The 55,670-nt window shown below is 56.0% G+C and carries 59 protein-coding genes and 1 tRNA gene (1 of these 60 running past the window's edge); 36 read left to right on the top strand and 24 right to left on the bottom strand.

What is annotated here, in order from left to right:
- The 3 genes in view from fimF to GKAS_RS03655 are tightly spaced (at most 16 nt apart) and all read left to right on the top strand, a layout consistent with a single transcriptional unit that may run on beyond the window.
- Nucleotides 1-519: the 3' portion of a type 1 fimbrial adaptor subunit FimF gene (gene fimF, locus GKAS_RS03665; protein WP_035892057.1), read on the top strand. It extends 9 nt beyond the left edge of the window; 519 of the gene's 528 nt are visible here — the last part of the coding sequence; the start codon falls outside the window, past its left edge; its stop codon occupies nt 517-519.
- Nucleotides 520-531: 12 nt separating this feature from the next.
- Entirely contained in the window at nt 532-1,035 is a 504-nt protein-coding gene (gene fimG / locus GKAS_RS03660) for a type 1 fimbrial minor subunit FimG (protein ID WP_035892056.1), read from the top strand.
- A gap of 16 nt (nt 1,036-1,051) precedes the next feature.
- On the top strand, nt 1,052-1,957 hold the full coding sequence (locus GKAS_RS03655; RefSeq protein ID WP_035892054.1) for a fimbrial protein: 906 nt from the start codon (nt 1,052-1,054) through the stop codon (nt 1,955-1,957).
- Nucleotides 1,958-2,039: 82 nt separating this feature from the next.
- Here the strand turns inward: GKAS_RS03655 and GKAS_RS03650 are convergent.
- Nucleotides 2,040-2,115, bottom strand: a tRNA-Phe gene (locus tag GKAS_RS03650).
- A gap of 105 nt (nt 2,116-2,220) precedes the next feature.
- The gene (locus GKAS_RS03645; protein ID WP_035892053.1) at nt 2,221-2,928 is read right to left on the bottom strand and encodes a DUF554 domain-containing protein; all 708 of its coding nucleotides are present in this window, start codon (nt 2,926-2,928) and stop codon (nt 2,221-2,223) included.
- Nucleotides 2,929-3,346: 418 nt separating this feature from the next.
- Between GKAS_RS03645 and GKAS_RS03640 the strand changes: the two genes are divergently transcribed.
- Nucleotides 3,347-5,482: an ornithine decarboxylase gene (locus tag GKAS_RS03640; RefSeq protein ID WP_035892052.1), complete on the top strand. Its 2,136-nt coding sequence runs from the start codon at nt 3,347-3,349 to the stop codon at nt 5,480-5,482.
- Nucleotides 5,483-5,511: 29 nt separating this feature from the next.
- Here the strand turns inward: GKAS_RS03640 and GKAS_RS03635 are convergent, their stop codons facing one another.
- Nucleotides 5,512-6,204, bottom strand: coding sequence for a response regulator (locus GKAS_RS03635; RefSeq protein WP_035892051.1), 693 nt, complete (start codon nt 6,202-6,204; stop codon nt 5,512-5,514).
- Complete coding sequence (locus GKAS_RS03630) at nt 6,194-7,831, bottom strand: ATP-binding protein (RefSeq protein WP_035892050.1); 1,638 nt, start codon at nt 7,829-7,831, stop codon at nt 6,194-6,196. Before GKAS_RS03630 ends, GKAS_RS03635 begins: the two co-directional genes overlap by 11 nt.
- Nucleotides 7,832-8,179: 348 nt before the next feature.
- On the opposite strand from GKAS_RS03630, the gene GKAS_RS03625 reads away from it, so the two are divergent.
- From GKAS_RS03625 to citG, 8 genes are read left to right on the top strand one after another with little or no spacing between them, the layout of a single operon-like run.
- Entirely contained in the window at nt 8,180-9,541 is a 1,362-nt protein-coding gene (locus GKAS_RS03625) for a 2-hydroxycarboxylate transporter family protein (RefSeq protein ID WP_035892049.1), read from the top strand.
- A gap of 13 nt (nt 9,542-9,554) precedes the next feature.
- The gene (locus tag GKAS_RS03620) at nt 9,555-10,418 is read left to right on the top strand and encodes a fumarylacetoacetate hydrolase family protein (RefSeq protein ID WP_035892048.1); all 864 of its coding nucleotides are present in this window, start codon (nt 9,555-9,557) and stop codon (nt 10,416-10,418) included.
- 13 nt (nt 10,419-10,431) lie between these two features.
- Nucleotides 10,432-11,451 carry a [citrate (pro-3S)-lyase] ligase gene (citC, locus tag GKAS_RS03615; RefSeq protein ID WP_035892046.1) on the top strand — a complete coding sequence of 340 codons (1,020 nt, stop codon included), beginning with the start codon at nt 10,432-10,434 and terminating at the stop codon, nt 11,449-11,451.
- Between the two features lie 16 nt (nt 11,452-11,467).
- Nucleotides 11,468-11,758, top strand: a complete 291-nt coding sequence (citD, locus tag GKAS_RS03610; RefSeq protein WP_035892045.1) for a citrate lyase acyl carrier protein — start codon at nt 11,468-11,470, stop codon at nt 11,756-11,758.
- Nucleotides 11,758-12,633 carry a citrate (pro-3S)-lyase subunit beta gene (gene citE, locus GKAS_RS03605; RefSeq protein WP_035892044.1) on the top strand — a complete coding sequence of 292 codons (876 nt, stop codon included), beginning with the start codon at nt 11,758-11,760 and terminating at the stop codon, nt 12,631-12,633. Before citD ends, citE begins: the two co-directional genes overlap by 1 nt.
- A 10-nt stretch (nt 12,634-12,643) precedes the next feature.
- Entirely contained in the window at nt 12,644-14,161 is a 1,518-nt protein-coding gene (citF, locus tag GKAS_RS03600; protein WP_035892043.1) for a citrate lyase subunit alpha, read from the top strand.
- 4 nt (nt 14,162-14,165) lie between these two features.
- The gene (gene citX, locus GKAS_RS03595; RefSeq protein WP_035892042.1) at nt 14,166-14,705 is read left to right on the top strand and encodes a citrate lyase holo-[acyl-carrier protein] synthase; all 540 of its coding nucleotides are present in this window, start codon (nt 14,166-14,168) and stop codon (nt 14,703-14,705) included.
- Nucleotides 14,683-15,483, top strand: coding sequence for a triphosphoribosyl-dephospho-CoA synthase CitG (gene citG, locus GKAS_RS03590; RefSeq protein WP_035892041.1), 801 nt, complete (start codon nt 14,683-14,685; stop codon nt 15,481-15,483). The genes citX and citG overlap by 23 nt, the downstream gene beginning before the upstream one ends.
- A 124-nt stretch (nt 15,484-15,607) precedes the next feature.
- On the opposite strand, the gene GKAS_RS03585 is transcribed toward citG, so the two are convergent.
- From GKAS_RS03585 to mutY, 4 genes are all read right to left on the bottom strand, one after another.
- The gene (locus GKAS_RS03585) at nt 15,608-16,864 is read right to left on the bottom strand and encodes a nucleoside permease (RefSeq protein WP_035892040.1); all 1,257 of its coding nucleotides are present in this window, start codon (nt 16,862-16,864) and stop codon (nt 15,608-15,610) included.
- A gap of 240 nt (nt 16,865-17,104) precedes the next feature.
- Complete coding sequence (mltC, locus tag GKAS_RS03580) at nt 17,105-18,184, bottom strand: membrane-bound lytic murein transglycosylase MltC (RefSeq protein WP_035892039.1); 1,080 nt, start codon at nt 18,182-18,184, stop codon at nt 17,105-17,107.
- Nucleotides 18,185-18,231: 47 nt separating this feature from the next.
- Nucleotides 18,232-18,507, bottom strand: coding sequence for an oxidative damage protection protein (locus tag GKAS_RS03575; protein ID WP_035892037.1), 276 nt, complete (start codon nt 18,505-18,507; stop codon nt 18,232-18,234).
- Between the two features lie 26 nt (nt 18,508-18,533).
- A complete protein-coding gene (mutY, locus tag GKAS_RS03570) occupies nt 18,534-19,586 on the bottom strand; it encodes an A/G-specific adenine glycosylase (protein ID WP_035892036.1) in 1,053 nt (350 codons plus the stop codon).
- 156 nt (nt 19,587-19,742) lie between these two features.
- On the opposite strand from mutY, the gene trmB reads away from it, so the two are divergent.
- From trmB to GKAS_RS03555, 3 genes are read left to right on the top strand one after another with little or no spacing between them, the layout of a single operon-like run.
- Nucleotides 19,743-20,462: a tRNA (guanosine(46)-N7)-methyltransferase TrmB gene (gene trmB / locus GKAS_RS03565; RefSeq protein ID WP_035892035.1), complete on the top strand. Its 720-nt coding sequence runs from the start codon at nt 19,743-19,745 to the stop codon at nt 20,460-20,462.
- 1 nt (nt 20,463) lies between these two features.
- Nucleotides 20,464-20,790 carry a YggL family protein gene (locus GKAS_RS03560; RefSeq protein ID WP_035892034.1) on the top strand — a complete coding sequence of 109 codons (327 nt, stop codon included), beginning with the start codon at nt 20,464-20,466 and terminating at the stop codon, nt 20,788-20,790.
- 52 nt (nt 20,791-20,842) lie between these two features.
- Nucleotides 20,843-21,562, top strand: coding sequence for a YggN family protein (locus GKAS_RS03555; protein ID WP_035892033.1), 720 nt, complete (start codon nt 20,843-20,845; stop codon nt 21,560-21,562).
- 141 nt (nt 21,563-21,703) lie between these two features.
- Here GKAS_RS03555 and hemW read toward each other — a convergent pair whose 3' ends face one another.
- The 5 genes from hemW to GKAS_RS03530 are packed head-to-tail and all read right to left on the bottom strand — an operon-like array spanning nt 21,704 to nt 25,011.
- Complete coding sequence (gene hemW / locus GKAS_RS03550) at nt 21,704-22,840, bottom strand: radical SAM family heme chaperone HemW (RefSeq protein WP_035892032.1); 1,137 nt, start codon at nt 22,838-22,840, stop codon at nt 21,704-21,706.
- Nucleotides 22,833-23,426, bottom strand: coding sequence for an XTP/dITP diphosphatase (locus GKAS_RS03545; RefSeq protein WP_035892031.1), 594 nt, complete (start codon nt 23,424-23,426; stop codon nt 22,833-22,835). Before GKAS_RS03545 ends, hemW begins: the two co-directional genes overlap by 8 nt.
- An 8-nt stretch (nt 23,427-23,434) precedes the next feature.
- On the bottom strand, nt 23,435-23,725 hold the full coding sequence (yggU, locus tag GKAS_RS03540) for a DUF167 family protein YggU (protein ID WP_035892030.1): 291 nt from the start codon (nt 23,723-23,725) through the stop codon (nt 23,435-23,437).
- Entirely contained in the window at nt 23,722-24,288 is a 567-nt protein-coding gene (locus GKAS_RS03535) for a YggT family protein (RefSeq protein ID WP_035892029.1), read from the bottom strand. Before GKAS_RS03535 ends, yggU begins: the two co-directional genes overlap by 4 nt.
- Before the next feature lie 18 nt (nt 24,289-24,306).
- Nucleotides 24,307-25,011: a YggS family pyridoxal phosphate-dependent enzyme gene (locus tag GKAS_RS03530; protein WP_035892028.1), complete on the bottom strand. Its 705-nt coding sequence runs from the start codon at nt 25,009-25,011 to the stop codon at nt 24,307-24,309.
- 16 nt (nt 25,012-25,027) lie between these two features.
- Here GKAS_RS03530 and GKAS_RS03525 point away from each other — a divergent pair, with 16 nt between their 5' ends.
- Both GKAS_RS03525 and GKAS_RS03520 read left to right on the top strand, forming a co-directional pair.
- Nucleotides 25,028-26,008, top strand: coding sequence for a type IV pilus twitching motility protein PilT (locus GKAS_RS03525; RefSeq protein WP_035892027.1), 981 nt, complete (start codon nt 25,028-25,030; stop codon nt 26,006-26,008).
- 523 nt (nt 26,009-26,531) lie between these two features.
- Entirely contained in the window at nt 26,532-27,185 is a 654-nt protein-coding gene (locus tag GKAS_RS03520; RefSeq protein ID WP_035892026.1) for a LuxR C-terminal-related transcriptional regulator, read from the top strand.
- Nucleotides 27,186-27,286: 101 nt separating this feature from the next.
- Here the strand turns inward: GKAS_RS03520 and ruvX are convergent, their stop codons facing one another.
- The 8 genes from ruvX to metK form a co-directional block, all read right to left on the bottom strand.
- Entirely contained in the window at nt 27,287-27,706 is a 420-nt protein-coding gene (ruvX, locus tag GKAS_RS03515) for a Holliday junction resolvase RuvX (RefSeq protein WP_035892025.1), read from the bottom strand.
- Nucleotides 27,706-28,269 (bottom strand): YqgE/AlgH family protein, encoded by a 564-nt coding sequence (locus GKAS_RS03510; RefSeq protein ID WP_035892024.1) that lies wholly within the window; start codon nt 28,267-28,269, stop codon nt 27,706-27,708. Before GKAS_RS03510 ends, ruvX begins: the two co-directional genes overlap by 1 nt.
- Nucleotides 28,270-28,414: 145 nt before the next feature.
- On the bottom strand, nt 28,415-29,362 hold the full coding sequence (gshB, locus tag GKAS_RS03505; RefSeq protein ID WP_035892023.1) for a glutathione synthase: 948 nt from the start codon (nt 29,360-29,362) through the stop codon (nt 28,415-28,417).
- Nucleotides 29,363-29,374: 12 nt separating this feature from the next.
- A complete protein-coding gene (rsmE, locus tag GKAS_RS03500) occupies nt 29,375-30,106 on the bottom strand; it encodes a 16S rRNA (uracil(1498)-N(3))-methyltransferase (protein ID WP_035892022.1) in 732 nt (243 codons plus the stop codon).
- A gap of 78 nt (nt 30,107-30,184) precedes the next feature.
- Entirely contained in the window at nt 30,185-30,892 is a 708-nt protein-coding gene (gene endA, locus GKAS_RS03495; protein WP_035892021.1) for a deoxyribonuclease I, read from the bottom strand.
- A 94-nt stretch (nt 30,893-30,986) separates the two neighbouring features.
- Complete coding sequence (locus tag GKAS_RS03490; protein ID WP_072011338.1) at nt 30,987-31,487, bottom strand: SprT family zinc-dependent metalloprotease; 501 nt, start codon at nt 31,485-31,487, stop codon at nt 30,987-30,989.
- A gap of 77 nt (nt 31,488-31,564) precedes the next feature.
- Nucleotides 31,565-32,959, bottom strand: coding sequence for a sugar porter family MFS transporter (locus GKAS_RS03485; protein ID WP_035892019.1), 1,395 nt, complete (start codon nt 32,957-32,959; stop codon nt 31,565-31,567).
- A gap of 389 nt (nt 32,960-33,348) precedes the next feature.
- Nucleotides 33,349-34,503, bottom strand: a complete 1,155-nt coding sequence (gene metK, locus GKAS_RS03480) for a methionine adenosyltransferase (RefSeq protein ID WP_035892018.1) — start codon at nt 34,501-34,503, stop codon at nt 33,349-33,351.
- A 414-nt stretch (nt 34,504-34,917) separates the two neighbouring features.
- On the opposite strand from metK, the gene GKAS_RS25500 reads away from it, so the two are divergent.
- The 4 genes from GKAS_RS25500 to speB all read left to right on the top strand — a co-directional run bounded on the left by GKAS_RS25500 (nt 34,918) and on the right by speB (nt 38,406).
- Nucleotides 34,918-35,055, top strand: a complete 138-nt coding sequence (locus GKAS_RS25500) for a hypothetical protein (RefSeq protein ID WP_423788524.1) — start codon at nt 34,918-34,920, stop codon at nt 35,053-35,055.
- 96 nt (nt 35,056-35,151) lie between these two features.
- Nucleotides 35,152-35,283: an acid stress response protein YqgB gene (gene yqgB, locus GKAS_RS23615; RefSeq protein ID WP_147281523.1), complete on the top strand. Its 132-nt coding sequence runs from the start codon at nt 35,152-35,154 to the stop codon at nt 35,281-35,283.
- 8 nt (nt 35,284-35,291) lie between these two features.
- A complete protein-coding gene (gene speA, locus GKAS_RS03470; RefSeq protein ID WP_072011337.1) occupies nt 35,292-37,268 on the top strand; it encodes a biosynthetic arginine decarboxylase in 1,977 nt (658 codons plus the stop codon).
- A 217-nt stretch (nt 37,269-37,485) separates the two neighbouring features.
- Entirely contained in the window at nt 37,486-38,406 is a 921-nt protein-coding gene (speB, locus tag GKAS_RS03460; protein WP_035892014.1) for an agmatinase, read from the top strand.
- 3 nt (nt 38,407-38,409) lie between these two features.
- On the opposite strand, the gene GKAS_RS03455 is transcribed toward speB, so the two are convergent.
- A complete protein-coding gene (locus GKAS_RS03455) occupies nt 38,410-39,621 on the bottom strand; it encodes an MFS transporter (protein WP_035892013.1) in 1,212 nt (403 codons plus the stop codon).
- A gap of 417 nt (nt 39,622-40,038) precedes the next feature.
- Between GKAS_RS03455 and GKAS_RS03450 the strand changes: the two genes are divergently transcribed.
- The 14 genes from GKAS_RS03450 to GKAS_RS03385 all read left to right on the top strand — a co-directional run bounded on the left by GKAS_RS03450 (nt 40,039) and on the right by GKAS_RS03385 (nt 52,746).
- On the top strand, nt 40,039-40,362 hold the full coding sequence (locus GKAS_RS03450) for a Rieske (2Fe-2S) protein (protein ID WP_035892012.1): 324 nt from the start codon (nt 40,039-40,041) through the stop codon (nt 40,360-40,362).
- Nucleotides 40,359-40,667 carry a recombinase-like helix-turn-helix domain-containing protein gene (locus tag GKAS_RS03445; protein WP_035892011.1) on the top strand — a complete coding sequence of 103 codons (309 nt, stop codon included), beginning with the start codon at nt 40,359-40,361 and terminating at the stop codon, nt 40,665-40,667. Before GKAS_RS03450 ends, GKAS_RS03445 begins: the two co-directional genes overlap by 4 nt.
- Nucleotides 40,668-40,677: 10 nt before the next feature.
- A complete protein-coding gene (locus GKAS_RS03440; RefSeq protein ID WP_035892010.1) occupies nt 40,678-41,700 on the top strand; it encodes an aromatic ring-hydroxylating oxygenase subunit alpha in 1,023 nt (340 codons plus the stop codon).
- Nucleotides 41,700-42,449, top strand: a complete 750-nt coding sequence (locus GKAS_RS03435; protein ID WP_035892009.1) for an SDR family oxidoreductase — start codon at nt 41,700-41,702, stop codon at nt 42,447-42,449. The genes GKAS_RS03440 and GKAS_RS03435 overlap by 1 nt, the downstream gene beginning before the upstream one ends.
- Before the next feature lie 14 nt (nt 42,450-42,463).
- A complete protein-coding gene (locus GKAS_RS03430; protein WP_035892008.1) occupies nt 42,464-43,252 on the top strand; it encodes an IclR family transcriptional regulator in 789 nt (262 codons plus the stop codon).
- An 88-nt stretch (nt 43,253-43,340) separates the two neighbouring features.
- A complete protein-coding gene (locus tag GKAS_RS03425) occupies nt 43,341-44,267 on the top strand; it encodes a VOC family protein (RefSeq protein WP_035892007.1) in 927 nt (308 codons plus the stop codon).
- Entirely contained in the window at nt 44,264-45,451 is a 1,188-nt protein-coding gene (locus GKAS_RS03420) for an NAD(P)/FAD-dependent oxidoreductase (protein ID WP_035892006.1), read from the top strand. The genes GKAS_RS03425 and GKAS_RS03420 overlap by 4 nt, the downstream gene beginning before the upstream one ends.
- A gap of 26 nt (nt 45,452-45,477) precedes the next feature.
- Nucleotides 45,478-46,734, top strand: a complete 1,257-nt coding sequence (locus GKAS_RS03415; protein WP_035892005.1) for an MFS transporter — start codon at nt 45,478-45,480, stop codon at nt 46,732-46,734.
- Between the two features lie 10 nt (nt 46,735-46,744).
- Nucleotides 46,745-47,275 (top strand): cupin domain-containing protein, encoded by a 531-nt coding sequence (locus GKAS_RS03410; RefSeq protein WP_035892004.1) that lies wholly within the window; start codon nt 46,745-46,747, stop codon nt 47,273-47,275.
- A gap of 9 nt (nt 47,276-47,284) precedes the next feature.
- Nucleotides 47,285-48,055 (top strand): alpha/beta fold hydrolase, encoded by a 771-nt coding sequence (locus GKAS_RS03405; protein WP_035892003.1) that lies wholly within the window; start codon nt 47,285-47,287, stop codon nt 48,053-48,055.
- Nucleotides 48,039-48,833: an SDR family oxidoreductase gene (locus GKAS_RS03400; protein ID WP_035892002.1), complete on the top strand. Its 795-nt coding sequence runs from the start codon at nt 48,039-48,041 to the stop codon at nt 48,831-48,833. Before GKAS_RS03405 ends, GKAS_RS03400 begins: the two co-directional genes overlap by 17 nt.
- 9 nt (nt 48,834-48,842) lie before the next feature.
- Nucleotides 48,843-49,613, top strand: a complete 771-nt coding sequence (locus GKAS_RS03395) for an aspartate dehydrogenase (RefSeq protein WP_035892001.1) — start codon at nt 48,843-48,845, stop codon at nt 49,611-49,613.
- Between the two features lie 9 nt (nt 49,614-49,622).
- Nucleotides 49,623-51,092 (top strand): aldehyde dehydrogenase, encoded by a 1,470-nt coding sequence (locus tag GKAS_RS03390; RefSeq protein WP_035892000.1) that lies wholly within the window; start codon nt 49,623-49,625, stop codon nt 51,090-51,092.
- Between the two features lie 13 nt (nt 51,093-51,105).
- The gene (locus GKAS_RS03385) at nt 51,106-52,746 is read left to right on the top strand and encodes a thiamine pyrophosphate-binding protein (RefSeq protein ID WP_035891999.1); all 1,641 of its coding nucleotides are present in this window, start codon (nt 51,106-51,108) and stop codon (nt 52,744-52,746) included.
- Nucleotides 52,747-52,788: 42 nt separating this feature from the next.
- Here the strand turns inward: GKAS_RS03385 and GKAS_RS03380 are convergent, their stop codons facing one another.
- Complete coding sequence (locus GKAS_RS03380) at nt 52,789-54,057, bottom strand: OprD family porin (protein ID WP_035891998.1); 1,269 nt, start codon at nt 54,055-54,057, stop codon at nt 52,789-52,791.
- Between the two features lie 388 nt (nt 54,058-54,445).
- Nucleotides 54,446-55,204 carry a metalloprotease LoiP gene (gene loiP / locus GKAS_RS03375; protein WP_035891997.1) on the bottom strand — a complete coding sequence of 253 codons (759 nt, stop codon included), beginning with the start codon at nt 55,202-55,204 and terminating at the stop codon, nt 54,446-54,448.
- A gap of 268 nt (nt 55,205-55,472) precedes the next feature.
- On the opposite strand from loiP, the gene GKAS_RS03370 reads away from it, so the two are divergent.
- Nucleotides 55,473-55,670: ribulose-phosphate 3-epimerase (locus tag GKAS_RS03370; RefSeq protein WP_035891996.1), on the top strand; the 198-nt coding region annotated here is incomplete at its 3' end.

Genomic DNA, 55,670 nt, shown 5'->3' with positions numbered 1-55,670 from the left:
CCCTTTTACGTATTCAGCGTGTGTTTTGCGCTGACGGCTACCTGCGCGCTGGCGGCGGATAGCACGATAACCATCACCGGCAACGTCAGGGATAACGGCTGCGCCGTGGCGGGGGAGTCGAAGGACTTTACCGTCGACCTGATGAACAACGCTGCCAAACAGTTCAACGCCGTTGGCGCAACCACGCCCGCCGTACCGTTTCGCATTGTGCTCTCGCCGTGCGGCGGGGCGGTTTCCGCCGTGAAGGTTGGGTTTATCGGCGTGGCGGATAACGGCAATACCAGCCTGTTAAAGCTGGACAACGGCGCGTCTGCTGCGGCAGGAATGGGGATTCAGATCCTCGATGGGCAGCAGACCATGCTACCGCTTAACGCCACGTCATCGACCATTGCGTGGACGACGCTCACGCCTGGCCAGACTAATACGCTGAATTTTTATGCCCGCCTGATGGCAACGCAGGTTCCGGTCACCCCCGGCCACGTTAACGCCACGGCGACGTTCACTCTTGAATTTCAGTAAGCGGAGGCGCAGATGAAACGGTTTTATTACGGCTGGCTGTGGGCGTTAGCGCTGACGGCGGTCTCTCCGGCGCTATGGGCTGCCGATGTCACCATTACCGTTAACGGCAAAGTGGTGGCGAAGCCGTGCACGGTATCGACCACTAACGCCAACGTCGAACTTGGCGACCTCTATACCTTTAGCCTGCTTTCCGCTGGTTCCGCCTCCGCGTGGCACAGCGTGGCGCTTGAACTCAGCAACTGCCCGGTCGGCACGTCGCGGGTGATCGCCAGCTTTAGCGGCACGGCGGATGCCACCGGCTATTACCAGAACCAAGGGACCGCCAAAAACATCCAGCTTGAGCTACAGGATGACGGCGGAAATACGCTGAACACCGGCGCGACCACGACGGTGACAGTGGAAGAAGCATCGCAGTCCGCGCGCTTCCCGCTAAAGGTGAGGGCACTGTCGGTTAACGGTGGCGCGACCCAGGGAACCATTAAGACGGTCATCAACGTCACCTATACCTACGCGTGACCAGGAGAAGAGAGTAATGAAGAACGTGATAGCTTTACTGACGACGCTGCTGCTGGCTAGCTGGTCGTTTAACGCCTGGTCGTTTGCCTGTAAGACCGCCAACGGTACGACGATCCCCATTGGCGGCGGCAGTGCCAACGTCTACGTGGACCTCGCACCCGCGGTCAACGTCGGGCAAAACCTGGTGGTCGATCTCTCGACGCAGATTTTTTGCCATAATGACTATCCGGAGACCATCACCGACTACGTGACGCTGCAGCGCGGCTCGGCCTACGGCGGGGTGCTGTCGAGCTTCTCTGGCACCGTGAAATACAACGGGACCAGCTACCCGTTTCCTACCACCACCGAAACCTCGCGCCTGATCTATAACTCCAGAACCGACAAGCCTTGGCCTACGGTGCTTTACCTGACGCCAATTAGCTCCGCCGGTGGCGTGGCGATTAGCGCTGGTACGCTTATCGCGGTGCTGATCCTGCGTCAGACTAACAACAAAAACAGCGATGATTTCCAGTTTGTCTGGAACATCTACGCCAATAACAACGTGGTGGTGCCGACGGGGGGCTGTGACGTCTCCGCACGTAATGTGACGGTGACGCTGCCGGATTATCCCGGCTCCACGGCCATTCCGCTGACGGTTTACTGCGCACAGAGCCAAAAGCTGGGTTACTACCTTTCAGGGACGACGGCGGATTCGGCGAACTCTATCTTTACCAACACCGCCTCGGCCTCACCGGCACAGGGGATTGGCGTGCAGCTTACGCGCAACGGCAGCGTGCTGCCGGCTAACAGCACGGTGTCGCTTGGCACGGTGGCGACTTCCGCCGTCAGCCTGGGGTTAACGGCCAACTACGCGCGAACCAGCGGTCAGGTGACGGCGGGGAACGTGCAGTCGATTATTGGGGTGACGTTTGTTTATCAATGAGATAGAGAGAGAAGAAGCCATATTTGAAAGTTGCAAACGCAGAAAAGCAAAAACCCAGCCATAGGCTGGGTTCTTTAAATAGTGGTGCCCGGACTCGGAATCGAACCAAGGACACGGGGATTTTCAATCCCCTGCTCTACCGACTGAGCTATCCGGGCAACGGGGCGCATTAAACCGTAATCGCCTCGACTCGTCAACGAAATTTATAAAATTTGCGGCGAGTTGCACAATCTATCACCACTTTGCCCGTTTTGCACGCCAGGTCAGGCAAAAAACGCCGTCCAGGCCGCAGAAATCGGCATCGCCAGCAGCAGCGCAGGCAGCATATTCACCACTGCAAACATCTTAATTCCGCAGATGCGCAGGCCCGTTGCCAGCAGCAGCAGACCGCCGACGGCGGTGAAGTCGGCCATCATGGCGGGGGTGGTCAGCGGCAGAATCAGGAATGCGCAGAACGCCAGCGAGAGCTGGATGATAAGCATCGGCACGCTGATGGCGCAGACCGCAAAACCGAGCGAACAGGCAAAGATCATCGCGGTGAAGAAATCGAGGAACGACTTGGCGATAAGAATGGTCGGGTCGCCGGTCATGCCTTCATGCATTGACCCAAAAATTCCCGTTCCGCTGGCGCAGAACAGCACGATAATCGCCACGAAGCTTTGAATAAAGTTCTCATGCTGGCTGCTTTTGCCCGGCTTGAGCATCCGCTTTTGTATGCTAGAAACGGCTTTATTGATGCCTTTTTCCAGAAAGCAAAACTCGCCAATCAGCGCACCAACCAGCGTCGCGAGCACCATCACCGGCATATTGGCGCATTTGATAACGAGCAGCAGGCCAATCCCCAACGAGGCAAGACCAAAAATCGAGGTCATTGAGACACGAATGCGCTCGGGTAAACGCTGGCTGAGCAGCGCGCCGAGCAAACCACCAACCAGTACCGCGCTGGCATTAATAAATGGACCAATTACCACGTTAACTCCTGCTATTTATCGATAAGTCCTGCATTATTATGAACTGATTAATCGGTTCAGTGCTTGTTTCTCCGTGGTATTAGTGCATAAAAATTTCGTCTTGCACCCCTTGGCTAATGGTGCCATGATTGCGCGAATTTTCTCCTTTTCTGAATCGGGGCCGCCTGCAATGACATCTTTGCCATTACATCGCCAATGCCACTTCGCCTGCTCGCGACGGTCTGCCCCTTCCTCATTGCCCACCATGCGGTGAAGCCAACGCACGCTCACTGCAGGACAACAGTAAGATTAGACCATGTCTGCTTTTACTGATGTCTGGCGGTCGGAGCTGTAACCCAGTTGCACCCAGACGCTTTATGGGGCAAAGCCAGCGGCTTTGTCCGGGGCTTTTACTCTCCCTGAGTGGGTCGTTGCGCTTATGAAATCAATGCACATTGCTGCCAGTCGCGAACTGGTTTCCCGTCTCTCAACCCATCGTCGCGTGGTGGCGCTGGACGGCACCGACTTTACCGATGTGGCAGCAGTCGTCATTACGGTGGCGGACAGCCACAGCGGCATCCTGGCATTACTCAAACGGACCGGCTTTAACCTGCCGGTCTTCGTGCTGACGGCGGACGCTATCAGCGCGCCAGAAGGCGTGAATGCGGTTATTAGTGGAAAAGAGCAGGAGTGGCTGGAGCTGGAAGCGGCGGCCTCTCGTTACGAGGAAGACCTGCTGCCGCCGTTCTTCGACACCCTGACCCAGTATGTTGAGATGGGCAACAGTACCTTTGCCTGTCCAGGCCATCAGCACGGCGCGTTCTTTAAAAAACACCCAGCGGGACGTCAGTTCTATGACTTCTTTGGCGAGAACGTGTTTCGTGCCGACATGTGCAACGCCGACGTGAAGCTCGGCGATCTGCTTATTCACGAAGGCTCAGCCAAGCACGCGCAGAAGTTCGCGGCGAAGGTGTTTAACGCCGATAAAACCTACTTTGTGCTGAATGGCACCTCAGCGGCTAACAAGGTGGTGACCAATGCGCTGCTCACCCGCGGCGACCTGGTGCTGTTCGACCGCAACAACCACAAATCTAACCACCACGGCGCGCTGATCCAGGCCGGGGCGACGCCGGTTTACCTGGAAGCGGCACGTAACCCGTTCGGCTTCATCGGCGGCATTGATGATCACTGTTTTGACGATAGCTATCTGCGCGAGCAAATCCGCGAAGTAGCACCAGAGAAAGCCGATGACGCGCGCCCGTTCCGTTTGGCGATTATTCAGCTTGGCACCTACGACGGCACGATTTACAACGCCCGTCAGGTGGTGGATAAAATCGGCCACCTCTGCGACTACATCCTGTTTGATTCCGCGTGGGTAGGCTACGAGCAGTTTATCGACATGATGGCGGACACCTCGCCGCTGCTGCTGGATCTTAACGAAAACGATCCGGGAATTTTTGTCACTCAATCGGTGCACAAACAGCAGGCCGGGTTCTCGCAAACCTCGCAGATCCACAAAAAAGACAATCACATTCGTGCTCAGGCGCGCTTCTGCCCGCACAAGCGGTTGAACAACGCCTTCATGCTGCACGCCTCAACCAGCCCGTTCTACCCGCTGTTTGCGGCACTGGATGTGAACGCCAAAATTCACGAAGGGGAGAGCGGCCGCCGACTGTGGGCGGAGTGCGTCGAGCTGGGCATTGAGGCGCGCAAAGCGATCGTGGCGAACTGCAAGATGATCCAGCCGTTTATCCCGCCGATCGTCGACGGTCGCCCGTGGCAGGATCATCCAACTAAAACCATCGCCAGTGAACGTCGCTTTTTTAGCTTTGCGCCAGGCGCACGTTGGCACGGCTTTGAAGGCTACGCGCAGGATCAATACTTCGTCGATCCCTGTAAGCTGCTGCTGACCACGCCGGGTATTGATGCACAAACCGGGGAATACACCGAGTTCGGTATTCCGGCGACGATCCTTGCGCATTACCTGCGTGAGAACGGCATCGTGCCGGAGAAGTGCGATCTCAACTCGATCCTCTTCCTGCTGACGCCAGCAGAATCCGCCGAGAAAATGGCGCAGTTGGTGGCGATGCTCGGCCAGTTCGAACAGCATATTGAAGACGACACGCCGCTGGCCGACGTGCTGCCGACCATCTATAACAAATACCCGGTGCGCTATCGCGACTACACCCTGCGTGAACTGTGCCAGGAGATGCACGACCTGTACGTCAGTTTCGACGTGAAGGATTTGCAAAAGGCGATGTTCCGCAAAGCCAGCCTGCCTGCGGTAGTGATGAACCCGCAGGATGCCAACAGCGAGTTTATTCGCGGCAACGTGGAGCTGGTGCGCATCAGCGAAGCACAAGGGCGTATTGCCGCCGAAGGTGCGCTACCGTACCCGCCGGGCGTGCTGTGCGTGGTGCCGGGGGAAATCTGGGGCGGCGCGGTGCAGCGCTACTTCCTGGCGCTGGAAGAAGGGGTGAACCTGCTGCCCGGCTTCTCGCCGGAGCTTCAGGGGGTGTACAGCGAGAAGGATGCCGACGGTATCAGCCGATTGTTCGGCTATGTACTGAAATAAAGCAGGCCCCTCATCCCGCGGGTGAGGGGTTATGCGGCGCTGCGTCGGTACATCCGGCGCGGGTGTCCAATCTTGCCGTACAGCATTTCCACGCTTAAAAAACCCGCTTCTACGCAGTGTTCCAGGTAGCGGCGGGCGGTGGTTTTACTCAAGCCCGTTTCGCTGACGACCTCATCTACCGAGAAGCAGTGCGCGGCCTGGTCGTTAAATAGCTTTTGCACTAATCCCAGCGTTTTCTCCTCAATACCTTTGCTGCCGCTGTCCTGGCGATAATTTTTGGCCTGGAGCTGGTAGAGCGAATCGACGTTTTGCTGGTCGACGATTTTCCATACCCGCTGTTGCTCTGCGAACTGCACAAAGCGTTCCAGCGATTGGCTAAGACGTTTCCATGATACCGGCTTGAGAATATAGTCAAAGGCGCCGTTGCGAATTGCCAGGCTACAGGTGTCCATGTCGCTGGCGGCGGTAATGAAAATCACCGAGCAGTTGGCCTGCACCAGCATGGGGTTACTGATGAGCGTAATACCTTTGCCGTCAGGCAGATAGTTATCCAGCAGTAAAAGCTGCGGCTGCTTGCTTTCGAGCTGCGCCTGAGCGTCCGCCAGCGAAGAGGCCACGCCGACGAGCCGCAGGCGCGGGTGTTTACTGATAAGCTCCGCGTGCAGCTGTGCCAGTTCATTTTCATCTTCAACGATCAGTACATCGATAAGTTCATGTTGCATAGTCGGTATCTTCCAGTTCCTGTGAGGTACACCGGGCCGTTCCCGTTGCCGGAATAAACAGTGAGAAAATCGTGCCGCGTGGCGTGTTATCGGCAACTTCGATTAAACCGCCAGCCTGGGTAACATAACTCTCGATCAGGTACAGCCCAATCCCGTGATCGCCCCGAGTTTTGGTGGTGATCCCGCGTTCAAATATCCGCTCGCGGATCTCCGGTTTAATGCCGATCCCCTGATCGGCGACCTCGATAATTAACTCTCGATCGTTCAGTTTGATCATCACCTCTACGGGTTCATGCGGAAGCGGGGCGCGCTGCGTGGCTTCGATGGCGTTATCCAGCAGATTACCAATAATGGAAATCACCTCGGACTCCGCCAGTGGGACAAACGGCCTGTCCATCAGGCAACCGGGGTCAAAGCGTAGCGCGACGCCTTTTTCGCGGGCGCGAGCGGCTTTCCCCAGCAGCAGGCCGCACAGCGTCGGTGAGCTAAAGCGTGAGGAGATAAAGTCCAGCAACTCCTGCGCGTGCTCTGACTGGGCCTGGATAAAGCGAATAGCCTCGTCGTAGCGCTCCATATGCAATAGCCCGGAGAGGGTGGTCATCCGGTTGAGCTGCTCATGGCGCATGATGCGCAGGTTATCAACGTAGCGTTTTACCTGGCTTAGCTGGGCGCTGAGAGAGTCAATTTCGTTACGATCGCGGAAGGTGATTACCCAACCCTGAAGCGAGTTTTCCATCATGATCCTTACCCGGCTGGCGATGACCGTCAGATCGTTAAAATGGCAAATCTCATCGTGGGTGTCCTGCTTGAGCATGGTGTCGCGGTTGAAGAACGGCATCGGGGCGATGACATCGCTAATCAGCTGTCCGCGCAGATGACGCGCCGGAAGGCTGAGGCCAAGCAGCTTTCTGGCCGCCTGGTTAATCACTTCAATGCGCAGGTTATCGTCAATGGCGATAACGCCTTCGTAGATAGACTCCATCATGGCCTTTTGCTGGCGCACCAGCAGCCCTATCTCACGGGGCTCGAGGGAGAAAATCTGCTTTTTAATACTGCGGGTGAAGAACCACGAGAAGATGAACAGCGCCAGCAGCAGCAGGACGGCGGCAATCAGGATATTCACCACCTTGTTGACGGTTATGCTGTCGAGGTAGCTGGTGAGATAGCCGACAGAGACAATCCCTATCACCTTACCCTTATCATCAAAAATGGGCGCTTTGCTGCGCAGCGAAATGCCCAATCCACCCTGGCGAATAGTGGTGGTGCTTTTACCCCGTAACACTTCTTCGTTATCGCCGCCGACAAGCGTGGTACCCACCCGATCGTTAAATACCGAATGAAATAGGTGCCGGCCTTCATTATCACCAATGACAATAAAACTGGCGTCGCTTCGTGCGGCTAATCGCTGCATAAAATCATGGATTGCAGGAATGTTTTTATCGGCAACCTGTTTCCGTAGACTTGGGATGATGGCAATTTCTTCCGCCTGTATTTTGGCGCGACCACTCATCTCTTGATAGAGCTGTCTACCCATATCGATATAATAATAGCTACCCAGCAGTGCAAACAGCACCGAGAAAAAGGCAACCAGCGAAATAAACAGTTTTATCTGGAATGATACTTTCATTACTCTCACGCAGGGCCGCAACGAATTCCGCCAATATATCATCTTTTTTGACGATGCCAGCCTGTTTGCCGGAAACTTGTGATCCCTTGCACAGCCGCGCCCTGACAGGGAATTTTCTGAAAAGCGGGTTTAATTAAGGTTAAATTAATAAATGTTATTTATTTGTGCGATTTAGAAAAGAAACCATAAAAACCACACTTATAAATAAGGCATTAATCACATTAAATAAAAGAAACCATTAAAACCATAGGTGCCATTAAAACTTCGGTTTTAATATGCTTTCACTCACATAAAGTAAGCCTTTAAGCCCTTAGGCTACACACACAAAATAACCAAAAGGGCTTCATTATGAGCACAACTGATGATTCATTCTCTGTTACCCACGATCCGATAGAAATTCAGCGTCCGGCGCTTAAAGAACGCTGGTGGCATATTATGGATACCTGGAAAGTTGGCATTATTCCGCTGCCGCTGTTTCTGCTGGCTGGGGTACTCATCGCCATTGATTGCTTAGGTGGCAAGCTGCCGAGCGATATCGTGGTGATGGTGGCGACACTGGCGTTTTTTGGTTTTGCCTGTGGCGAGTTTGGTAAGCGCCTGCCGATTGTTGGCAAGCTGGGCGCGGCGGCGATTTGCGCCACCTTCATTCCTTCGGCGATGGTGTATTACGGCCTGCTGCCGGACGTTGTCGTGGAGTCGACCACCAAATTCTATAAATCGACCAACATTCTCTATCTCTATATCTGCTGCATTATCGTTGGCAGCATCATGAGCATGAACCGTACGGTTCTGATTCAGGGCTTCCTGCGCATCTTCTTCCCGATGCTGTGCGGCGAAATCGTCGGCATGATTGTCGGTATGGGCGTTGGCATGGCGCTGGGCCTCGAGCCGTTCCAGATTTTCTTCTTTATCATTCTGCCGATTATGGCGGGCGGCGTAGGTGAGGGGGCGATTCCGCTGTCTATCGGTTACGCCACGCTGCTGCATATGGATCAGGGCGTAGCGCTTGGTCGCGTGCTGCCGATGGTCATGCTTGGCGGCCTGACTGCCATCATTATTTCCGGCTGCCTCAACCAACTGGGCAAACGCTATCCACACCTGACCGGCGAAGGCCAGCTGATGCCAAACCGCGCTAACGCGGATACGCAATCTTCGCAGCCAACGGTATCGGGTAAAACCGACGTCACCACCATTGCTTCCGGCGCGCTGCTGGCAGTCCTGCTCTATATGCTGGGGATGCTGGGTCACAAACTGATTGGCCTGCCAGCGCCGGTCGGCATGCTGTTTATGGCGGTGCTGGTGAAGCTGTGCAATGCCGCCTCTCCGCGTCTGCTGGAAGGTTCTCAGGTGGTTTATAAATTCTTCCAGACCTCCGTGACCTATCCCATTCTGTTTGCCGTGGGCGTGGCTATCACCCCGTGGCAGGAGCTGGTTAACGCTTTCACCATCAGCAACCTGCTGGTCATCGTCAGCACCGTTTCGGCGCTGGTCGCCACCGGCTTCTTCGTCGGTAAAAAAATCGGCATGCACCCGATTGATGTCGCCATCGTCTCCTGCTGCCAGAGCGGCCAGGGCGGTACCGGTGATGTGGCCATTCTGACCGCCGGTAACCGTATGAGCCTGATGCCGTTCGCACAGATTGCAACCCGTATCGGCGGCGCGATTAACGTCTCCATCTCGCTGCTGGTGCTGGGCAACTTCCTCGTTTAATCAGGACTGAATAATGAAACTCGCAAGCTTTATCTATCAGGGCGTACGCAGCTACGGCATCGTAAAGACCCAAGGGATGATTGATTTAGGCCGCCGTCTCGGCGACCGCTACGCTGACCTGAAGGCGCTGCTGGAGGGCAACGGCCTGGCGGATGCCACGCGCTATCTTAACGATGCCGTGGACGTACCGATGGACGCCGTGACCTTTTTACCGGTGATTGAACACCCGGAAAAGATCCTCTGCGTGGGCATGAACTACGCCGAAAAACGCAAAGAGTTTGACCAGCACAATCCGGCACCGACGCTGTTTGTCCGCTTCCCGGATTCCCAAACGGCGCATAACGCACCGGTGCTGAAGCCGCGCCATTCGCGTGAGTTTGACTACGAAGGCGAGCTGGCGGTGATTATCGGTAAGGGCGGTGAAAACATCAGCCGTGAAGAGGCGCTGCGCCATGTGGCAGGCTACAGCTGCTATATGGACGGTTCCGCCCGTGACTGGCAGCACACGTGGTTTACCGCGGGCAAAAACTGGCGTCAGACCGGGGCGTTCGGCCCATGGATGGCTACGGCGGATGAAATTCCTGACCCGCACCAGCTTGCCATCCGCACCTGGCTGAACGGCCGCATGGTGCAGGACGATAACACCAGCAGCATGATCCACAAGGTCGCGGAGCTGATTGAATACATCAGCACCTTCACTCGCCTGAGCCCCGGCGATGTGATCATCACCGGTTCCCCAGGCGGCGTCGGCAAAAAGCGTAACCCGCCGCTGTTTATGCAGGAAGGCGACCGCATTGAGGTGGAAATTGAGCACATCGGCCATCTCAGCAACATCATCATGGAAGCGCCAGCGAACACGCTGACGGCAGCGCACTAAGTAAGGCGGCACGATGCACACGCAACCCACTTTCGATTTCCGGGTTACCCAGGTAGCGGAACATCCGAAACGTTTAGATTCGATTCGTTCGCTGCTGGTCGACAGCGGTCTCGGGATGGACAGCGACATTTCGCTGTTTGTTGAAGCCTGGTCCGGGGAAACGCTGGTGGGCTGTGCGGGTCTGGCGGCGAACGTTATCAAGTGCGTGGCGGTCGATGAACGCCAGCGCGGCGCTAACCTCAGCGCCCGCCTGCTGGCTGAGGTAGAAAACGTGGCGCTGGCCCTTGGCCATTTCCACCTTTTCCTTTGTACGCGCCCGTGCAACAAAGAGCGCTTTGCCCGCAGCGGTTTCTGGCCGATAGCCCAAAGCGGTAACAACGCGGTGCTGATGGAAAACACCCCGCAGGGGATCCAGCGTTACTGCCGAGCGCTTAGCCAGAAACGCAAGCCGGGGGAAAAGGTGGGGGCTATCGTGATGAACGCTAACCCGTTCACCCTCGGTCATCGTCATCTGGTGGAAACGGCGGCGGCGCAGTGCGACTGGCTGCACCTGTTTGTGGTGCGCGAAGACGCGTCGTTCTTCCCGTTCCAGGCGCGTCTGGAAATGGTGCGTGCTGGCGTGGCGCATCTGCCCAACGTGACGGTGCATGAGGGCTCGCAGTACATCATTTCCCGCGCTACTTTCCCGGCCTACTTCCTGAAAGAGTCTGGCAAGGTGCAGCAGGCGTGGAGCGAAATCGACGTGCTGCTGTTCCGCAATAACATCGCCCCGGCGCTGGGCGTTACCCATCGTTTTATCGGCTCCGAACCGTTTTGCGATGTCACCCGCCAGTACAACCAGACGCTGCACGCGCTGCTCGAGGACGACATCACGGTGGTAGAGATCCCGCGCATTAAGGTGACGGGAAACGCCATCTCGGCATCGGAAGTTCGCCGCTTACTGAAAACGCAGCAATTTTCTCGAATCCGGGACATTGTCCCGGCATCCACTTTCGCGCATTTAGAAGCGCATTACAGCGCGGAAGTCGCATAACTATCAGGACTAAATCATGAAAATCGTAAGGGAGGCGCTGGCCGGAACGCAGGAGTCCAGCGACCTGATGGTGAAAATCGCCCCCGCTGACGGCGAGCTGGAGATTGTCATCCACAGTGAAGTGATGAAGCAGTTTGGCGAGCAAATTCGCCAGGTTGTCGAAGAAACCCTGCGCACGATGGGCGTGCAGCAAGGGCTGGTTATCGTCGAAGATAAAGGCGCGCTGGATTGTGTTATCCGCGCCCGTCTGCAAAGCGCGGTGTTACGCGCAACTGACACGCAGCAGATTGCCTGGGAGAAACTGTGATGAGCAAACTTCGCCGCAGTATGTTGTTCCTGCCGGGCGCCAATGCCGCCATGCTCTCCACCGCGTTTATCTATCGCCCCGACTCCATTATGTTCGACCTTGAAGACGCGGTGGCGCTGCGTGAGAAAGACACCGCGCGCCTGCTGGTCTTCCATGCCTTGCAGCATCCGATGTACCAGGACATTGAAACCGTCGTGCGTATTAACCCATTAAGCACGCCGTTTGGCCTGCTGGATCTGGAAGCGGCGGTTCGTGGCGGTGTTGACGTGATTCGTCTGCCGAAAACCGATACCCCGGACGATATCTTCGAGCTGGAAGGCCACCTTGAGCGCATTGAACGTGAGTGCGGGCGAGAAGTGGGCTCTACTCGCGTAATGGCGGCCATTGAATCGGCGATTGGCGTGATTAACGCCGTAGCGATTGCCCGCAGTTCTCCGCGGCTTATCGGCATTGCGCTGGCGGCGTTTGACTACGTGATGGATATGCAGACCGAACGCGGCGACGGCACCGAGCTGTTTTACGCCCGCTGCGCCGTGCTGCACGCTGCGCGCGCGGCCCATATTGATGCCTTCGACGTGGTGTGGTCAGACGTTAACGATGAAGCCGGGTTCCTGCGGGAAGTGGAGCTGATTCGCAAGATGGGCTTTAACGGTAAATCGCTGATTAACCCACGACAGATTGACCTCTTACACAACGCCTACGCGCCAACGCAGCAGGAAGTCGACCACGCGCAGCGGGTGATTGAAGCTGCGGAAGAGGGCGAGCGCAACGGGCTGGGCGTCGTGTCGCTCAACGGCAAAATGGTGGATGCGCCGATTATTGACCACGCGCAGCGCGTGCTGGAGCGCGCGGCGGCTTCCGGCGTGCGTCGTTAAGGATAAAACAATGAATCAGACAGAACTTCTTCACGTAAATTTCCCCCATCTGCGGGCGCTGAAACCGTTTGATACCGCTCATAGCGCGACGCCGTGGCTGAACGACATCGACGCAAAACATCACCGCAAACTGTGCGACTCGATTGAGCAAGCCGTGGTGCGCAGCGGTCTCAAAGACGGCATGACCATTTCCTTCCATCACGCGTTCCGTGAGGGCGACAGGGTTATCAATAACGTCGTGGCGAAGCTTGCGCAGATGGGCTTTAAAAACCTGACGCTGGCCTCCAGTTCACTGATGACCTGCAACGACGCGTTGATTGAACACATCGAAAGCGGCGTGATCACCCGTATCTACACCTCGGGTATGCGCGGCAAGCTGGCGGATGCTATTTCTCATGGATTGATGGACGAACCGGTACAAATCCATTCACACGGTGGCCGCGTGAAGCTACTACAGGACGGCGAGCTACAGATAGACGTCGCGTTTCTCGGCGTGCCGTGCAGCGATGAGTTTGGCAACGCCAACGGTACGCACGGCAAGTCCTGCTGCGGTTCGCTGGGCTACGCCATGGTAGACGCTCACTTTGCTCGCAAGGTGGTGCTGTTGACCGAAGAGCTGGTGCCGTTCCCGAATATGCCCGCCAGCCTGGTGCAGGATCAGGTGGACTACATTGTGCAGGTTGAGAGCGTCGGCGACCCGGCGAAAATCAGCGTTGGCGCAGCGCGCGTCACCAGTAACCCGCGTGAGCTGAAAATTGCCCGCGATGCGGCGGAGGTTATTGAACACTCCGGCTACTTCAAGCCAGGCTTCTCCATGCAGACCGGCTCCGGTGCGGCGGCGACCGCCTGTACCCGTTTTATGGAAGAGAAGATGGAGCGCAGCGGCGTAACCGCCCGCTTCGCGCTGGGCGGTATTACCGGCAGCCTGGTGGATCTGCATGAAAAAGGGCTGATTGAAAAGCTGCTCGATACCCAATGTTTTGACGGCCAGGCGGCGGCGTCGCTGGCGCGTAACCCGAACCACGTGGAGATCTCGACTAACGTTTACGCCAACCCCGGTAGTAAGGCAGCCTGCTGTGACCAGCTTGATGTGGTTATTCTCAGTGCGCTGGAGATTGACGTCGACTTCAACGTTAACGTGATTACCGGTTCCGACGGCGTGATGCGCGGCGCGTCAGGCGGCCACTGCGATGTTGCGGCGGCGGCGAACCTGACCATCGTGGTGGCTCCGCTGCTGCGTAGCCGTATTCCGACGGTGGTGAAGCGGGTGACTACGCGCCTGACGCCGGGGGAAAGCATTGATGTACTGGTCACCGACCACGGCATTGCGGTCAATCCGGCACGTTCGGAGATCCGCGAACGGCTGATGGCGGCCGGGTTAAAGGTGGTGGATATCGAAACGCTGTACGACCGTGCGGTTTCACTGACCGGCCTGCCGAAGCCCATTGAATTTACCGATAAAATTGTCGGGGTCATCCGCTATCGCGACGGCAGCGTGATTGACACCGTACGTCAGGTGAAGGAGTAACATCATGACCACCGCGACACCCGTGCAGACGGGTGTCAGCCTGGAGGCGCTGCTGGCGGCGAAAGAGAGCCGCGCGGCGCGTCAGGCTGACTGGCTAACGCATTATCAACAGCCGATTATTTCCCTGACCCTGGTGACGCCGGGGGCGGTTAAAAACAGCCTGCGCTATCGCAATACCATGGGTGTGGCGCTACAAATGTGCGATCAAATGCTGTGGCAAAACGGCTGGCAGGTGCTGGATCGCCAGGTCTTCTGGCTGCCTACCGGGCCGGAAGCTATGTGGTGCGTGGCGCATCAGGCACCGGAAATCAAAGCTCACTGCGCGGCGCTGGAACAGAGCCATCCGCTAGGGCGGCTGTGGGATCTCGACGTTATCTGCCCACAGGCCGGACACGTGGGGCGCTTATCGCTGGGGAGCCATATGCGACGCTGCCTGATTTGCGATGAACCGGCGCATGCCTGCTCTCGCTCGCGTAAGCATCCGCTTGAGCAGGTGGTTGGCTGCGTGGAGAAGATGATTGATGACTGGTTTATTCGCGACTAAATCCAACGCCATGTGCATCGCGGCGCTGGCGGAAGAGGCGCTGTGGCAGGAGCTGGAGCTGACTCCAAAGCCGGGGCTGGTGGATAAATACAACAACGGCGCGCACCGGGATATGGACCACGCGCTGTTTGTTCGCAGTATTGCGGCTATTACCCCGTGGTTCTCTCGGTTTACGGAGCTGGGTGAGAAGCACGCGCATCTTCCTGCGAGCGAGCAACTGCGAATGATTCGCCCAATGGGTATTGCCTGTGAACAGGCGATGTACGCGGCAACCGGCGGCGTGAACACCCATAAAGGCGGCATTTTCGCGCTGGGGCTGCTTTGCTTTGCCGCGGGTAGATTGGGTGAGGTAAACCCGCAGCGGTTGTGCAGTGAAGTGAGCGATATCTGCCGTGGCCTGGTTGAGCGAGAGCTGGCAGCCCGTTCATCGCAGGCGACCGCGGGCGAGCGCCAGTTTCATCAGTTTGGCCTGACAGGGGCGCGGGGGGAAGCAGAGAGCGGATTCGCCACGGTTCGCAAGGCGCTGTCGGGCTGGAATCGTCGCCATCTGCACGTACTGCTGCTGCGTTTAATGGCGGTGAACCCAGACAGTAATCTGGTCTCGCGCGGCGGAATCAACGGTCTGCGCTACGTACAGGATTACGCCCACGATTTACTGGAAAACGGTTGGGATGAAGGCGCGCTGATTGCAATGGATAACGCGCTGATTACGCGGAATTTAAGCCCCGGCGGCAGCGCAGATTTGCTGTCAGTAGGATGGGTGCTATCGAAGGTGTAGGCCTGATAAGCGCAGCGCCATCAGGCAGAATGACGCAGATTGCCGGATGGCGGTGTAGCCTTATCCGGCCTACCATTTTGAACCCGGCGTCGCTTCGCTCGGCCGGGCTACGTTGGTGGGAAACTTAGTGGGCAACCGTCTGTACACCGGCAGGCGTACGTTCATGTTTGTATTTGAACAGCCCAACAAACGCCACCGCCAGAACCAGAGAGTACGCGGCGAAAATCAGCCACACGCTCTGCCAGTCGGTAATGCCGTCCACGGTATACATCTCAACAACTTTACCGCTCGCCATGCCGCCGAGGATACAACCGAAGCCGTTGGTCATCATCAGGAACATACCCTGCGCACTGGCGCGGATTTCCGGGCGAACTTCTTTCTCCACGAACACCGAACCGGAGATGTTGAAGAAGTCGAAGGCGCAGCCGTAAACAATCATCGACAGTACCAGCAGCACGGTGCCGAACGGCGTTGGGTCGCCGTAGGCGAACAGACCGAAGCGCAGCATCCACGCGAAGATACTAATCAGCATCACGTTCTTGATGCCGTAACGGCTTAAGAAGAACGGAATGGTAAGGATGAACAGGGTTTCGGAAATCTGCGAAATCGACATCATCACCGACGCGTGCTGTACGATAAAGCTGGTGGCAAACAGTGGGTCTTTATCGAAGCTGTGCAGGAAGGTGTTGCCGAACATGTTGGTGATTTGCAGCTCTGCGCCCAGCATCATGGAGAAGATAAAGAAAATCGCCATGCGTTTGTTTTTAAACAGCGCGAATGCATCCAGCCCCAGCATGCTGCTCCAGCTCTGTTTCTGCTGCTGGTTAGAAACCGGAATATGCGGCAGGGTCAAGGTAAACAGCACCAGCACGACCGACAGCGCAGCACCGATGTACAGCTGCATATGGCTCAGTTCGAAGCCGGAGAAGCTCACGGCCCACATCGCCAGAATAAAGCCGATGGTGCCCCAGATACGAATCGGTGGGAAATCGTTAACGATATCCATACCGGCCGTTTTCAGGCGGTAGTAAGAGATGGTGTTAATCAGGCCCAGCGTTGGCATATAGGCCAGCGAGTTGAGCAGAATTACGAAGAACATCGCCCCCGGCGTGGTGACTTCGGCCGCCATAAACAGCGTACCGGCCCCGACCAGGTGGCAGAAGGCGTAAACCCATTTGGCGCTGATCCACTTATCCGCCACGATGCCGAGCAGCGTTGGCATAAAGACGGCAGCGATACCGAGGGAACTATAAACAGCGCCGATAGCTGCGCCGTCGAATTTAAGCGTGACAAACATGTATGAGCCGAGCGTGGTGAGCCAGCTCCCCCAAAGACAGAACTGCAGGAACGACAGTATCTTAAGCTGCAGCTTTAAATTCATGTTACTTTCCTCACAAAATTTGGCGTGGTGTGCTGCTTGGATAACATTCAGAGGCGTTATTTGCGCTGATTCTATCAACGTGGATGGTGAGACATTGTTAAGCGCCGCATAATTTTGCAATTATTTTTACTTTGCAAAACGATTTAGTGACAAAAGTAACATTTTTATGAAGAAGGACGATGGGGATACGCTCTCATCCCGGTGGATTCGGGATGAGAGCGCTGGAGCGTGTGAAAATAATTACTTACGACGATAGCTCTTCTGCGCGGTATTCACCTTGTACAGATAGCGGCGTGATTCAGCAGACGGATGGCGAGTGGTCAGGGTCTGGTAAACGTCGCCTGGTGCCATGCTGTTGATAATATTCGCCGCCTGAACCTTATCGTTGGAGAAGACGCGCAGCACGCTACCCGCGCCGCCGTTATAGGCGGTGATCACCGCATAGCGACGTGACGTTGGGTTACTGATACCGCCCAGATAGACATTGCTCAGCATCGCCAGATAGGCAGTACCGGTGTCGATGTTGCTGGCCGGATCGAACAGGAAGCTACGGCTCGGCGTGCCGGATTTCCCCTGCGAACGGAACACATCTTTCCCGGCGGTATGCTGCACCACCTGCATCAGCCCCATCGCGTCGGAACGGCTGACCGCATACGGGTTGAAGGAAGATTCGGTCTGCATAATCGCCAGAATTAACGACTCGTCGACGCCGTATTTACGGGACGCCTGACGCACCATGCCCAGATATTTATGCGCACGCTTATCAAGGTGGTTTGGCACCAGATTAATGGTCACACTGTAGATAATGTGCAGGCCGCTGGTGCGTTTTTTCATCCGCGTTTGCAGCAGATAGTCGGCAAAGCGCTCGGCGCGCCACTGCCAGCGAATGGCTTCGCCGGTGTTATCGACAACCTGTCCGTAGAGGAACGGCTCTTTGGAAATCTGAATGTCGTCGGCGTCGGAGTACAGGTCGACCGAGCCTGGATCGTCGCCCATTAATAGCGTGGTGACGATGGCCTGACGCAGACGAGCTGCGGGGTCGGTGCCAGCAATGGTTTCAACGGTGATGGTACCGGCGTCGAAGTTGATGTGGCTACGGGTTTGATAGCCGTCGGAATACTTAACGTAGTCCTTCGGCCCTGCAATCAGAACTTCGTTGAAGCCCCAAATGTTTTCAATGTTATGGGCGAACTGCCCCATCAGAATGTCAAAACCGTTGGTGTCTTTTACCCACGCCTCGTTATAGGTATCGCCTTTCTTATTCGAGGAACAGGAGACCAGCAACGGCGCTATCAGTGCCAGAGCGAGTAATTTTTTCATTATTCCGGGAGCGCGTGTTGTGGTTGTCTTAAAGGCCCGTCGGGCCCTTACTGTTTTTCAGGCGGCGTGTAGCCTTCAATGTGCACATCTTTGCCCTCAAACAGGAAATTGATCATTTCCTCTTCCAGAAGCTTACGGTGCTCCAGGTTCATCATGTTCAGTTTCTTTTCATTGATGAGCATGGTCTGCTTCTGCTGCCACTGTTTCCAGGCTTCTTTCGAGATCTCGTTATAGATACGCTTACCCAGGTCGCCCGGATAGAGCTGGAAATCCTGTCCTTCGGCATCGCGCTGCAGGAAAGTACAAAAAATGGTTCTGCTCATAATCAATCCTCTTATGACGCCGCTCGCTAAACGAGTGAATCGGCGCGTAACTGCTGCAACAGGCGCTCAACCGGTGCAGCCAGCCCAACGACGGGCGGCTGCGCTAAGTTATACCAGAGAGCGCTGCCTTCATCCATGCATGACGTGAATGAGGACACAGTAAGCCACATTGGCACAATGTCCAGATGGAAATGGCTGAAAGTGTGGCGGAAAGCGGTAAGCTGGGTCAGCGTGTCGGCAGGGATGTGCCGTGCCTCCAGCCAGTCTCGCAGCGCCTCTTCGGTTTCAAACTGCGGGAAACAGTATAGACCGCCCCACAGCCCGCTGGGCGGACGCTGCTGCAGAAAGACGTCGCGGTCGTTTTGCATCATAAGGAAATAGCCGGTACGTTCCGGGATGGTCTGCTTAGGTTTTTTGCCCGGATACTGCGCCCAACTGCTATTCGCTGTGGCGACGCAGCCGTTCTCCAGCGGGCAGAGCGAACACTTCGGCTTAGAGCGGGTGCAGACCATCGCGCCGAGATCCATCATCGCCTGATTAAAGCGTGATACGCCAATCGCGGGCGTTACTTGTTCGCTGATATCCCACAGCTTTTTCTCAACGTCTTTTTTACCCGGCCAGCCGCCCACGGCGTAGCAGCGTGCCAGCACGCGCTTCACGTTGCCGTCGAGAATCGGGAAATGCTTGCCGAGTGACAGCGACAAAATCGCCCCAGCGGTGGAACGCCCAACGCCCGGCAGCGCGGCCACTTCATCGAAGGTTTCCGGGAAGCGCCCCTGATGAAGCGTAGCGACCTGCTGCGCGGCTTTATGCAGATTACGCGCGCGGGCGTAGTAGCCGAGCCCGGTCCACAGGTGCAGCACATCGTCGAGCGGCGCATTGGCGAGATCGGTTACGGTTGGAAAACGTGCCATAAACCGTTCAAAGTAAGGAATGACGGTGGTAACCTGCGTTTGTTGCAGCATTACCTCAGACAGCCATACTTTGTAAGGCGTCTTTTCAATTTGCCAGGGCAGGGTTTTACGCCCGTATTTGTCGTACCAGTCCAGCACCTGGGCTGAAAATTGAGACGCTTGCATGGTCAAAGCTGAGCTTCCAGTATCGTACTATTAGGGGGCCAGATTGCAGCACAGCGGTACTATGCTGTAAACAGGAACTTTCCGGTGCTTGCATCCGGCAACTAACTTTGGATAATGCCCGTTTCCCGAACACTCTCACAAGCAGACTTAATTTTTATGAAGAACGACGTCATTTCACCGGATTTTGATGAAAACGGCCGCCCACTGCGCCGCATTCGTAGTTTTGTTCGTCGCCAGGGGCGACTGACAAAAGGGCAGGAACACGCGCTGGAAAACTACTGGCCGGTGATGGGCGTTGAATTCAGCGAAGAGCCTGTCGACTTCTCCGCCCTGTTTGGCCGCGAAGCGCCAGTCACGCTGGAGATTGGTTTTGGGATGGGCGCTTCGCTAGTGGCAATGGCCAAAGCGCGTCCGGAGCAGAACTTCCTCGGTATTGAAGTGCACTCACCGGGCGTGGGCGCATGCCTGGCATCCGCGCACGAAGAGGGCGTCGATAACCTGCGCGTAATGTGCCACGATGCGGTCGAAGTGCTGCACAAGATGATCCCGGATAACTCCCTGAACATGGTGCAGCTCTTTTTCCCTGACCCATGGCACAAAGCGCGTCATAATAAACGCCGTATCGTTCAGGTACCTTTTGCCGAGCTGGTAAAAAGCAAACTGAAGCTGGGCGGCGTGTTCCATATGGCAACCGACTGGGAAGCCTATGCGGAACACATGCTGGAAGTGATGTCCTCCATTGACGGATATCAGAACCTGTCTGAAAGTAAAGACTATGTACCGCGCCCGGAATCACGCCCGGTAACCAAATTTGAACAGCGTGGCCATCGTCTTGGCCACGGCGTATGGGACTTAATGTTCGAGAGGGTGAAATAAAATGGCAAAGAATCGTAGCCGTCGTTTGCGTAAAAAAATGCACATCGATGAGTTTCAGGAAATTGGCTTCTCCGTTGCATGGCGTTTCCCGGAAGGCACCAGCGCAGAGCAGATCGATCAGGAAGTCGACCGGTTTATCGATGAAGTGATCGAGCCGAACAAACTGGCCTTTGACGGCAGCGGCTATCTGGCTTGGGAAGGTCTGATTTGCACCCAGGAAATTGGTAAATGCACCGAAGAACACCAGGCTCTGGTCCGCAAATGGCTGGAAGACCGTAAGTACGAAGAGGTCCGCACCAGCGAACTTTTCGACGTTTGGTGGGACTAATAAAGCATACGGGGCCAGCATTCGCTGGCCCGATTTGTTTTGAGGGAAAGTGATGATGCGCAAAACGCTGCTGACGGCAGTTTTAACCTTCACGGCGATGTCCGCCCATGCTGACTACCAGTGCAGCGTAACCCCCCGCGATGATGTCGTTCTTAGCCCGAAAACCGTGCAGGTGAAAGGCGAAAACGGCAACCTGGTGATTACCCCAACCGGCGATGTGACCTACAACGGTAAGGTCTACACGCTGAGTGCCGCCCAGCGCGAGCAGGCGAAAGACTACCAGAGTGAACTGCGTAGCGCGCTGCCGTGGATTGACGACGGGGCTCGCAGCCGGGTTGAAAAAGGCCGCGTGGCGCTGGATAAAATCATCGCCAAAGAAGTGGGCGAGAGCAGCAATATGCGCGGTCGTCTGACCAAGCTTGATGCTCAGCTCAAAGAACAGATGAACCGTATTATTGAACACCGCACCGACGGTCTGACCTTCCACTACAAAGCTATCGACGAAGTTCGTGCCGATGGCCAGCAGCTGGTGAACCAGGCGATGGGCGGTATTCTCCAGGACAGCATCAATGAAATGGGCGCTAAGGCCGTACTGAAAGGCGGCGGTAACCCGCTTCAGGGCGTGCTGGGGAGTTTAGGTGGTCTGCAAACGGCCATTCAGAACGAATGGAAAAACCAGGAAGCTGATTTCCAGGCTTTCGGTAAAGACGTTTGTGGGCGCGTGGTGTCGCTGGAAGAGAGCCGCAAGGCGCTGGTGGGTACGCTTAAGTAACTTGACCGAACCCGCATGGTAGGCCGGATAAGGCAACGCCGTCATCCGGCAATCTGCACCGCACTGCCTGATGGCGCTGCGCTTATCAGGCCTACCGTTACACCGTAGCCCGGCCAAGCGAAGCGCCGCCGGGATTACCAACTACTCGCTTAAAAACAGCTCCAGCAGCGAGTTCAAAAACAGCTTGCCGTGCTCGGTAATCTGCCAGTACTCCTCGCACTCGGTCAGGTAATTCTGCGCCAGCGCTTCATCAAGCTGCGGGCGGATTACGCTTTCATCGAGTCCGGTGTAGGCGCTGAACTCCGCGCGTGGGGCTGGCTCCAGCAGGCGAAAACGGTTCATAAAGAACTCGAACGGTTTATCCGCGTTTTCGACGTCATGCTGACGTTCCAGGTAACGCCCTTCCATATAGCCGCGTGGGTGACGAGTCTTCGCCGTACGCAGAATGCGCCCGTCCGAGAAGGTTACCTTACCGTGTGCGCCGCAGCCGATACCGAGATAGTCACCAAAGCGCCAGTAGTTGAGATTGTGCTGGCACTGATAGCCTGGTTTAGCGTAGGCCGAGGTTTCATACTGCTGATAGCCTGCGGCGGTCAGAAGCTGATGGCCCTGCTCGAAGATATCCCACAGCGAGTCGTCGTCCGGCAATACTGGTGGGCGAGAACCGAACAGCGTATTTGGCTCAATGGTCAGCTGATACCAGGAGAGATGCGGCGGCGAAAGCTCAATGGCCTGACGCAGGTCGCTCAGCGCCTCTTCCAGCGATTGATCCGGCAGCCCATGCATCAGGTCGAGGTTGAAGCTGCGTAGCCCCAGCCCGCTTGCCAGACGCGCGGCGCGCTTAGCCTCTTCCGGCCCGTGAATACGCCCCAGTCGCTGCAGCTTGCTGTCGCTGAAGCTCTGCACGCCGATGGAGATGCGGTTCACCCCCGCGCGCTGATACTCCACAAAGCGGTCTGCTTCGACGGTACCAGGGTTGGCTTCCATGGTGATTTCCGCGTCGCTCGCCAGATTCAGGCGCGCACGCACGCCGTCGAGCAAGGTTTGCATCGCCGGGCCTGAAAGCAGGCTCGGTGTACCGCCACCGATAAAGATGGTCTTCACTTCACGTCCCTGTGCCCAGGCGGCGTCGGCGTCTAAATCGCTCAGCAGATGCTGGACGTAGTCGTCGTGCGGCACTTCACCCTTGAGCGCGTGCGAGTTGAAATCGCAGTACGGGCATTTCTGCACGCACCACGGGATATGAATGTAGAGACTCAGCGGAGGCAGATTAACCATTACGCATGGCTTCCAGTAACAGCTTCAGCGCCTGACCGCGGTGAGAGATAGCAATCTTCTCTTCGCGCGTGAGTTCGGCAGCGGTTTTCCCTTCCGACGGCACGAAGAAGATGGGATCGTAGCCAAAGCCGCCGGTGCCTACCGCTGCGCGAGTAATCACGCCAGGCCAGCTACCGTGGCACACCAGTGGGGTTGGGTCTTCCGCGTCGCGCATATACACCAGCACACAATGGAACTGCGCCTGACGCTGGTCGTCCGGTACGTCTTTCAGCGCCTCCAGCAGTTTTTCCAGGTTTTGCTGGTCGCTGGCATCGACGCCGGAATAGCGGGCGGAATAGATACCCGGCGCGCCGCCAAGCACGTCAACGGCGAGGCCGGAGTCATCAGCAATTGCCGGCAGGCCCGTCACCTGTGCGGCATGGCGCGCTTTGAGGATTGCATTCTCAATAAAGGTCAGCCCGGTCTCCTCGGCGGATTCTACGCCAAGCTCGGTCTGGGCAACGATATCAAGACCAAAATCAGCGAGCAGCGAGGCAAGCTCGCGCACTTTACCGGCGTTACCGGTAGCGAGGACAACTTTTTGCATGGGATATCCTAATTTGTCAGGGCAGCGATGCCCGAAGGAATGTTTTGCGGATGAATAATTTTAACCTGTTTATGCCGCCCCAGTTCACCTTTCTCAATGATGACCTGGCTTTTGGCGACCTTAAACTGTTTGGCGAGAAACTTCACCAGATGGGCATTAGCCTGCCCATCAACGGGTGGGGCGGTGATGGCGACTTTTAATTCGTCGCCATGCTCCCCGACAATCGCGTCACGGCTGGCCTTTGGCTGAATATACAGCCGCAGTACCAGCCCGTCATCACAAGGAGTGATGGCACTCATAGCGCCATCCACAGCCCTGGCAGCAGCATATTGCCGGTCGCCTGCAGCACTTCAGCGATGCCCATATTGGCAGCGTACAGCAGCAGAACCAGTATCATTGGGGAGAAATCGATGCCTCCCATGGACGGCAGCAGTCGGCGGATAGGGCGCAGTAGCGGGTCGGCCAACTGCATCAGCACGAACTCCACCGGGCTACGGCCCTGGCTGACCCAGCTCATGATGGCCATCAGCAGCAGAACCCAGAAGATCAGCAGGCCGATGGTTTTCAGCAGAATCAGCACCGCCGAGATCCAGATGATCGGCTGGAAGGTGATGACCATAAACAGCACGATAGCCTTGATAACGCACAGGATAAACGCCAGCAGCAGCGAAGCGCTGTCCAGCGGCCCCATCGGTGGAATGATGCGGCGCAGTGGGCCAACGATAGGCTGAGTTATCTTCACCACGAACTGCGAGAACGGGTTGTAAAAATCACAGCGCGCCCACTGCATCCAGACGCGCAGCAGTAGCACCATTGTATACAGTTCAATAACTGTCGAGAGCAGGAAGGTCAACGTCTTCATGGCGTTCCTTGAGGTTCCTTATTTTTTTGTGTAATCACGCGCACCGAAAATGGCGGTGCCGATGCGTACCATTGTACTACCCGCCGCGATGGCGGCTTCCATATCGTCAGACATACCCAGAGATAATGTGTCGACGGTTGGGTAGTCTGCTTTCAGCCGCGCGAACGCGGCTGCCATCTGTTGAGCGACGGCAAGTTGCCGCTCGTACTCTGTTTCCGGAGCCGGAATGGCCATCAGGCCGCGCAGGCGGACGTTTGGCAGTGCGGCAATGTCGGCGGCCAGGGCATCCAGGGCGTCCAACGGAATACCGGATTTGCTCTGCTCATCGCTGATGTTGATTTGAATCAGCACGTTAAGCGGTGGCATCTCTGGCGGACGTTGCTCGCTAAGACGTGTTGCTATCTTGAGGCGATCGACGGTGTGGCACCAGTCGAAATGCTCGGCAACCAGACGACTTTTGTTGGACTGCAACGGGCCGATAAAGTGCCATTGCAGTGATGTAACGCCTTTTTCACGAAAGTGGAGGATCTTTTCCACCCCTTCCTGAACATAGTTTTCGCCAAATGCACGCTGCCCGGAGGCGACGGCTTCTTCGACCGAGCTCGCAGGTTTGGTTTTGCTCACTGCAAGCAGCGTAACTTCTTCTGAATCCCGACCGCAACGTGCTGCTGCCGCTGAGATTTTCTCCCTGACCTGTGCCAGGTTATGCGCAATATCGTTCATATGTGCTGGTGGGTCTATGGATATACAAGAAATGGTGTCGCTTAGTGTAAAGCATAACGTATCGGATCTACACCTATGTAGCAGCGGGATGGCACGCTGGCGCCAGGCCGGTCAGCTGTTAATTGCGCCATTTCCGTCGCCTGAGCCGCAAATACTGCTGGATGCATGGTTAAGTGAAACACAGCGGCGCGAGTGGCAGCAGCGCCAACAGCTTGATTTTGCGCTCTCCCTTACCGGTTGCCCGCGCCTGAGGGCCAGCGCTTTTGCTCATAGCGGCGGGGTTTCATTGGTACTGCGGCTGTTATCTACACATTGCCCAAGGCTCGATGAACTGCACACGCCGGTAGCACTCGCGGAGTTACTGCGAGAAGAGAGCGGGCTGATACTGGTGACGGGGTCCACCGGTAGCGGCAAATCAACCACGCTCGCCGCGATGGTTGATCACCTCAATCATCAGCTTGCCGGGCATATTGTGACGCTTGAAGACCCCGTCGAATTTCTACATGAAAGCGGAAGCTGTTTGATACATCAGCGGGAAGTCGGCCTGCACACCTCCTCATTTTCCGAGGCGCTACGGGCAGCGCTACGTCAGGACCCCGATGTGATTCTACTGGGTGAGCTACGTGACAGTGACACCATTCGGCTTGCGCTAACGGCTGCGGAAACCGGGCATCTGGTGCTGGCAACGCTGCACACGCGAGGGGCTGCTCAGGCTATCGAACGGTTGATTGACGTGTTTCCCGCGCAGGAAAAAGATCCGGTGCGTAATCAACTGGCGAGCAGTTTATGCGCGGTGCTATCCCAAAAGCTGCAGTCGGATAAACACGGAGGTCGCGTCGCGCTGTTTGAAATGCTGATTAACACGCCGGCCGTCGGCAACCTGATTCGTGAAGGTAAGACGCATCAGCTTGCTGGCGTGATGCAAACCGGGTTACAGAGTGGGATGCAGACTTTTAGCCAGAGCTATCAACAAAGAGTAAAAGCCGGGATGCTATAACTTTGCGAAGGGAGTATAATTTTCACCCCGACCTCTGGTAGATAAATCTACTCTTATTCTGAAACATTTTCGCCTACCACAATATATACATTAATAATGTGATGCGTTTCTTATTTTTTGAAAGATACCACTTCATTAATTATGCTTAAAAATTGGTTTGTAAATATAATTATTTATACTGTTGCATGAATGTGTTTTTTTGTAATTTGCGAGTGATGGTTAACAAAACATTTTTCTAACGTCATACTATTTTTATTCTAATATGATGGTTTTATCTAATCCTTTAGGATGAGTTATTTGTAATGACCTAATTACATTATGTTGCGTAGGCTTACAAAAAAAGGTTGATATTCTTTTGACACTTCTTGGTTCTTCGTTCTATTCTATTTGGGTAATTAGGACTAATCTTATGAAATATTATTTCACTTCTTGATGAGTCCTTATTATTAATGGTATTAGGTTTACCTTTGCTTTGACTTATAAAACACCATGATGGTGGATATTGACTATGGAGAGTTTCAAAATGTTTGAAGTAACAGAGAGTGTATCTAATTCCCGCAAGATTATCCTAATCACCCATCCGTCAGTACAAGCAAACGCATTTGCCAACTACCTTGCTGAATTACTGTCCGTTTCTGTAGATGTCCACAACATCAACAAACCCCTGATGCAGCGCCTGAACAAAGGTACTGTGGTGCTGTTCGATATCGCGGTATCTAACAAGAAATTGAACGGTATCTGGCGTGATATTATTCGTACCCAGTTCGATTCTCCACGTCTGCTTATTATTAATAGCGCGCAGAAGTATGAATTATACGAAATGGCTCAATGGCCAGCATTGTACGGCGTTTTCCGTCACGACGACGAAGAATCGCGCTTAATTGAGGGCGTCAAAGCGGTCTTAAACGGCGAGCAGACGGCTGAATTGAGCGTGATGCACCCGGCGATGTATGCAGTTGAACATACAGAAGAAACTCATGACAGTGTTCCTCTGACCGAGCGTGAATGCGAAATTCTGAATGAATTACGTCATGGTGCGACCAATATGGATATTGCTCGCGCATTGTTCATCAGCGAAAATACAGTACGTACCCATCTGTATAATGTATTCCGCAAGCTCAGCGTGAAAAACAGAACCCAGGCGGTAAGCTGGGCGAACGAAAATCTGCGTCACTAATTCAGGCATGACAGCAGGTAGTGAATACGCAGTTTGCGTATATCAACTTAGCGATGTCTAAAGGTCTGTTCCCGGGAATTCATTTCCCGGGGGCTGCCACGCTAGAAACCCTGGTCGAAATAACTTTCCAGAATCACCACCGCAGACGCTGAGTCGACGCTACCTTTATCCAGCGCGCGAAATCCCCCGTGTTCAAACAGCCCGGCACGTGCCTCAACGGTGCTTAATCTTTCGTCATGCAGCGTAATCGCGACGCCAAAGCGGCCGTGGATCTTGTTGGCAAAATTACGCGCGCGGGCGGTCAGCGGCTGCTCGGTACCGTCCATATTGAGCGGTAAACCGACGATCACCGTTTCCGGCTGCCATTCTTTGAGCAAACGAGCAATCAGGTTCCAGTCCGGCGTGCCGTCCTGCGCCTTCAGCGCTGCCAGCGGGCGTGCTGTGCCGGTAATGCGTTGCCCAATGGCTACGCCGATGCTGCGCGTGCCGAAATCAAAAGCCAGCAGTGTTCCACTACTCATTATGCGTGCCCCGCAGCGCCAGACATGGTCAGAATATTGATACCAATCAGCTTAGCCGCTTCTTTCCAGCGCTCGCCAATGGGTGTTTTAAACAGAATATTGAGATCCGCAGGCGCAGTCAGCCAGGCGTTATCGAGGATCTCTTGCTCCAGCTGTCCCTTCTCCCACGAGGCATAGCCCAGCGCCACCAATACGTCATTTGGCTGACGTTCAGTGCCCAGCGTCTCCAGCACGTCGCGAGAGGTGGTGACGATGGTATTGTCGGAGATGCGGATGCTCGAGGAGAACGATGCTGGCGGTGTGTGCAGAATAAAGCCACGATCTTCCGCCAGCGGGCCACCCAACATGACGGGTTTATCCAGCCGAATGGCAGGATCGCGCGGTTCAGCGGTGATCTTCAGCTTCTCGAGGATGCCATCGATCTGTAAATTTTCCAGAGGTTTATTAATGATGATGCCCATCGCGCCATCGTCGTTGTATTCGCAGATGTAAACCACGGAACGGCGGAAGATAGGATCCTGAAGGGACGGCATAGCAATAAGGAAGTGATGCTGTAAATTCATTATCAGAGGTTCTTGTCCTGTTTCAATACGCAGCTATGCCCAGTATGCGGGGAAAGTACACGGCTGTCACCAGGCTTGCCCGTTTGTGGTGGGGCGAAAAACCTGATTGGCGGCGGGTTCCCTCCCGCCGTTTAAAGGCAATAGCTTATTTTTGCAGGCGTTTTTCAATCGCGTCCATCAGCATACCGGTGATAGAAATCGGATATTCCGCCTCGATTTCGCGCACGCAGGTTGGGCTGGTGACGTTAATTTCCGTCAGACGATCGCCGATAATGTCGAGGCCAACGAAGATAAGCCCTTTGGCTTTCAGCGTTGGGCCGACTTTGCGGGCAATGGCCCAGTCGCTTTCGCTCAGCGGACGCGGCTCACCACGACCACCGGCAGCCAGGTTGCCGCGAGTTTCGCCGCCCTGCGGAATACGCGCCAGGCAGTAAGGCACCGGCTCGCCGTCGATGACTAGCACGCGCTTATCGCCATCTTTGATGGCGGGCAGATAGTTCTGCGCCATGCAGTAGCGGCTGCCCAGTTCGGTCAGGGTCTCGGCGATAACACCAATGTTCGGATCGCCTTCTTTCACGCGGAAAATAGAGGCGCCGCCCATGCCGTCCAGCGGCTTCATGATGATGTCGCCGTGCTTTTCCCAGAACGCTTTCAGCTGGGCTTTGTTGCGGGTCACCAGCGTTTCCGGCGTTAAGTCGGAGAACCAGGCGGTAAACAGCTTCTCGTTACAGTCGCGCAGGCTCTGTGGCTTGTTGACGATCAGCGTTCCTTTCTCTTCCGCGCGCTCCAGAATGTAGGTGGCGTATATAAATTCGGTGTCGAACGGCGGATCTTTACGCATCAGGATAACGTCGAGGTCGGCGAGCTTAATATCCTGCTCGCTGCCGAACTCGTACCATTTATCGTAGTTCTGCTCAACGCTTAGAAGACGCGTACGGGCGTGGGATTCGCCGTTGATCAGATAAAGATCGTTCATCTCCATATAGTGGAGTTCATAGCCGCGACGCTGTGCTTCCAGCAGCATAGCGAAGCTGGTGTCTTTCTTGATGTTGATGCTTGCGATGGGATCCATCACGATGCCGAGCTTGATCATTATTGTTCTCCTTTAACCCAAATCACCAAAACGCACCTGCAGTGCGGTGATGGCGGTGAGTGCGGTAGTCTCTGTGCGCAAAACGCGAGGCCCCAACAGAATATCAGTAAACTGGTAGCGTGCGGTCATGGCAATTTCATCCGCCGACAGGCCGCCTTCCGGGCCAATCAGCAGGCGAACGCGTTCCACCGGTAGCGGCAGCGTGTTGATGCTGGCGCTGGCGCGCGGGTGCAGATTGAGCTTCAGCGCATCATCCTGCTCGGCGCACCACGCCTCGACGTCCACCGCCGGGCGAATTTCCGGAACCTGGTTGCGACCGCACTGCTCGCAGGCGGCAATCGCGATTTTTTGCCACTGCTGAATCTTCTTATTCAGACGCTCGGCATCCAGTTTAACGCCGCAGCGCTCAGAAAAAAGTGGCGTAATGAGGCTTACACCCAGTTCAATCGATTTCTGGATAGTAAATTCCATTTTATCGCCGCGCGACATCACCTGGCCTAAGTGAATATGGATAGGGGATTCGCGGTCATCGAGCGTGCTGCTCTGTATTTCAACCGTCACGTTCTTTTTACCGGCATCGGTGATAACGGCCTCAAAGACGTGATTGCTGCCGTCAAACAGCTGAATGGCCTGGCCTTTACCCATGCGCAAAACGCGCCCGACGTGATTCGCCGCATCTTCGCATAGGGCAACCTGCGTGCCGACGGTGAGTGATTCTGGGTGATAGATGCGAGGGATGCGCATAGTCTGAATTCCATCTGTGGCTACGCCCTCTCCGCCAGGAAGAGGGCAGGGCAAAATAACAATTGCCGCTAGTGTAGGTTAGCTCTTTTGCGCCTGGCAAGCCTGCAGCACATATGGATTATGGTTGCCCTGAATTTTGGCGATGCGCTGGTCGCGTTCGCACTCCCATTGGCTGACGGGATACATTTTGTCCCAGGCGTTGAACAGCTGGGTTTGCTGGCGGGAGAGCGTCAGCTGATAGCGGTCGCGCATATAGAAGTAGATACGGGCGATGGCGCCGCGTGAACGCTCCGGTGGCTCGGCGACTTTCTCTTTAAAGTCGACCTTCATCGCGCACTGGCCGTACTGGCCTTCGCCGCCGTTCCACTGCCCGTACATAAAGTTGCCGCGGTCACCATTCACCTCGCCGACGGCGGGCTGCAGGTTATGCATATCGCTCTCCATCTTGCGGTATTCCGGGTCTTTGGCACAGTTCTTCCGGCCGCCATCCTGCCAGCACTGGCGCTGATGGCCGAACTGCCATGCAGGCACGACGTGCTCCCACTCGACGCGGCTAGCGCGGTTTTCATTTTTACGCACTTTATAGCCACAGGATTCCAGATCGATAACGCCTTTCTTACCCTGCCAGTTAATTTTACAGCCGCAGTAGAAATCGCCGGGAACGTCGCTATTCACTTTTACGCCCGCGCTTTTCGCCTGGGAAAAACTGTTAATACTCTCGGCTAGCGCCTGTCCAGAGAGTGCTGCCGCGACAAACGCCACGGCAAAAGACAAATTACGGTACATCACGAACTCCATCTCAAAACGAGCCCGCAACGTAACGAATGTGGTTGTCAGATGCAATCAGTCAGGTCAGAAAACTTCCAGATATTTCCGTTAGTTACATTTCGGCAACTAATGGTTCGCCGCAGTGGACGCAGCGATAGGTGGCTTCACCGCGCACCACGCGATTATGGCGGCGAACGGTGAGCTGATGCTGCTGGCAGCGGCAGCGATAGGGGAAAGTATTTTTGCGCACGGACTCCAGCTCGAACTGATGGGTACGACGCGCCGGTACGCCGAGCACGCTCTCCATCATCCACTTCCACTCTTTGCCATGCGGCGCGACACGGCCAAAGTGCTTCCAGACCAGCAGGTGAGCCAGCTCGTGCGGTACCACTTCATCAATAAACGCCTGCTGATTTTCCTGTAGCAACACGGGATTGAGGCGAATTTCATACTGCTGAAGCCAGGCGGTACCCGCAGAGGTGCCGCGCTGCTGATAGACAAGCTTCGGTTCTGGGTAGTTACGCCCCAGCGCCTGATTGGCCTGAGCGAGTTTTTCCCGCAGGCTGCGCATGACGTTTTGCTGGACGGCGATAGGAATTCGAGGGGTTTTCATAACGGCTGAGGATAGAGCGTGAAGCAAGGTGGTGCAAGAGGAAGCTTCCTCCCTGGCGGGAGGAAGCGGGATGAAGGTTAGTCGCGTGCGCCAATTTCGCGCAGCGGACGGCCCTGCATCAGGTTACGTTCAATGTGTTCCAGAGAGACGTTTTTGGTTTCTGGAATCAGCCACAGGGTCAGGAAGATGAACAGCACGTTCAGGCCGCCGTATACCCAGAAGGTGTTGGCGCTGCCGAGCGAGTTCAGCATGGTCAGGAAGGTGGCCCCGACAATCATGTTCGCAATCCAGTTAGTGGCGGTAGAGCAGGTAATACCGAAGTCGCGGCCTTTCAGCGGCTGAATTTCAGAGCACAGTACCCAAATCAGCGGACCGGCGCTCATGGCGAAGCCAACGATAAACATCAGCAGCATCAGCACGGCGAAGTACTGGGCAACGGCGGAGTGAATACCGATGTGCATCATCGAGCCCAGCACGCCCATACCAACGGCCATCACGATAAAGCCAAGGATAAGGGTAGGTTTACGGCCCCAGCGGTCAACCAGACCAATGGCGATGAAGGTGGCCAGTACGTTGGTCAGGCCAACGATAACGGTACCCCACATCTGTTCAGTGGTGTTGGTGTAGCCTGCCAGTTCGAAGATTTTTGGTGCGTAGTACATGATGACGTTCATACCGGTGAACTGTTGCATCACCTGCAGCAGTACGCCAAGGAACACCGCGCGACGGAAGTTGCTGTTCTCTTTGAACAGCGCCCAGCCGCTCTGTTTCACCTTCAGGCTTTCACGGATTTCATCCAGTTCACGTTTGGCTTCGGCGCTGGTATCACGCAGACGCATCAGCACGCGCTCGGCATCGTTAAAGCGACGTTTTGCCGCGAACCAGCGCGGGCTGTCCGGCAGGAAGAATACGCCTATCAGCAGTAGTACCGCAGGGATGATGATAACGCCGAGCATCCAGCGCCATGCGCCGCTATAGCTGAACGCGGTGTCAGACAGGTACGCGCCGAGAATACCGATGGTGATCATCAGCTGGTACATGGAAATCATACTGCCGCGGATTTTCTCCGGCGCGATTTCAGACAAGTACAGCGGTGCGGTGTAGGAGGCCACACCGACAGCCAGACCGAGCAGTACGCGGGAAAGCAGCAGTACTTCAACGTTCGGCGCGGCGGCGGAGAACAGGGAACCGGCAACGAACAGGATCGCGCCGATCATCAGGCTTTTCTTACGGCCCAGCTTGAAGGAGAGCCAGCCGCTGCCGACTGCCCCTACCGCTGCGCCAAACATCATGGAACTGACCACCCACTCCTGCGTATGCGGGCTGAGTTGGAAATCGGTAGTAATAAAGGGCAATGCACCGGCAATAACGCCGATATCAAGGCCAAACAGCAGTCCGGCCAGCGCCGCTAAGAAGCAGACAAAGAAGGTCATTGTCTTGTTCGAGCGACCCTGTTTTTTATTGTTAGGCATGATGCTCTCCAATTGAGTCATTGATTCTATCGATGCTTAGGGTAGGAGAGTATGTAGTAAAAAAATGTGATTACAATCACGACTGTGTAATCGGTTACACTGCGGCTTAGGTTATGTTTTGGTTAAATTGTAATAAAATCATTAAGTTGATTGTGTTTCAGATAAAATGAAAAACTCAATAATGAGACTTTACTGAAACATGACGCATTAATATGAAAAGGTGTTTCATGGCTTATGATAAAGGCTTGTGTGGCGCGGAGTCATTAATGTAATCGCTTTCACAAAATTGTGTGTAACTGTAAATTGTTACGTAAAAGGAATGACTCCAGCCCTACAACTGGCATAAAAAAAGCCAGCACAAGGCTGGCTTTTATCAAAACGGGTAAACCTTATTTCAGGCCAGCCGCTTCGCGCAGCTGAGCTGCTTTGTCGGTTTTTTCCCATGGGAAGGTTTCGCGACCAAAGTGACCGTAAGCCGCCGTTTCTTTGTAGATCGGGTGCAGCAGGTCCAGCATCTGGATCAGGCCGTATGGACGCAGGTCGAAGAACTCGCGAACCAGCAAAATCAGTTGCTCAGCAGGCACTTTCTCGGTACCGAAGGTTTCCACCATGATGGAAGTTGGTTCAGCGACGCCGATAGCGTAGGAGACCTGAATTTCACAGCGGTCAGCCAGGCCAGCGGCAACGATGTTTTTCGCCACATAGCGCGCTGCGTAAGCTGCGGAACGGTCAACTTTAGAAGGATCTTTACCGGAGAATGCACCGCCACCGTGACGAGCCATGCCGCCGTAGGTATCCACGATGATTTTACGACCGGTCAGGCCACAGTCACCCATTGGGCCGCCGATAACGAAACGACCGGTTGGGTTGATAAAGAATTTGGTCGACGCGTTCAGCCATTCAGTAGGCAGAACGGGCTTGATGATCTCTTCCATCACTGCTTCTTGCAGGGATTTCTGATCGATGCTTTCAGCGTGCTGGGTAGACAGAACTACCGCATCAATGCCGACAACTTTACCGTCGTCGTACTGGAAGGTGACCTGGCTTTTCGCATCTGGACGCAGCCATGGCAGAGTGCCGTTTTTACGCACTTCAGCCTGACGCTGCACCAGACGGTGTGCGTAGGTGATTGGCGCTGGCATCAGCACGTCGGTTTCGTTGGTCGCATAGCCAAACATCAGGCCCTGGTCGCCAGCACCCTGTTCCAGCGGATCGGCACGGTCAACGCCCTGGTTGATGTCCGGAGACTGCTTACCGATAGCGCTCAGTACGGCACAAGAATTGGCATCAAAGCCCATATCAGAATGCACATAGCCAATTTCGCGAACGGTTTTACGGGTGATCTCTTCGATATCGACCCATGCGCTAGTGGTGATTTCACCACCGACCAGCACCATACCGGTTTTGACGTAGGTTTCACACGCTACGCGCGCTTTTGGATCCTGCTCGAGGATGGCGTCCAGCACGGCGTCGGAAATTTGGTCAGCGATTTTGTCAGGATGCCCTTCAGATACAGACTCGGACGTGAAAAGGTGTTTTGCCATATTTAATATCACCCAATGAGAATTTGGTTAGCTCAAACTGTTGTCTTGAATAATCACGATGGAAGATTATACCACGGACTTGATGGTTGCCGTCACTGGCAGTCTGAGTGTTAATCGGTATAGATGGATTAACATCTGGACGGCTATTTTAGGTCACATCTTCACCTCATTGCCAGTTTTTTTTGAGATAGCTCGCATTCTGTTGCAGTGGCTAACGGAAATTTTTCCTGACACCGCTGGCAATGCGCGCATTTATATTTTGCATTTTAGGTGGGTTATCGGTATAAAACGCCGCGCGCGGCTCATACAAAAAAGCACACGTCATTTTTCGTGTTGCCACTTCCAGCCGGGCTAAGACTTTTGCTTTGGCTTGAGGTTCGTCTTTCGAGGCGGCCGTGGAGGTGATACGAGATAATGAACCGTTGTATTCTGCTGATTCTACCGTGCCGTCCTGGCGCGACTATGTTCCCCGCAACCCCCCATTCTGCTTTGCATACCAGCCGATGTTATACCCATTTCGGCGCTTCTCAGGACTCCAGAGCCGGTAGGTAACTGAAGACTGAACAAGGGCGCTCTTGTCAAAACAAGAGTTTTCTCGTGGTTTCTCTGAACCGTCATAATGTGTTCAGGTGCTTGTTTTATAATGATATGAATAAGAAACCGGTCGCACAGTCGGAGCGTCAGCATGTTCTGCTGCCTATTCGGGCTGTATATGGGTTGTTATCGCAACGTCACGCTGCGATAGTAGTTAACTGTTTTACACTTGTTATAAATAATTGAGGTTCGCTATGTCTGACGACATTTCATTCGATTCGCATTCGTCAGCAGGCGAACGCGGTGTACTACGTTCCATGCAGGAGGTTGCGATGAGCTCCCAGGAAGCCAGCAAAATGCTACGCACATACAACATTGCCTGGTGGGGCAATAACTACTACGACGTCAACGAGCTTGGCCACATCAGCGTCTGCCCGGACCCGGATGTACCAGAAGCGCGCGTTGACCTCGCCGAGTTGGTAAAAGCCCGTGAAGCGCAGGGGCAGCGTCTGCCTGCGCTGTTCTGCTTCCCGCAGATCCTGCAGCATCGTCTGCGTTCGATTAACGCGGCGTTCAAACGCGCGCGTGAATCTTACGGCTACAACGGCGACTACTTCCTGGTTTACCCCATCAAAGTAAACCAGCATCGTCGCGTCATTGAATCGTTGATCCACTCCGGCGAACCGCTGGGTCTGGAAGCCGGTTCTAAAGCTGAATTGATGGCAGTGCTGGCGCATGCGGGCATGACCCGCAGCGTGATTGTCTGTAACGGCTATAAAGACCGCGAATACATTCGTCTGGCGCTGGTCGGCGAGAAGATGGGCCACAAGGTCTATCTGGTCATCGAAAAGATGTCCGAAATCGCCATCGTGCTGGAAGAAGCCGAGCGTCTGAACGTGGTACCGCGCCTTGGCGTGCGTGCGCGTCTGGCCTCTCAGGGTTCCGGTAAATGGCAGTCTTCCGGCGGCGAAAAATCCAAGTTCGGCCTGGCGGCAAACCAGGTGCTGCAACTGGTGGAAATTCTGCGCGAGCGTGGTCGTCTGGACAGCATCCAGTTGCTGCACTTCCACCTCGGTTCGCAGATGGCGAACATTCGCGATATTGCCACCGGCGTGCGTGAATCCGCCCGTTTCTACGTTGAGCTGCACAAGCTTGGCGTGAACATTCAGTGCTTCGACGTGGGCGGCGGCCTGGGCGTGGACTACGAAGGTACCCGCTCGCAGTCCGACTGCTCTGTGAACTACGGCCTGAACGAATATGCCAACAACATCATCTGGGCGATTGGCGATGCGTGCGAAGAGCACGGCCTGCCGCACCCGACGGTGATTACCGAATCTGGTCGTGCGGTCACCGCGCACCACACGGTGCTGGTGTCTAACATCATCGGCGTTGAGCGTAGCGAACACACCGAAGCGACGCCGCCGGCTGCCGATGCGCCGCGTGCGCTGCAAAGCATGTGGGAAACCTGGCAGGAGATGCACGAGCCGGGCAACCGCCGCTCGCTGCGCGAATGGCTGCACGACAGCCAGATGGACCTGCACGATATTCACGTCGGCTACTCTTCAGGCACCTTTAGCCTGCATGAGCGCGCGTGGGCCGAGCAGCTTTATCTGAACATGTGCCATGAAGTGCAGAAACAGCTCGACCCGAGCAACCGCGCGCACCGTCCGATTATCGACGAACTCCAGGAACGTATGGCGGATAAGATTTACGTCAACTTCTCTCTGTTCCAGTCGATGCCGGATGCGTGGGGTATCGATCAGCTGTTCCCGGTGATGCCGCTGGAAGGGCTGAATCAGGCGCCGGAGCGCCGCGCGGTGCTGCTGGATATCACCTGTGACTCCGACGGTGCGATTGACCACTACGTCGACGGCGACGGGATTGCGACCACCATGCCAATGCCGGAATACGACCCAGAGAACCCGCCAATGCTGGGCTTCTTTATGGTGGGGGCATATCAGGAGATCCTCGGCAACATGCACAACCTGTTCGGCGACACCGAGGCGGTTGACGTGTTTGTCTTCCCTGACGGCAGCGTGGAAGTTGAGCTGTCTGACGAAGGCGATACCGTGGCGGACATGCTGCAGTACGTGCAGCTAGATCCAAATACCCTGCTGACGCAGTTCCGTGACCAGGTGAAAAACACCGATCTCGACGCTGAGTTGCAGCAGCAGTTCCTGGAAGAGTTTGAAGCCGGTTTGTACGGCTATACTTATCTGGAAGACGAGTAACGGTAATTGCCCGGTGGCGCTGCGCTTACCGGGTCTGCATCTGTAGGCCGGATAAGGCGAAGCCGCCATCCGGCATTGACGATGTCTGCTTGAATCCGTACAAAATAACGGCGATAATTTGCCACAAATATGCAGTTACCAAATCAATCCCTTCCTCGTCGGGCCTAACGACGCGGAGGGGATTTTTTTTTACAGTGATTTTAAAAGAGGTCAGCACATGAGCACCTTAGGTCATCAATACGATAACTCCCTGGTTTCCAACGCGTTTGGTTTTCTTCGTCTGCCGATGAACTTCATGCCGTACGACAGCGACGCGGATTGGGTCATTACTGGCGTACCGTTTGATATGGCGACCTCAGGTCGTGCCGGTGGCCGTCACGGCCCGGCGGCCATTCGTCAGGTTTCCACTAACCTGGCCTGGGAGCACAACCGCTTCCCGTGGAACTTCGACATGCGCGAGCGCCTGAACGTGGTTGACTGCGGTGACCTGGTTTACGCTTTCGGCGACGCCCGTGAGATGAGTGAAAAACTGCAGGCGCATGCGGAAAAACTGCTGGCGGCCGGTAAGCGCATGCTCTCCTTCGGCGGTGACCACTTCGTCACGCTGCCGCTGCTGCGCGCGCACGCTAAGCACTTTGGCAAAATGGCGCTGGTGCACTTCGATGCCCACACCGACACCTACGCTAACGGCTGTGAATTTGACCACGGCACCATGTTCTTCACCGCGCCGAACGAAGGCCTGATCGACCCGAACCACTCCGTGCAGATTGGTATTCGTACCGAGTTCGACAAAGACAACGGCTTCACCGTACTGGACGCTGGTCAGGTGAACGATCGTACCGTGGACGACATCATCGCGCAGGTTAAGCAGATCGTTGGCGATATGCCGGTCTACCTGACCTTTGACATCGACTGCCTGGATCCTGCTTTTGCACCGGGTACCGGTACGCCGGTGATCGGCGGTCTGACGTCCGATCGCGCCATTAAACTGGTTCGCGGCCTGAAGAATCTGAACATCGTTGGGATGGACGTGGTGGAAGTGGCTCCGGCCTATGACCAGTCCGAGATCACCGCACTGGCGGCGGCGACCCTGGCGCTGGAAATGCTCTACATCCAGGCAGCGAAAAAAGGCGAATAAGTTTTAAACGCCTACTGCTGCTGCGCGACGCATGCGCAGCAGCAGTATCCCTCCGGCAAGTAGCGTCACAATCTGCGATGCCACCAGAACCGAAAATCCCGAGCTGACCGACCCCACCGACTTCATCACGATACCCATCAGCAGCGGAATAAACGCCGCACAGATATTGCCAATGCCGTTAATGATCCCATAGGCGCTTCCCACGGCTTCCCGCGCGGCGTAATGCTGCACGACGGCAGGGATAGCCGCCCCCTGTAGTCCCCAGAAGACGTTTGCCGATAGCATAAACAGCGCCAGCCAGGCAGGCTGATGGCTGAGCATCAGCGCCAGCACGGAGAGCGCGGTTAGCAATCCACCGATGACAAACAGCACCGGAGCTTGTTCCGGGCGCATTTTGTCGAGCAGCACGCCACCGAGGAACTTGGAGCCGAGGCTCAGTAAGAACGGTATGGCGGCCAGAAAACCGGTGGCATGCAGTGAAAAATGGTGCTCATCGCGCAGCCAGGCGGGAAGCCAGGCGCTGCTGCCCCATAAATAACTGAGGGTGGCAATCTCGACCAGCAGGATCCAGCCGAGCAGGGGCGTTCTTAAGGCCAGAGTGAATGTCTCTTTGATGCCCGACTTTGCTCGCGTTGCCGCGGCGCGCGGTGCCGGAAGAAAACGCCAGATGAGCCCGCCGCCTAGCACCAGATTGAGTACCGCCAGCGCGTAAAAAGAGCCCATCCAGCCCAGATTTGCCATCAGCCAGGTGACCAGCGGGAAGCCCACCGCCAGCCCCAGCGAAACCCCCAGCGCGGTAACGGCGTTGGGTTTGCCAATTTCATCAGCGTTAAAGTTATCGCTGATGAAGCGCGTCTTGAGCGAGAACAGCGGCCCTTCGGCAACGCCCAGAATCACGCGTGCAATCAGCATGCCCATCAACGAGCCGAGCAGCGGTGACACGGCGCACACCACCGCCCACACGGCAATGCTACCCAGCAGTCCCTGTCGGTAATTCCAACGACTTTCAATCACTGGCGTTAACAGTAAAGCCGAGAATCCATAACCCAGAAGAAAGAATGTCATTAACATTCCTTGTAACATTCTGTTTTCATTTAACTGAAAATGAGCGGCAAAATCAGGGTTAAGAATCATCACCGAGATATTTACGCGATCGACGTAAGAAATAATTATTAATAACAGTATTGCGATTGTGCCTTGCCATCTTGCCGTCATCACTTCCACCTTAATAGATTTTTAAGTTTATATTTTTATCTATGAAACTATCACGTTCCTAAAATGGTTCATATATGAAACTCATTGTATTTTAAGGATAAAATTTCAATTTGTTTCACTGGTGAAACCATGAAATAGCTTCGGTTTATAATTTTTTAGAGGGCAATTACCTCAAAAGTCAATATCTATTCTTAAAAATGACAGACCATCAATAAAATGTATTTCTCACTTGCCGGATGATGAAAATTTCATATCGCTGCATTTTTTCGTGATCGTTTGCACACTTAGCTAATTAAATACCTATTGATTAACAAGTTCGTCACATTGGCGCTTGACGAAACATTCATCGCTTTTATATTGACCGTATTAAATAAGAAACAGAGTTTCATATATGAAACAAAAGCCTGGAGGATCGCGATGAGCTGGATAGGCGTGTGTGATGCAGAGCAAGTACAGGAAGATTTCCCTTTTAGCGGCAACGTCGAAGGTAAAGAGATCGGCGTTTATTTGATTGACGGTGAGTACTACGCGCTGGAAGACGTATGCCCGCATGCCTATGCGCTGCTGAGCCAGGGTTTTGTCGAGGACGGCAAAGTGGAGTGCCCGCTGCACGAGGCGGTTTTTGATGTCAAAACCGGGCAGTGCCTGCATGGCCCCGGCGGGCGCAACCTCAACCGCTACCCGGTTCGGGTATTTGAAAACCAAATCCAGATTACGTTTATCGAGGAGACCGTGGCATGAGTGACACCCTGGACTTTAACCCCGCGCTGCCGGAAAGCCGTCAGTTTGCCCCACCGGCGGAAGGCGGAAACGGCGCCATCCATAAACCGGGCGACTACAGCAATCTGATTTGGCAGACCCGCAGCCGTATTCCGGAAAACTGGGAGTTGAAGCTTATCGCCACGCTGGAAGAACTGTTCGAGCAAGGGGCTGAAACGCTGACAGAGCTGGTGAACGGGCTTAACGCCAGTAAAATGCACGACCAGCAGGGCGAGCCGTGGAGCGACGCGAGCTTCGAAGCATTCTTACAGGTTAACGGCTACTGAGGGCAAGGCGATGACGACAACCGTACAACATTATCTCGACAAAGGCCTGCGCGGCCTTTGGTATCCGGTACTGTCCAGCTGGGAAGTGCAGTCCGCCCCGGTGGGGATCACCCGTCTTGGCGAGCAGATCGTGGTCTGGCGTAACAAGGACGGTCAGGTTCAGGCGCTGGAAGATCGCTGCCCGCACCGCGGTGCGCGCTTGTCGATGGGCTGGAACCTCGGCGACCGCATTGCCTGCTGGTATCACGGTGTAGAAGTCGCCGGCAACGGCGAAGTGAAAGATGTCCCCGCCGTCGATAAATGCCCGCTGGTGGGCCAGCAGTGCGTGCGCAGCTACAACGTACAGGAAGCACACGGCGCTATTTTTCTGTGGTTCGGCGTGACAGCCGACCAGCAGCCGGATGAACTGAGCTTCCCGGCAGAGCTGGCTGACACCGAAAACTACAGCAACTTCCTGTGTACCGCCGCGTGGAAATGCAACTACCAGTACGCGCTGGAAAACGTCATGGATCCGATGCATGGCACCTATCTTCACTCATCATCGCACTCGATGGCAGAAGGTGACCGCAAGGCTGATATGGTGCTGCAACCGACCAAAACGGGCTTTGTTTTCGAGAAAAAAGGCCAGACCGGCGTCAACTTTGACTGGGTTGAGCTCGGCAACAGCGGCGCGCTGTGGATGCGTCTCTCCATTCCTTATAAAAAACGTTTCGGGCCGGGTGGTCACTTCTTTATCGTCGGCATGGTCGTGCCGGAAGACAACGATAACTGCCGCGTCTTCTTCTGGCGTATCCGCCGCGTGCAGGGCTGGCAGCGTGATATGTGGCGCTTCATGTACCGCAATCGCCTGGAAAAACTGCACTGGGAAGTGCTCGAGCAGGACCGGGTGGTGCTGGAGTGTATGGCACCGGATGCGCGCGATCATGAGTACCTTTATCAGCACGACGTTGGCCTTTCCCGTCTGCGTCGCATGATGCAAAAAGCGGCGAAAGAGCAGTTGGCCGTTCGCGAGCAGCAGCAGGGAGCCGCCTGATGAATGGCCTGCTGAACGGCAAGCGTATCGTCGTCACCGGTGCCGCTCGTGGGTTGGGGTATCACTTCGCCCAGGCCTGCGCCGAGCAAGGTGCGGCGGTGGTGATGTGCGACATCCTTGAAGGTGAATTGGTCGAGAGCGCCCACCGTCTGCGAGAGCAGGGCTACACGATCGAATCACACGTTATCGATCTGGCGAATACCGCGTCAATCGACGCGGTATTCAGCGCCGTCGGTGCGGTGGGGCCAATCGATGGTTTGGTGAACAACGCGGCGATGGCCACCGGCGTCGGCGGGAAAAATATGATCGACTACGATCCGGATCTCTGGGATCGCGTCATGACCGTTAACGTAAAGGGCACCTGGCTGGTGACCCGTGCGGCGGTACCGCTGCTGCGCGAAGGCGCGGGGATCGTCAACGTTGCTTCCGATACCGCACTGTGGGGCGCGCCGCGGCTGATGGCCTACGTCGCCAGCAAAGGGGCGGTGATTGCGATGACCCGCTCGATGGCCCGCGAACTGGGTGAAAAACGGATTCGCATCAATGCCATTGCGCCGGGACTGACCCGCGTCGAGGCGACGGAATACGTTCCAGCGGAGCGCCATCAGCTGTATGAAAACGGTCGCGCGCTGACCGGCGCACAGCAGCCGGAAGATGTCACCGGCAGCGTGGTATGGCTGCTTAGCGATTTGTCGCGGTTTATTACCGGGCAACTGGTGCCGGTCAACGGCGGCTTTGTCTTTAACTGAGTGTCGGAGTCGAAATGGCAAACTGTCAGGAAGTGAAATATCTGGTACCGGGGCTCGAGCGCGGATTGCAGCTGCTGCTGGCCTTCGGCGAGCAGCATCGCGAAATGACGTTTGCCGAGCTACACCGGCTGGTGGATATGCCAAAGGCAACCGCCTATCGGGTGGTGCAGACGCTGGAATACATGGGGTTTCTGGAGCGTAACACCCGCACCAATACCTTCTCGCTGGGGATGAACGTGCTGCGTCTGGGCTTTGAGTACATTGCGTCGCTGGATGTGGCGCAGGTGGGGCAACCGGTGATTGAGCAACTGCGTGATACCAGCCAGTGCAGCAGTCATCTGGCGATCCGCGACGGGCGCGACATCATCTATATTGCCCGCGTCAGCGCCGCGGGTTCGCGTATCAACCAGGTGAGCATTGGGACTCGCTTACCGGTCCACTGTACCTCGTTGGGCCGTATGCTGCTGACCGACCTGAGCCGCGCTGATTTTGAACAGTTGTTCCCGAACGAGCGCCTGCCGGGCAATACGCCGGGCCAGTTGCAGGAGCGTGAAGCGTTATGGCAGATGGTGCAGCAGGATAAAGCGCGTGGCTACGTTATCGGTGAATCGTTCTACCGCCACGGTATCTCTTCCATCGTGTACCCGGTGTACGACCGCAGCGGCAAAGTAGCGGCGGTGGTGAGTATCCTGGTGCCATCGGAAGAGATCCCGCAAAGCTGTCGTGAACGGCTGCAAAACGAGGTAAGTCTGGCGGCGGATAAAATTTCCGGCTTCCTGGGGCATCTCTCTAAAGCGAGCTAAATCAATTAATTAACTCCAGGCGCTTGACGGCGTCGGGCATGTTTTACGCCTAAATTCGGGCGATGAACGGTAAATGAGGCAACGAACGATGAGCGTAATCGGAATTGAAAAGCTGGAATTTGGCGTCGACAGCCTGACGCACTGCGCCAAATTTATGCGCGACTTTGGCCTGAAGGGCGATGCCAGCGGCCAGCGTTTTACCACCCAGAGCGGCGCGCGCGTCGAGCTAAACCCGACGGAAAGCCCGGATCTTCCTCCGGCATTTGAAGCGGGTAATACCTTGCGGCGCATGACCTGGGCGGTCGCCAGCGCACAGGCGCTGGAAGCATTAAAGCCAAAACTCGCCCAGCAGCCGGGCTTTCGTGAGGTGGATGGCGCCCTGGAGTGCCGCGACCCGAACGGCATGACTTTACGGGTGCAGGTGACCGAGCAGGTGCCGGTTGAGCTGAACGTTGAGCCGATTAACCAGTGGGGCGATGCGCGCCGCATTGATACGCCGAGCCCAGTCTACAGCAGCGCGGAGCCTATCAACGTCGGTCACGTGGTGTTCTTCGTTGAGGAGCTAGCGGCGGTAGAAGCATTCTACCGCGAGGTGCTGGGTTTCCAGGTGTCCGACCGCTACATCAACCGCGCGGTATTCCTGCGCTGCGGAGCTCGCGGTGGCCACCATAATCTCTTTTTACTGCAACTGCCAAACCGCAAGCGCGGCCTTAACCACGTGGCCTTTACCGTGCGCGATATCCACGAAGTGATCGGCGGCGGCATCGCCATGAACAAAAATGCCTGGAGCACCTTTATCGGGCCGGGCCGCCATCCGGTATCGTCGGCCTACTTCTGGTACGTCAACAGCCCAACCGGCGGCGCGTTTGAGTACTACACCAACGACGACTACCTGACGGAAAACTGGCAGCCGCGCGAGCTGGAGCATTCGCTGGTCTCCTTTACCGAGTGGGCGGTGGAAGGTGGGATCGATCACGACACGCGTCGCCAGCAGAAGAAGACGGAGGTCGTATGACGTCGCGCATTGTGATTATCGGCGGCGGCCAGGCGGGCGGCTGGGCGGCGAAAACGCTGCGCGATGAAGGCTTCGACGGTGAGATTTGTGTGGTGGCGGAAGAGGCGTGGGATTTCTACGAGCGCCCGCCGCTCTCTAAAGCCACCCTGCTGGAGCCAGATGCCGCATTGCCGCGCCTGTTCAGTGAAGATGTGCAGCAGGCGCTGAACCTGAACTGGTATCGCCCGCTGCGGGCCGAGGCCATTCATCGCGACACAAAAACGGTCGCCTTAAGCAACGGTGATTCGCTTCACTATGACCAGCTATTGATTGCTACCGGCGGTCGGGCGCGTGTGCCGGGAAATGCGTGGGCAGCACATACACAGGTGTACACCCTGCGTCACTGGCAGGATGCGCAGCAGCTGAAAGGGCGTCTGGCAGCCTGCAAAACGCTGGCGATTGTCGGCGGCGGCTGGATTGGGCTCGAAATTGCTGCTTCTGCGCGTAAAAGCGGTGTGGCGGTAACGCTGTTCGAGCAGCAGCCTGCGCTCTGTATGCGTTCGGTGAGTGCCGATGTCTCTGCACGTCTGGCAGAGATGCATCGCGAACAGGGCGTCGATATCCGTACCAGCTGTGGCGCGCTGGAGCTTGAAGATAATCACGGCCTGCCGACAATCCACTGCGACGGGCAGCGTGAAACGTTTGATGCAGTGGTGGTGGGGATTGGCGTCACGCTTAATCTTGAGCTGGCAGCCGACGCGGGCCTGAATATCAACCACGGGGTAGTCGTTGATGCGCAGGGGCGGACATCGGACCCGGCTATTTTCGCCGCTGGCGACGTGGCGGAGCATCACCAGTACGGCCTGTGCATTCAGTCGTGGGCTTTTGCGCAGAATCAGGCGGTGGCAACGGCAAAAGCGATGCTCAATGCCGATGCCGCCGGGTATGACGAAGCGCCCTGGCTGTGGTCGGATCAATACCAGCACAACATCCAGATCCTCGGGATACCGCAGGCGGGTAGCAAAACTGTCGTCCGTGAAAACGCGCTCTTCTTCTCGCTGGATGATAACGGGCGACTGACGCAACTGGTGGCGTTTAACGATGCGCGCACCGTGAAGCTGGCGAAACGCTGGATGGCCGCTGGACGGGATCTGTCAGACGTTCCGCTCGCTGACCCAACCTTTTCACTGATGTCATTGCGATAACCAACTCGCACCCTCAGGGGGGATAAATGGCCACATTCGAGACGAACACCGCGCCTGTATCGGCGAGCGGTGAGGGGATCTGTACGCCTGAAAAAGCGGTTCGCTGGGCGATTCCTCTATCGCTGCTGTCCTGCGTGCTGCTGGCTTTTTTCGACAAAATTAGCATTGCCGCGCTGTTTACTGACGGCCATTTTCAACAGGCGATGGGCATTGATTTTGATACCACTCGCCTCGGCATTCTGATGAGCGCTTTTTTGCTGAGCTACGGTTTTTCCTCGATATTTTTAAGCGGACTGGGCGACAAAATCGCGCCGTTGCGCTTGCTCACCGGCATGATGGCGGTGTGGTGTGTGCTGATGGTGGCGATGGGTTTTACCCATAACTACACCCTGATGATCGTACTGCGCATCCTGCTCGGCGTTGCCGAAGGGCCGCTGTTCCCACTGGCCTTTGCCATTGTCCGCCACAATTTCCCGCAGCACCTGCAGGCTCGGGCTACCATGCTGTGGCTGCTCGGTACGCCGGTTGGCGCGGCGATTGGATTCCCGTTGTCCATATGGTTACTGAATACGTTTGGCTGGCAGAGCACGTTCTTCGTGATGGCCATGCTGACCGTACCGGTGCTGATTTTTGTGCGTATTGGTCTGCGCGGCATCCGCCTTGACGTCAAGCCTGCCAGTGCGCAGGCGACGCAGGAGGTGCGCCGGGCGGCGCGCCGCGAGCTATTTGTCAGCCTGCACTTCTGGATTATCTGCATCTTTAACATCGCGTTTCTTACCTACCTATGGGGCATAAACGGCTGGCTGCCGGGCTACCTGATTAAAGGTAAAGGCATTCATCTTGAGCACGCAGGCTGGCTGTCGTCGATGCCATTCATCGCCATGCTGGCGGGGGAAGTGATTGGCGCCTGGTTGTCGGACCGCGTCGATAAACGCGCGGCGGCCTGCTTTATCTCGATGGCGGGTGCGGGCGTGGGGCTGGCGGTAGTGATGCATCTCGATACCCCGCTGGCAATTATCGCGGCGATGAGCTTCAGCACCTTCATGTGGGGAACCGGTGCCCCGAATATTTTCGCGCTGCTGGCGAAGGCTACCCATCCAAGGGTGAGTGCTACCGCCGGTGGCATCTTCAACGGGCTGGGAAACTTTGCCGGGGCGCTGTCGCCTGCGGTGATGGGGGCGCTCATTGCCTTTACCCACAGCATGGATTCCGGGCTGATTTTTCTGGCGGTGATGGCGGCGGTGGGCTGCCTCCTGTTACTGCCGCTGCTGAGACGTTACTGAGGAGAGTGTCATGACAGATTCAACCGTAACCGCAAAACCAGGCATTAAACCTGACAACCTGACGATGGAAGAGTGGATCGAATCACGCATCGCCCGTTTTGAAGGCCGCAAGTACGACTGGAACGCGCTGAAGTTCCAGGCCGACTATGACCCGAAATACCGCCGCGCGCAGATGCGCTATATCGGCACTGGGGCGACCGGCGTGGTGAGCGACACCAACACCGTGGCGGCCGAGCACTTTACCTTCTCCACCATGGTGCTGCCGTCGAAATGCGAAGGGCCTTTGCACCTGCACGACGATGTGGAAGAGGTGTTCTTCATGCTGAAAGGCCAGATAACCCTGATGATTCAGGATGGCGATAGCTATATCGAAACGATCCTGCGGGAGCGTGACCTGATCTCCGTTCCGGCGGGTATTTACCGCGGGCTGTTTAACCACGGCGAAGAAGAGGCGCTGATGTGCGTGATGCTGGGCACCAAAAAACCAGAAACGCCGACCTACCCGGCCGATCATCCGCTGTCAAAAGTGAAGCGGAACTAAGGAGACGCTATGACGGATTTTCGTGAACAGGGTAGCGGTATTCCGCTGATGCTGCTGCACGGTATCAGCTCCAGCGCGGCCTCATGGCATAAGCAGATGGCGCTGACGGGCTTCCGCGTAATGGCCTGGGATATGCCCGGTTATGGCGAAAGTCCGATGCTTGATGTGGCGCGGGCCAACGCCGGCGATTATGCCGATGCGTTGGCTGCTCTGATCGATAGCGCAGGCGTCGAGCAGGCGGTGCTGGTGGGCCATTCGCTCGGTGCGCTGGTGGCCAGCGCCTTTGCGGCGAAATACCCCAACCGCGTGCTGCATCTGGTGCTGGCGGATCCGGCGCAGGGCTATGGCCAGAGCACGCCGGAACAGCGTGAACAGATCTGGCGCAGTCGCGAACAGCAAATGGCGCTGGGAGGGAACGTGCTGGCGCAAACCCGGGCGGCGAAGCTGCTGCATCCCGCCGCGCGTGAAGTGGATATCGCCACCGTCGCAGCAGGCATGCGCAAACTGCGCGCGGAGGGCTATCTCGCCGCCGCGTGGATGCTGGCGCACGACGACATTCACGGTTGGCTGTCGCGCTATGGCGGCGCATTTGAAGTCTGGTGCGGCGAGCAGGATGCCATCACCCAACCAGAACGAGTACATGGGCTGGCGATACGTTACGGCATGCCGTTCACCGCGATTCCACTGGCTGGACACGCCAGCTATCTCGATAACGATACGTTTTTTAATCAACTGCTTTTACGAATTAAACACGAGGTGCGCGATGAATGCACAAATTGAAGGGCGCGTTGCGGTGGTCACCGGCGGGTCTTCCGGTATTGGTTTTGAAACGCTGCGCCTGTTAATGGGCGAAGGGGCGAAGGTGGCTTTCTGCGGACGCGATCCCGACCGCCTTGCCAGCGCTCACGCTGCGCTGCAAAACGAATATCCCGAAGGTGAGGTGTTTTCATGGCGCTGCGACGTACTGAAAGCCGAAGAGGTGCAGGCGTTTGCTGAAGCGGTGAAAGCCCATTTTGGCCCGGCGGATATGTTGATTAATAACGCAGGCCAGGGCTACGTCGCGCACTTTGCCGATACCCCGCGCGAGGCGTGGCTGCATGAAGCGGAACTCAAGCTGTTTGGCGTGATTAACCCGGTGCAGGCGTTTTTACCACAGCTTGAACAGTCGGATATCGCCTCGATTACCTGCGTGAATTCGCTGCTGGCACTTCAGCCGGAAGAGCACATGATTGCCACCTCGGCTGCCCGAGCGGCGCTGCTCAACATGACCCTTACGCTGTCAAAAGATCTGGTGGAAAAAGGCATTCGCGTGAACTCCATTCTGCTTGGCATGGTGGAGTCCGGGCAGTGGCAGCGACGGTTTGCCAACCGCAGCGATAAGAACCAGAGCTGGCCTGAGTGGACGGCGGATATCGCCCGCAAGCGTGGTATCCCGATGGCCCGTCTCGGCAAGCCGCAAGAGCCCGCTCAGGCGCTGTTATTCCTGGCGTCACCGCTGGCCTCCTTTACCACCGGCGCGGCGCTGGATGTCTCCGGCGGCTTTTGCCGTCATCTGTAAGGAAGCCTCATGAAAAAGATCATGTTAATTGGCTATGGCGCGATGGCGCAGGCGGTGATTGAACGCCTTCCGCCGCAGGTTGCTATTGGTTGGATTGTGGCGCGTGAGACCCACCACGCGGCTATTCGTGAGCAGTTTGGCGATGCGGTAACGGCACTGACGTCTCCGGTTGACTGTGCTGATGCGCCGGATCTGGTGCTGGAGTGTGCAAGCCAGCAGGCGGTCGCGCAGTTCGGCGAAGCGGTGCTGACGCGTGGCTGGCATCTGGCGGTGATCTCCACCGGCGCACTGGCGGATAGCGCGCTTGAACAGCAGCTGAAAAATGCGGGTGGCACGCTAACGCTGCTTTCCGGCGCGGTGGCGGGGATAGACGGGCTGGCGGCAGCGAAAGAGGGCGGGCTCGAGCGCGTCACCTACCGGTCGCGCAAAAGTCCAGCCAGCTGGCGCGGCAGTTATGCCGAGCAGCTTATCGATCTCAGTGCGGTCTCGGAAGCTCAGGTTTTCTTTGAAGGCAGCGCGCGTGAAGCGGCACGGTTATTCCCGGCCAATGCTAACGTCGCCGCCACCGTGGCGCTCGGCGGCGTGGGGATGGACGAGACCCGCGTTCAACTGATGGTCGACCCCGCCACGAAACGCAATACCCATACCCTGCACGTTGAAGGGATGTTTGGTGAATTTCATCTGGAGCTGAGCGGACTGCCGCTGGCCAGCAACCCAAAAACGTCCACCCTGGCAGCGTTAAGCGCAGTGCGCGCCTGCCGTGAGCTGGCGCAACGCTGAGAGGCTCAAATGGATGAATTAAAAATATTTGTCGGCGGCCACTGGCGTCACGGTGGCGGCGAGGTGATGCAGAGCACTTTCCCTGCGGATGGCTCCCTCAATGCCACGCTGCACGCGGCGAGCCTCGAGGATCTCAATGACGCTATCGAATACGCAGATAGCGCGTGGCGTGAACCGAGCTGGCGCAACATGCTGGCGCATCAGCGCGCGAAGATCCTGCACAAAGTGGCGGATGACATTGAAGGCCGCCTCGACGATCTGGCGCGCATGCAAAGCTCTGACAACGGCAAACCGCTGGCGGAAGCCCGCGGGCTGGTGATGAGTGCTGCGGCAACCGCCCGCTACTTTGCGGCTGCCTGTGAGCTGCTAGAGGGCGAGCTGCCAACGCCGCGCCAGCCGGATCTGTTAACGCTAAGCCGTTATGAAGCGATTGGCGTGGTGGCGGCAATTACGCCGTGGAACTCGCCGATTGCCAGCGAAATGCAGAAAGTGGCACCGGCGATTGCCGCGGGCAATGCGGTGATCCTCAAGCCCGCAGAAGCCACACCGCTGATGGCGCTGGAGCTGGCGAGAGTCTTCGAGCGAGCGGGTTTACCCGCAGGCCTGCTGAGCGTGCTCCCGGGCAAAGGTTCGGTGATTGGTGATGCGCTGGCACGCCATCCGAAGGTACGCAAAATTTCGTTTACCGGCGGTACCACCACCGGTCGTCATCTGGCGCACGTGGCGGCAGAAAAGCTTATCCCGACCTCGCTGGAGCTGGGGGGAAAATCACCGACCATCGTGCTGGAAGACGCCGACATTGAGCAGGCGGCACGCGGCATCTGCTACGGCATTTTTAGCTCGGCCGGGCAGGCGTGTATTGCGGGCTCGCGGTTGTTTATCCATGAACAGGTTTATGCCCCGCTGATGGCGCGTTTGCTCGAGTTAACGCGGGGTCTGCGCGTCGGCCATCCCTTCAGCCGTGACACGCACGTAGGCCCGCTGATTAGCGAGGCGCACCGCCAGCGCGTGCTGGAGTACGTGGAACTGGCGAAGCAGGAAGGCGGTCGCGTGCTGTGCGGCGGTGAGATCCCGGCCGATCCCGCGCTGGCGGCAGGCAGTTTCTTGCAGCCTACGATCCTGGAGGGGCTGAAGAATAGCGATCGCGCCTGTCAGGAGGAGATCTTCGGGCCGGTGCTGGTGGCGATGGCTTTTCGCGATGAAGAGGCGCTGATTCGCGACGCTAACGATTCGGTGTACGGGCTGGCGGCGGGGATCTGGACGCGGGATGCCGGGCGTGCGCTACGCCTGAGCGAGCGGCTTGAAGTTGGCACGGTGTGGATTAACACCTACAAAGTTTTCTCCATTTCGACCCCGTTTGGGGGCTTTAAAGAGAGCGGTCTGGGCCGCGAAAAGGGCATTCAGGGGCTGAAAGCCTGGATGCAACAAAAGAGCATTTATCTGGCGACGGGTAATAGCGTTAACCACTGGTGCGACTAAGAAAGGGTGAGTAATGAGCGAAATGATAACCGTCGGCGACGCCATCGCCAGAACGCTGGAGCAGTATCACGTTGAGGCCATTTACGGCGTCATCTCTATCCACAACCTGCCGATTGCCGATGCGGTGGGGCAGCGCGGAAATATCCGTTTTGTTCCGGCGCGCGGCGAAGCGGGGTCGGTCACCATGGCCGATGCTCATGGTCGTTTCTCTGGGCTTGGCGTCGCGCTGACCAGCACCGGGGCGGGGGCGGGTAACGCGGTTGGCGCGCTGGTAGAAGCCATGAACGCCTGCACGCCGATGCTCCACTTAACCGGTCAGGTGGAAAAAGCGTGGCTGGATGCGGATACCGGATTTATCCACGAGACTCGCGACCAGTTGACGTTCCTCAAGGCGAGTTCAAAGCGGGCTTACCGCATCAGCAACGCTAATCAGGCAATAGCGATTTTGCATAAAGCGATTCAGGAAGCTCAGACGCCGCCGTGCGGGCCGGTGTCGGTTGAAATCCCGATTGATATTCAGAGCGCTAAAATTCCCGCTTCGCTGGTGACGGCGCCGGTGAAGGCGCTGCCGACGGTTGACGTAGAGAGTCGCGTGGTGGACGAGCTGTGGTCGCAGCTCAAACAGGCGAAGCTGCCGCTGCTGTGGCTGGGCGGCGGCGCGCTGGGTTGCGCAGAAGCGGTGAAAAAGCTGGCCGATGCCGGGGTGACGGTTATCTCCAGCACCCACGCGCGCGGCGTGCTGCCGGATAGTCATCGCGGCAGCCTGCGTGCGTTCCATAACTCGCCGTCTATTGAAGCGGTGATTTCGGCCTGTGATTTTACGCTGGTGGCAGGGTCGCGTCTGCGTAGCAATGAAACGCGCTCCTGGACGCTGGAACTGCCGCATCCTCGGGTACAGATTGATATCGACCCAGCGGCGGCTAGCCGTAATTACCTGATGGACAACACCATTATTGCCAACTGTTCTGCGCTGCTCTCTGCGTTAGCGGAGAAAGTGCAGGGGCGTGAATGGGGCAATGCACAGTGGGATGCGCTGGTGGGCAGCGCCGTGACCAAGGCCGAACAGGATCTGCGCGCGCAGTGCGGTGAGTATGCGAAGCTCAACGATGCTATCGCCAATGCGCTGCCGGAAGATGGCCTGCTGGTGCGCGATATTACCGTTTCCGGCAGCCTGTGGGGGAGCCGATTGTTTCGTGCAAACGGCCCGCTGATGAATATTCACTCCCTGGCGGGGGCGATTGGTATGGGGCTACCGATGGCGATTGGTACCGCGATTGCTAATCCGCAGCGCAAAGTGGTGGGGCTGGTTGGTGACGGCGGCCTGAGCCTCAATCTGGGGGAACTGGCGACGCTGGCGCAGGAGAAAGCCAACGTGACGCTGCTTATCATGAACGATGGCGGCTACGGCGTGATGCGCGGTATTCAGGATAAGTATTTCGGCGGTCGGCAGTATTACAACGAGCTGCATACGCCGGACTTTACGCTGCTGGCGCAAGCGATAGGCTTACAGGCATGGAGCGTGGATCGCGCAGAGGATTTTAACGCCGTGATGACGGAAGCGTTGGCGATGCCGGGGCCGTCAGTTATCGAAGTAAAAATGGGACAGATTGGCGCGCTGAAATTTGCGGGCCCGCCTCAGAAAACGCTGTACTGAAAATGAAAACGCCCTCTCCGTTAGCGGAGAGGGCGTTTAGCATCAGAACGCGTTAAACGGGTACTCGACGTAAACGCGAACTTCATTCCCGCTGACGTTGTAGTCGCTGGCGTTGCTGGATACACGCAGCACCGAATAACGAACTTTAAACTTCAGATCTTTCGCGGGGCCGTCCTGGACCTGGTACTGCACCTGGTTAAACCACTCGTGCTCTTTACCGTTGTTGGTTTCTGCCGTTTTGATGTTATCGCCGCGAACGTATGCGGTGGTCCAGCTTAAGCCCGGTAAGCCTAGGCCGCCAAAGTCCAGCGCATAAGACGCCTGCCATGAACGTTCGTCTTCACCGTTAAAATCAGACCAGTAAGAGTTCGCCAGCCAGATGGTGTTACCGCCGTCGCCGACGCCGCCCTGATTCTGGTAGCTGCCGTAGTGATAGCCGGTGCTGCCGCTGCTCTGCTGGTAGGCAATTTTGAAGGTGTGGATATCCCAGATATAGCTGGTAGCAAGGCTCCAGATGCTGTTGCTGCGGCCGGTATCGAGAGAGTCAGCGTATTCCTGATCCAGGCGAGAGTTATAGCCGTTGAAGTCGAAGACCAGCTTCTGATCGGTCGCCAGCGGCTGCGCGTAGTTCAGGCCGAGGTACTGCTTGTTCAGCACGTCTTCAACGTTAGAGGCGTACAGCGCGCCGCTCAGCTGGTCGTTAAACTGATAGCTCGCGCCGCCGAAGGTAATGCTCTTCAGGCCGCTGTTGTGGCTGTCGTCGCTTTTACGCTGCTCGTCGGTGAAGTAACCAGCGTTCACTTCCAGACCGTCAATCTCTTTGGAGGTCAGCATGGTCCCGGTGAAGGTTTCATACAGCAGGCGCGAATCGTCGGCGTAGAGAATCGGTAACGCTGGGCGCTGGGTACCGTAGCTCAGCACGGTATTGGAGAAGCGCATTTTGGCGGTCGCACCGAATTTGGCTAAATCAGATTTTGCCCGGCCGTCGTTATCCTGGGCGAAAAAGTCGATGCCGCCCGCACCGCTGTTCCCACGGCCGCCGTCCAGGCGCACGCCGTACTGGGCGATACCGTCTACGCCGAAGCCGATAGGGCCCTGAGTGAAGCCGGATTCAAAGGTCGCGATAAAACCCTGACCCCATTCGCTCTTATCATGTAGCCCATCGCGATAATCACGTTTGATATACGCGTTACGCAAGAAGAGATCCAGATGGCTGTCATCAATAAAACCCTGGCTGTCGGATTGCTGGCTCGCAAAAGCTGGCGCAGAGGCAATAATACTTAAAGCAATTAACGTTAATTTCTTTTTCACGGAGGGAACTTCTCTGTTTATCTGACGGTCGAATTGTGTTGTTACAATTCAGATATTCGCCTGAATAAGTGTCAAAAGCAATCATTGTATGAATGGATGTGTCGCTGGGACGTATCATGCAGGGCGCGCCATGACTGGCTTTACTAAACCCCTCTGGACTATTTAAAAATAAGGTAAAAGAACTTCCTGAAAGGTAAATAATATAATTTTGATTTGATATTCAGGATAAGTGTTTGAGTGCGGCGGGGTTGGTTTATATATTTGACCGATGTGACATCTACGTATATTTAACGGTTCGTGCGCTTAAATTATCAATTCATGCCGTTTAGCCATTATTAATATTTTTTGCTTATCAAAGCAAGAGGGGCAATATTGCCCCTCTGAATAATTATTTAATGCCGTCCGCCTGTAAGCGATCGCGAATGTGCTGGGCACGCGCCTGAGAAGCCGGGTGATCGTCAAACATTGAGCTTTGACGACCATCTTCGAGTTTAGATAACTTCTCGAAGCTGGTGGCAAGCCCGGTCGGATTGATCCCTCGCTTGCGCAGCAGATCATAAGAGTAGTCATCGGCTTCCGATTCCTGACGCTGGGAGAACTGCGAGTTCACCAGTTTTTCGCCAAGATCGCCAAGCTGTGACTGCGACAAGCTGCCCACGATGCCGCCAGCGGATGCCGCCGCTGCGCGCAGGGCGTTGGTGCCAATCGCCACCTGCATCCCTTTCTTCACGTGGCCGAGTGCAACGTGGCCCATTTCGTGGCCAACTACGGCTTCGACTTCATTATCATTCATCAGATCCATCAGGCCGCTATACACGCGGATACAGCCGTTGGCCATGGCGAAAGCGTTGACGTCTTTCGCCACGTAGACTTTGTAGTTCACCGGCTGACCGTTAATGTTATCGCCAAGCGCCGCCGCTATCTTATTGAGTCGCTGTACATAAGCGCTGTCTGCCGGTGCGATGGTAGCCTTACTGTCCATGTCCTTACAGGCTTGGTCGCTTAGCGCCTGAACCTGTTGATCGCTCAAGGAAAATGCCTGCAAAGCGCCGGTACTTGAGCTCAATAAACCATTTGAATCCATATTCTGACAGCCGCTTAGCAGTAAAGTCGCGCCAAACGCCAGAATCGCCGCCCGTTTCTTCATGAGATTGCTTCCAAAGTCGTTTATCTGAAAATGCTCCGGAACTGCACCACCAGAGTTAGGCGTAAGTATAAAGAATATCGCGGCTTTCGAGCGAGTGGATTACATCTTGTTAACCTCTGTTCCAGAGATTTCTGAAGTGGCAAAAGGATGCTCCATGTACATGCTTTGTCGCATAGGTTACATTGTTGACACTTTTTTCTGGCATAGCCCGTAACGTGCGCCTCTCGTGACGTTAGGGTTGCCTTCAACAGTCCGAACTGGAGTCAAAATGTCCTCACGTAAAGAGCTTGCTAATGCTATTCGTGCGCTGAGCATGGACGCAGTACAGAAAGCCAATTCCGGTCACCCGGGTGCCCCTATGGGTATGGCTGACATTGCCGAAGTCCTGTGGCGTGATTTTCTGAACCATAACCCGCAGAACCCGTCCTGGGCTGACCGTGACCGCTTTGTGCTGTCTAACGGTCAC

It is taken from the genome of Kluyvera ascorbata ATCC 33433 (genome assembly GCF_000735365.1).
In the GTDB taxonomy this organism is placed as follows: Bacteria; Pseudomonadota; Gammaproteobacteria; order Enterobacterales; family Enterobacteriaceae; genus Kluyvera; species Kluyvera ascorbata.
Note: the sequence above shows the minus strand (reverse complement) of the source record. Positions and strands in the feature narration are given on the sequence as shown.

What these genes read in the sequence shown, in the direction of transcription:
- fimG (WP_035892056.1), top strand. Translation starts at nt 532, where the DNA reads ATGAAACGGTTTTATTACGGCTGGCTGTGGGCGTTAGCGCTGACGGCG.
- GKAS_RS03655 (WP_035892054.1), top strand. Translation starts at nt 1,052, where the DNA reads ATGAAGAACGTGATAGCTTTACTGACGACGCTGCTGCTGGCTAGCTGG.
- GKAS_RS03640 (WP_035892052.1), top strand. Translation starts at nt 3,347, where the DNA reads ATGAAATCAATGCACATTGCTGCCAGTCGCGAACTGGTTTCCCGTCTC.
- GKAS_RS03635 (WP_035892051.1), bottom strand. Translation starts at nt 6,204, where the DNA reads ATGCAACATGAACTTATCGATGTACTGATCGTTGAAGATGAAAATGAA.
- GKAS_RS03630 (WP_035892050.1), bottom strand. Translation starts at nt 7,831, where the DNA reads ATGAAAGTATCATTCCAGATAAAACTGTTTATTTCGCTGGTTGCCTTT.
- GKAS_RS03625 (WP_035892049.1), top strand. Translation starts at nt 8,180, where the DNA reads ATGAGCACAACTGATGATTCATTCTCTGTTACCCACGATCCGATAGAA.
- GKAS_RS03620 (WP_035892048.1), top strand. Translation starts at nt 9,555, where the DNA reads ATGAAACTCGCAAGCTTTATCTATCAGGGCGTACGCAGCTACGGCATC.
- citC (WP_035892046.1), top strand. Translation starts at nt 10,432, where the DNA reads ATGCACACGCAACCCACTTTCGATTTCCGGGTTACCCAGGTAGCGGAA.
- citD (WP_035892045.1), top strand. Translation starts at nt 11,468, where the DNA reads ATGAAAATCGTAAGGGAGGCGCTGGCCGGAACGCAGGAGTCCAGCGAC.
- citE (WP_035892044.1), top strand. Translation starts at nt 11,758, where the DNA reads ATGAGCAAACTTCGCCGCAGTATGTTGTTCCTGCCGGGCGCCAATGCC.
- citF (WP_035892043.1), top strand. Translation starts at nt 12,644, where the DNA reads ATGAATCAGACAGAACTTCTTCACGTAAATTTCCCCCATCTGCGGGCG.
- citX (WP_035892042.1), top strand. Translation starts at nt 14,166, where the DNA reads ATGACCACCGCGACACCCGTGCAGACGGGTGTCAGCCTGGAGGCGCTG.
- citG (WP_035892041.1), top strand. Translation starts at nt 14,683, where the DNA reads ATGACTGGTTTATTCGCGACTAAATCCAACGCCATGTGCATCGCGGCG.
- GKAS_RS03585 (WP_035892040.1), bottom strand. Translation starts at nt 16,864, where the DNA reads ATGAATTTAAAGCTGCAGCTTAAGATACTGTCGTTCCTGCAGTTCTGT.
- mltC (WP_035892039.1), bottom strand. Translation starts at nt 18,184, where the DNA reads ATGAAAAAATTACTCGCTCTGGCACTGATAGCGCCGTTGCTGGTCTCC.
- GKAS_RS03575 (WP_035892037.1), bottom strand. Translation starts at nt 18,507, where the DNA reads ATGAGCAGAACCATTTTTTGTACTTTCCTGCAGCGCGATGCCGAAGGA.
- mutY (WP_035892036.1), bottom strand. Translation starts at nt 19,586, where the DNA reads ATGCAAGCGTCTCAATTTTCAGCCCAGGTGCTGGACTGGTACGACAAA.
- trmB (WP_035892035.1), top strand. Translation starts at nt 19,743, where the DNA reads ATGAAGAACGACGTCATTTCACCGGATTTTGATGAAAACGGCCGCCCA.
- GKAS_RS03560 (WP_035892034.1), top strand. Translation starts at nt 20,464, where the DNA reads ATGGCAAAGAATCGTAGCCGTCGTTTGCGTAAAAAAATGCACATCGAT.
- GKAS_RS03555 (WP_035892033.1), top strand. Translation starts at nt 20,843, where the DNA reads ATGATGCGCAAAACGCTGCTGACGGCAGTTTTAACCTTCACGGCGATG.
- hemW (WP_035892032.1), bottom strand. Translation starts at nt 22,840, where the DNA reads ATGGTTAATCTGCCTCCGCTGAGTCTCTACATTCATATCCCGTGGTGC.
- GKAS_RS03545 (WP_035892031.1), bottom strand. Translation starts at nt 23,426, where the DNA reads ATGCAAAAAGTTGTCCTCGCTACCGGTAACGCCGGTAAAGTGCGCGAG.
- yggU (WP_035892030.1), bottom strand. Translation starts at nt 23,725, where the DNA reads ATGAGTGCCATCACTCCTTGTGATGACGGGCTGGTACTGCGGCTGTAT.
- GKAS_RS03535 (WP_035892029.1), bottom strand. Translation starts at nt 24,288, where the DNA reads ATGAAGACGTTGACCTTCCTGCTCTCGACAGTTATTGAACTGTATACA.
- GKAS_RS03530 (WP_035892028.1), bottom strand. Translation starts at nt 25,011, where the DNA reads ATGAACGATATTGCGCATAACCTGGCACAGGTCAGGGAGAAAATCTCA.
- GKAS_RS03525 (WP_035892027.1), top strand. Translation starts at nt 25,028, where the DNA reads ATGGATATACAAGAAATGGTGTCGCTTAGTGTAAAGCATAACGTATCG.
- GKAS_RS03520 (WP_035892026.1), top strand. Translation starts at nt 26,532, where the DNA reads ATGTTTGAAGTAACAGAGAGTGTATCTAATTCCCGCAAGATTATCCTA.
- ruvX (WP_035892025.1), bottom strand. Translation starts at nt 27,706, where the DNA reads ATGAGTAGTGGAACACTGCTGGCTTTTGATTTCGGCACGCGCAGCATC.
- GKAS_RS03510 (WP_035892024.1), bottom strand. Translation starts at nt 28,269, where the DNA reads ATGAATTTACAGCATCACTTCCTTATTGCTATGCCGTCCCTTCAGGAT.
- gshB (WP_035892023.1), bottom strand. Translation starts at nt 29,362, where the DNA reads ATGATCAAGCTCGGCATCGTGATGGATCCCATCGCAAGCATCAACATC.
- rsmE (WP_035892022.1), bottom strand. Translation starts at nt 30,106, where the DNA reads ATGCGCATCCCTCGCATCTATCACCCAGAATCACTCACCGTCGGCACG.
- endA (WP_035892021.1), bottom strand. Translation starts at nt 30,892, where the DNA reads ATGTACCGTAATTTGTCTTTTGCCGTGGCGTTTGTCGCGGCAGCACTC.
- GKAS_RS03490 (WP_072011338.1), bottom strand. Translation starts at nt 31,487, where the DNA reads ATGAAAACCCCTCGAATTCCTATCGCCGTCCAGCAAAACGTCATGCGC.
- GKAS_RS03485 (WP_035892019.1), bottom strand. Translation starts at nt 32,959, where the DNA reads ATGCCTAACAATAAAAAACAGGGTCGCTCGAACAAGACAATGACCTTC.
- metK (WP_035892018.1), bottom strand. Translation starts at nt 34,503, where the DNA reads ATGGCAAAACACCTTTTCACGTCCGAGTCTGTATCTGAAGGGCATCCT.
- GKAS_RS25500 (WP_423788524.1), top strand. Translation starts at nt 34,918, where the DNA reads ATGAACCGTTGTATTCTGCTGATTCTACCGTGCCGTCCTGGCGCGACT.
- yqgB (WP_147281523.1), top strand. Translation starts at nt 35,152, where the DNA reads ATGAATAAGAAACCGGTCGCACAGTCGGAGCGTCAGCATGTTCTGCTG.
- speA (WP_072011337.1), top strand. Translation starts at nt 35,292, where the DNA reads ATGTCTGACGACATTTCATTCGATTCGCATTCGTCAGCAGGCGAACGC.
- speB (WP_035892014.1), top strand. Translation starts at nt 37,486, where the DNA reads ATGAGCACCTTAGGTCATCAATACGATAACTCCCTGGTTTCCAACGCG.
- GKAS_RS03455 (WP_035892013.1), bottom strand. Translation starts at nt 39,621, where the DNA reads ATGACGGCAAGATGGCAAGGCACAATCGCAATACTGTTATTAATAATT.
- GKAS_RS03450 (WP_035892012.1), top strand. Translation starts at nt 40,039, where the DNA reads ATGAGCTGGATAGGCGTGTGTGATGCAGAGCAAGTACAGGAAGATTTC.
- GKAS_RS03445 (WP_035892011.1), top strand. Translation starts at nt 40,359, where the DNA reads ATGAGTGACACCCTGGACTTTAACCCCGCGCTGCCGGAAAGCCGTCAG.
- GKAS_RS03440 (WP_035892010.1), top strand. Translation starts at nt 40,678, where the DNA reads ATGACGACAACCGTACAACATTATCTCGACAAAGGCCTGCGCGGCCTT.
- GKAS_RS03435 (WP_035892009.1), top strand. Translation starts at nt 41,700, where the DNA reads ATGAATGGCCTGCTGAACGGCAAGCGTATCGTCGTCACCGGTGCCGCT.
- GKAS_RS03430 (WP_035892008.1), top strand. Translation starts at nt 42,464, where the DNA reads ATGGCAAACTGTCAGGAAGTGAAATATCTGGTACCGGGGCTCGAGCGC.
- GKAS_RS03425 (WP_035892007.1), top strand. Translation starts at nt 43,341, where the DNA reads ATGAGCGTAATCGGAATTGAAAAGCTGGAATTTGGCGTCGACAGCCTG.
- GKAS_RS03420 (WP_035892006.1), top strand. Translation starts at nt 44,264, where the DNA reads ATGACGTCGCGCATTGTGATTATCGGCGGCGGCCAGGCGGGCGGCTGG.
- GKAS_RS03415 (WP_035892005.1), top strand. Translation starts at nt 45,478, where the DNA reads ATGGCCACATTCGAGACGAACACCGCGCCTGTATCGGCGAGCGGTGAG.
- GKAS_RS03410 (WP_035892004.1), top strand. Translation starts at nt 46,745, where the DNA reads ATGACAGATTCAACCGTAACCGCAAAACCAGGCATTAAACCTGACAAC.
- GKAS_RS03405 (WP_035892003.1), top strand. Translation starts at nt 47,285, where the DNA reads ATGACGGATTTTCGTGAACAGGGTAGCGGTATTCCGCTGATGCTGCTG.
- GKAS_RS03400 (WP_035892002.1), top strand. Translation starts at nt 48,039, where the DNA reads ATGAATGCACAAATTGAAGGGCGCGTTGCGGTGGTCACCGGCGGGTCT.
- GKAS_RS03395 (WP_035892001.1), top strand. Translation starts at nt 48,843, where the DNA reads ATGAAAAAGATCATGTTAATTGGCTATGGCGCGATGGCGCAGGCGGTG.
- GKAS_RS03390 (WP_035892000.1), top strand. Translation starts at nt 49,623, where the DNA reads ATGGATGAATTAAAAATATTTGTCGGCGGCCACTGGCGTCACGGTGGC.
- GKAS_RS03385 (WP_035891999.1), top strand. Translation starts at nt 51,106, where the DNA reads ATGAGCGAAATGATAACCGTCGGCGACGCCATCGCCAGAACGCTGGAG.
- loiP (WP_035891997.1), bottom strand. Translation starts at nt 55,204, where the DNA reads ATGAAGAAACGGGCGGCGATTCTGGCGTTTGGCGCGACTTTACTGCTA.